The following is a 57671-nucleotide window of genomic DNA, read 5'->3' as shown; positions in this document are numbered from 1 at the left end:
TAAATCCGGTGGTTTCGTCTGACCATCTCATTTTTTCGCCCCTCAGCAGGACAAGAAAAAGGGTGCCTTTGTCTTCTTTTAAATGGTTTTTTGCTGCATTGACAACGCTCTCAGGTGGGTTTGCCTTCATATTAAGGCGTTTGACGAACAACTCCTTGCACTCTTTCGGAAGGTTAACCTGGATCGGGTCGGCGGATGGCCCCAGGCTGATATCGGCCTGAATCCTCTCTTGGCAGACAGCCTCAAGGATCGCCTTTTCATCTTCGGCGTTGAATCGATAGGTCGTGAAGAGGGACTCAAGCTTCAGCTTGGTCTTCCGATCGGGAAAAAAGAGCAGCTCAAAGAGCATCTCGCGATCCGTGCTCTCTTGATCCTCTAAAAAGAGCCTCAGCTCTTCCTGGCGGCTGATGGAGAAGGTGGATTCAAGAAAATGGCGCATCTCCTCTTCGGGGGTGATCCCTCTGCGGAGTTCTTCAAGAATCTTCAGGGATATCTCGTCACGTGGGCTTTTCTGGTTCATGGTCTTTCCTTTGTTGAATGATCCATGGTTGAAAATTCAATGACAGAGGCTATACTGCGGTGTGTTTCTTTTTTTGGTACAGGGGGTTTTGGAGATCTCAACGCGTCGGTTTGTACAGATTTCGCATCATGGCAGGCGGCTGATAAAAGCGAATTGAATGGGCAGCTGGGGCCGGAATCTTACGTATATAGCATGATATATTATCTGAATATTATAGCATAAACTCATTTTTGAAGACAGCGAATTTGGTGCGATAACCTGTGAGGGTTGAATAGAGGGCCGTGGATCGTTGGCATCCCCTTTTTGATAGTGTGAGCAAGCCTATACCCGAGGGTAAGGAGGAATCATGAACAGATCCAGAATGTTTTCGCAGGCAACAGAGCGTGGGCGTGTGTGGGATGTTATCGTGGCAGGCGGTGGTGCCACCGGCCTTGGCGTGGCGGTGGAGGCCTCCTCCCGAGGGTTCTCCACCCTTCTTCTGGAGCAGGCCGATTTTTCTCAAGGGACCTCCAGCCGCAGCACAAAACTCATCCACGGAGGCGTTCGATACCTTCAGCAGGGCAATATCACGCTGGTTCTGGAGGCCCTTCACGAGCGGGGGCTTCTCTTTCATAATGTGCCCCACTTGGTTCGTCATCAATCCTTTATTGTCCCCAATTACAGCTGGTGGGAAGGGCCCTTCTACGGGATTGGCATGAAATTCTACGATATGCTGGCCGGAAAACTCGGGATCAAGCCTTCCAAGTATCTTTCCCGGGAGCGGACCCTTGAACTGATCCCCACCCTGGAACCGGAAGACCTCAAGGGCGGGGTCATGTACTACGACGGCCAGTTTGATGACGCCCGACTCGCCGTGACCCTGGCGCTGACGGCGGAAGACCATGGTGCCTGCCTGGTCAATGGCATGCGGGTGGCGGGTCTGATAAAGAACCAGGGGCTGGTGACGGGGGTTCGGGTCGTGGACGAGGAGAGTGGCGAAGAAGTCGAGCTGACAGGGCGCTGCGTCGTCAATGCCACGGGCATGTTCGTCGACGATCTCTGCAGGATGGACGATGCCGCCCGAGAGCCCATGATCGCCCCGAGTCAGGGGGTGCACATTGTCCTGGAGAAATCCTTTCTCCCTGGGGACAGCGCCATCATGGTGCCCCAGACCGACGACGGCCGCGTTCTTTTTGCCGTGCCCTGGCACGATCGGGTCATCGTGGGGACCACCGATACCCCCATCGACAAACCCGTGATGGAGCCCCGGCCCCAGGACGATGAGATCGAGTTTCTGCTGACCCATGCCGCCCGATACCTTACCAAGAACCCGGAACGCCGCGATGTCCTCAGTGTGTTTGCCGGCGTTCGTCCCCTTATCGGCTCCACCGACGCCAAAAAGACGGCGGAGATCTCCCGCGACCACCACCTGGAGATCTCCAACTCCGGGCTGATTACCATCGCCGGGGGCAAGTGGACCACCTATCGCAAAATGGGCCAGGACGTCGTGGATCATGCCATGCATGTGGCCGGTCTTCCGGACCGACCCTCCCGGACCGAGTACCTCAATCTCCACGGCTGGTCCGCCGACGAAGCGGGCAATGCTCCGTATCCCCTTTACGGCAGCGATGCCCGCCTGATCAAGCGCATCGAAAAAGAGTCCCCGGAGCTGGCGAACCCCATCCACGAGAAGCTGCCCTATCGTCAGGCTGAAGTGGTCTGGGCCACGCGAAACGAAATGGCCCGTACCGTGGAGGATGTCCTGGCGAGACGCACCCGCGCCCTGATCCTGGACGCCCGGGCCGCCATGGAGGCGGCCCCTGTTGTGGCCCGCCTGATGGCCAAGGAGCTCGGCAAAGACCAGGCCTGGGCGGATGCTCAGGTGGACCGTTTCATCGCATTGGCAAAGGGATATATTTTGGAGGGGTGAAAAGCCGGTGCGAAAATATAAGGAACTATTTGATTCCCTTGGCCAGAGCCTGCAGGCCTTTTCCTGTGAGCCAGCAGAGAAGGGCGATGCAGGGAAAGACGATGAGGGCCGGTGTGTTGGCGAGTTTGGCGGCACCTAAGACCAGTTGACGGCGAACCGCCGAGAGCCGGTCGTCCAGAATGAGTTGCAGAAACCCGAGGTTCAAGGCTTGATGGGTTTTTACCCAGGCCCATCCTCCTTTGTCAACGAGGAGGATGACTTGAAGGATCAGGGTTTTCAGAATCAAGTAAACAGAGAGCGTGACCCCGGCCAGGGGAAGGTAGGCCAGATAGTGGATGACAACAGCGGTTGCTTTGGATGCCGGACGGCTCATGAGGACCTCGTGCGTATGTCTTGATGGCCTTCTAAGAAGTGCCGCACGGGTCTTGGACGGTGACTTTTTGTGAGCGCATCAATCGTTGTGAATGTAAATGTTTACTCTATAGTAAGGGTTGTCGGTTTGGCAACAGGGTTTTCATGGGGAGGAGGGCAAACAGGTTGATTCCTGGGGTGGGTTGAGATAATCTTTCCTTTTTTTTGTCCGACAGGTGGGAGTGCTGGGGTTGGTCTCAGGGCTCCTCATGCCATTGGACATGATCAAAACAGCTCCGCTGGATCTGGAGGTCATGGCTGAAAAGACATGCCGGATGATGTGATCAGATCTTGAAATGAAGCCGCAGTCAAAGCGGTTTGGAGTGTGTCAACGATGTGTGTTTCATTGGGAGACGGTGTCTCCCTGCTTGTGAATGCAGGGTATGGCGGGTCAAACTGCCTTTTTATTGAGGACGATCGTCAAGTTCTTGTGGAAACCGGTGGAGGCAGAGCCTTGTCGGAGATTAAGCCGGAGAGTGTGGATCTCATTATCAACACCCATCGCCACATCGATCATGTGAAGGGCAACGGGCTTTTTCCCCGGGCGAAGGTGTGCGTCCATTCCCGGGAGCGTGCGTCCATGGATGATGTGGCCCTTGTCGCGGCAAGCGGGGGCTGGAGCCACTTGATGGAGGGCGGGTTTCAGGATCATATGGATGAATTTCCGGTGGACCCGACGCTCCTCTATACTCAGCGTCCGGTTCATGGCACCCTGGCGGATGGCCAGGTGATTGATTGCGGGAAGACCCGCATGGAGATTCTTCACACCCCCGGTCACACGGCGGGGCATTGTTCGGTGTTTCTCCCGGAGGAGGAGATTCTCTTCACCGGGGATATCTGTTTGACCGCGGTGGGCCCCAATTATGCCGACCCCGATGCGGATATCGACGATCTGATGGCCTCCATTGATCGGCTGATTGCCCTGAAGCCCAGGGCCATGGTGACCTCCCACAGCAAGAAGGTCTGCAATGGCTCATCGGCAGAGGTCCTGGCTGAATTTCGAGGGCGAATTTTTCAGAGGGAGGAGCGGATCCTGGATGCTATCAAAGAGCATCCTTCTGATATTCATTCCCTGGCAAGCCAACGGCTCATCTACCCGAAGCATCCCACCCGGTTTGTGTTGTTTTGGGAGAAATGCATGATAGAAAAGCACCTCGTGCGGCTGGAGAAGGCCGGGATGGTAAAGGGCTCAGAGGAAGGACTCTGGTACGCGGCATAGCCTGGCAACGAGAGGAAAAGGTTCTTCGTGCTTGGTTCTTAGTTCTTCGTTCGAGGAGTTGCAATGCTTCATCCATTGTAAAAAAAGCCATGATGATTGTTTCGGCTACCTTCGTGATTTTATCACCATTTTTCGCTCATAGGCTCTGCCTGGTAGCGTCGAGAGAAGTCCCGCAGTTTATGCGCTTGCGTCCTGCGAGGCACGTCCTCACCCTTCACGCGAATGCGGACGCGAGGTGCCTATCGTACCGACAGCCGTAGAGCATTCGCAAACCTGCTTTCAAGGTGGCACACCTTGCCGCCGGAGGCTTTTTTTCAGGCACTTTAGCCACAGAAGGCAGGCTTTTTGTCTCTTCTATTCGTGTGCGTTCGTGTTGCGTTTTTGTTTTTCTCGCCCGAGATAGGCGATCATGCCCAGCAGGATTCCTCCCAGGACAGCCCCGTAAAAGGGGCTTTTTTCGTATTGGACCAGGCGTTGAGTGATGACGCCGAGGAAGAGCAGATAGACAAGGAATCCGGTGCCCGTGGAGAGGCTGTCGATCACTGATTCACGGACAGGGTGGCGGTGAGGAAGGGAGCCGAACTGGCTGAGGATCAGGCAGGCGACCGGGATAAAGGGGGTGATGTCCTGAAATCGTTGATAGGCTTCAGGTACCACGAGTCGCAGCAGGAGCTCATAGAAGGGCACGATAAGGGAGGCGCAGAGGAGGTAGAGTATCCCTCGAAGGACAGGAAGGAAGTATCGAAGCGAGGTCGGGGCACCGCTCTGGAAATATGAGGCGGTGGACGCCCAGGAAAAAAAGGTATTTGTGGCCAGGAGTACCAGGGCCGTGCCTGCCCCCAGAAAGAGAGCCGAGGCGATGTCGGTGCTTACCGAAAAGACGCTTACCAGCCAGAAGATACTGAAAAAAACCACCCATCCCGGCAAACCGATCCATAAATCATAAAAAAAATGACGGAAAAGACGCCCGATCGACTTCATGCGATACTCCCTGTAATCTGAACGGGTGGGGTCCTGCGGAGGGTCCTCATCCGTTCAAACGATATATGTTATCTGATGTATCACAAACTCATAGCACATTTCAGGGAAGGGGGGCAGGATATTCGGGCGGTGATTTTTTATGAGTGCTTTCAGTGGAGAGCCCGTGAGCAGCCCCCCCAGGCTAAACATCGGGGGGCTGTTTATTCTATACTCAGGCGTTTGGGCATCAATCTTTGCGGCTGATAACTTCCACGAGGTGGTAGCCGAAATCGGTTTTTACGGGCTCACTGACCACGCCGGGCTCTGCGGAAAAGACCACCTTGTCAAATTCGGGGACCATTTCGCCGGGCTTGAATTCACCTAAGAAACCTCCCTGTTCACCTGAGGGGCACTTGGAGAATTTTTTGGCGAGTTTGGCAAAGTCGCCGCCGTTTTCAATTTTTTTCTTCAGGTCTTTGCACTCTTTTTCGGTTGCCACAAGGATGTGGCGGGCTTTTGCACTGGCCATGGTTTGATCCTTTTTTTATTGTCATGATGATTTATTTTCGGATAGTTACCTGCGTCCCGGGTGATCATCTGAACTCTGGGTTCCGGGCGTCTTCTTGGGATACTTTTCCTCTATATCATGCAAAGGGCGGGGATGCAGAGACTTATTATGCAGATTCTGGAAAAGGACGGAGTCCGGCTAACCCCGGCAATCCACGGTTAGACAGTGCCCGGAATCACTCCAGTGGCTTTTTTGCGGGATCGCTTTTTCTCCCGTTTTGCCATGGAAGAAGGCCGTTTCTATGGCTCTGTCCGGTTGGGGCGCACCCGGTGAGTCACCCATGCCGCGATTTCATCCGGAGATCCGGCCGTAGGGCCGCTCATTTTTACCGCCGCTATGCCCCATCCGTAGGTGACGCCCAGAAAGTGGGCCCCCGCGTCCGTTGCGGATTGCGCATCGGACCGTTGATCTCCGACGAAAAGAATCTCAGACGGCGTGATGCCCAGAATCTTTGCTCCTTTCCGGATCGCCTCTGCTTTGGGAAGCCCCTCGGTGGTGTCGTGGGTGAAGACACAAGGGGGGTGAAAGAGGCTGAACGCGGATTTCAGGGGTTTTTGGATGTTGGTCAGGGTGTTTGCCGTCACGATGCCGAGATAAAGACCTGAGTCTGTCAGGCGTTGCAGCATCTCTTGAACCCCTTGAAACACGGGTATCCGGTAGCGTTTCGTGAAATGCATTCGATACTCATGGTCCCCTCTTTTTGCCTCCTCTTCAGGAAATCCCACCGCACGGAAAAAGGCCACCATGGGGCTGATGGGAACCCCGCTTCGGGCGATGCGTTTGAACGCCGCGATATCGGGAATGTCGAGTCCCAGTCCGTATTGGATGTTCAACGCCCTGCAGAGGGCAAGGTGGGGGGGGAGGGAGTCCAGAAGGACGCCATCCACATCGAAGAACACGGCTTTAAAGTCGGGCATGGTGTGATTCGCCTATTCATTTTCTGAGGGTCTCAATCTGTCACTATTCAGCTCTAAAAAAGCCACCGGTGGCAAGGTGTACCACCTTGAAAGCAGGTTGCAGATGCGTTGTTTGAACCCCGGAAGGGCCGCCGGAGGCACAAGCTGAATAGTTACCTAACTCTTCAGGACCTTCGCGGCAAAGGTTTTAAACGCGGCTTTTTCCTGGCTGAGGCCCTCGTTTACGTGGACGGCATTTTGCCTTTCAATAAAGCCTTTCACGGTTTGCATCATCTCCCGGTTGACAGAGGTGATGCTTTGCGCCAGCTCCAGGGCGCGGGCGAGCAAGGTCTCTTCCGAGAGCACTTCATTGACCAGGCCCCAGTCAAAGGCTTTTTTGGCCGTTATTTTTTCGCAGGTCAGGGAGATTTGAAGGGCTCGTTTTCGGCCCACAGCCTGCTGTAGGAGTTGGGTCATGCCCCAGCCGGGGTGAATTCCGATTCTGGCGTGGGTGTCCATGAAGCAGGCGGTTTCATCAGCGACAAGAAAATCGCAGTTCAGCGCCAGCTCAAAGCCGCCGGTGATGGCGTAACCGCTCACTGCGCCGATAATGGGGGTGGCGCACGCCTGAAACACATCCACCATGTCTTTGCCGTCGCCTCGGGGGTTGACGATATTGTCGGTGGCCAGGCAGTCCAGGTCGATGCCTGAGCAGAAGCTGCTCCCCTGTCCTGTCAGCACCAGAGCACCCACTTCCGTATCTGCGTCAGCCGCTTCTACAATATTAAACAGCTCGGTAAGAAGTGGTTGGGTGATGGCGTTGCGGCGCTCAGGCCGGTTGAGGGTGATGAGCCCGACCGCCCCCTTCTTTTCATACAAAACGACTGATGTCATAATTTGTAGTCTCCTGTTTCATGGGATGGCTGGTGTGGCAAAGCCACGTCGAGAAAAAATAATTTAAAACGTCATTATTCAGCTTTGATAGAGGGAAAGATTCTCCGGCGGCCCTGCCGGGGAAGACGACAAGGTGTGAAACTCCATTCGCGAACCTATTGATTCGGGTTGTGCATGGCAAAGGCCATAAGCATCTGGTTTCGGTCTTCCATCTGGAGACAGGATTCCAGGCCACCGGCGTCGATGTTGGCGTTGATGGCCTCTTTGGTCATGCGGATTCCCAGGGGGTTTTTGGAGAGCATGAGGGTGGCCAGCTCGGTGGCGGTGGGGATCATCGCCTCTTGGGTCACGAGGCGGCTGGCAAAACCCAGACTCATGGCATCTTCGGCGCTCATCCAGTTGCCGGTGAGAAGGTATTCGTTGGCCCGGCCCGATCCGATGAGGCGAGGGAGAAAGTAGCTGGAGGCCATGTCTGCGCCGCCCAGGCCGATGTTGATGTAAGCGGCGGAAAAGCGGGCGTTGTCGGCTAAGATGCGAATATCCGAGGCCATGACCATGGAGAATCCGATGCCTGCGGCGGCCCCGTGAACGCAGCAGAGGATCGGCTGCGGGATGCGGCGCATGGCAAGCATCAGGCGGCTCATGCGCGCCTGGGCGTTGTAGGCATCCACCGGGCGCATGCCGAAGATGGCCGGTCCGTAGCCCTGCATGTCGAGTCCGGCGCAGAAGCCTTTGGCCTCGCCTCCGTCTATAATGAGGACACCCACCTCTTCATTGTACATGAGCCGTGCGAAAAGGGCCTCAAGCTCTGAGACCATCTCTTCGTCAAAGGCGTTGTATTTGTCGGGGCGGTTCAGGGTGAGTCGGCCGATGCGTCCTTCGCAGGTGAAAATGAGTCGTTCCATGGCGGTCTCCGTATCCGTTGGGGTGGGCTGCATGTTGTCGTTACGGTGAGTTAATCAGTGAATGCTAATGGGATTATGGATCGTTCGTCAAATGAATAGTGAGGGTTGTGAATATTCCTGCCGATGCCGGTCGATAGGGGGGAGTTAAGTGGTGGGTGATTCCAGTCTGTTTTCGTCGCCATTCGCCCCACGTCAAAGGGCGACGGCGCGACAAGCGATCCGTCTTCGCCTTCAGCTGCGCTTGGAAAAAACGGCTGCGCCGTGGCAAGGGGGCACAGCTTACCGCCGGAGTCTTCTTTTGGAGCTGAATCGGTACCAACCGTCTTTTTTCAGGCAGATCTTAGAAGGGGGGCCGCGGGCTGCTCAGCCCGGATGCGGTCTTCGTTCCGGGCGTGAAGCGGGTCTTTGAAACGTCCGCGAAACGCACCGTTTCCTTTCTCATCACACCAGAGAACAGGCTGCTTCAGGTCCGATGGCAAGAGCATTCGGCCCCAGAAGCGGTTTCGTATCCCCACCTGGTTCATCAACAAAGGGGCCTCAGAGCCCATGACCGGTCGGCCGTCGGCATCGGTTCTGGAGACCAGTGCGTCGGTGGAAGAGAGGGACCCCGTGAGGATTAAGCGGTCCTGGACCTCCGGGGGAAGGTGACGATGGATGGCGGACCAGATCCAGGACCCGATGCCGCGTCTTTTCAGGGCGTCGGGCAGAGAAAACCGGCCGACACACATGAGCAGCTCTCCGTGACCGTTTTCAAACCAGCTCTGAGATTGCGCATGGCGCTTTACCGCGCCGCCTGATGTCGGGTCCGGATAGGTGATCACAAGGGTGACGCGTCCATGGCTGCAGGAAGGCTCCGAAAAGGAGAAAACCACATCGCACAGCAGGATGTTCCGGCGTGTGCAGAAAAGGCGATACGGGATACTGCGGCAGGATGTCACCGGGGCTGTGTTTCCTCACGCTGGATATATTGTCGGGCAATGGGACGGTCCGGCTCTAAAAGGTCGTAGCTGAGAAGGGCCTCCGGATGAACCCAGTCGATGCGGTCGTGATCCACCGGAATCAGGTCCCCCTCTACCCAGATCAGCTCAAAGACCAGCAATCGGATTTCTGCATTGCCGTTGTGGGCGATGCTCTCTCCAAAGTAGGCAGAAACAGTCGTGAGGATGCCCAGCTCTTCCCGGATTTCCCGGACAATGGCCTCCTCCGGGGTTTCTCCGGCTTCGGGTTTTCCACCGGGGAATTCCCAGCGCCCTGCGTGGCGGATGCCGGGGCGGCGGCGTGCCACAAGAATTTTGCCCTCTTTGCGGAGAAGCGCCGCGGTGACGGTGAGCATGGTCGATCCCTTGAATTCGGGTTTAAAAAAATGTACCCTACCAGCTCAACCAAGCGTGCGCAAGCCCTTGCCTCAGCCCTGATTCTGGCATTGTCTGGGAGTCACTATTCAGCTTATGCCTCCGGCGGCCCTGCCGGGGGCTAAGCTTTTGCCTGATTTTATTAAAAACGGGTTTAACAAACAGATCATAACCTTTGCCCCCGGGGAACATCACGTTTCTTTTGGCCCGTCTTTCGGCCCCTATTCGGGAGCCTGACCCATCTCTTCAAAAAGAGGGGAACCCTCGACTTTGTGTGGAAATCGGTGTATCTGAAGCCATGAGTTACGATGAAAACACCCCCAACCCACAGGGCAGGACCGCCATGAAGGAAAGCCACCCCAGAGAAGATCGGAATTTTGACGATCTGGCCGATCGCTTTGCAAAGAATATTTACGGAACCATCAAGGGACGCATTCGCCTGGCCCTGCTGACGGAAGACCTGACGGAGCTTGTTTCGGGGCTCTATGGGGGGGCTCAGCCCCTGGATATTCTGGATGCCGGCTGCGGCATGGCGCAGATGGGATGCGAGCTGGCGGGGCAGGGCCATCGGGTTCATTTCTGTGATTTATCGAAGCGGATGCTGGAGCTTGCCGATGCCATGGCGTCGGAGGCGCAGGTGATGGAGCGTTGCTCTTTTCATCAGGGGCCGTTTCAGGATTTTATTCAAGACAAAGATGAAGGCTTCCAGCTGATTCTTTTTCACGCGGTCCTGGAGTGGTTGGTGGCTCCAAAGGCTTCCCTTGAGGCCCTGGTGGACTCCCTGGCTCCGGGAGGCACCCTCTCCCTGATGTTTTATAACGTCAACTGTTTGATTCAGCGAAACGCCACCTTTGGAAATTTTCGCAAGGTCATGTCCGGGGAGTTCGGCGGTTTATCCCAAAGCTTTACACCGCTCCATCCCCTGGACCCGGCAGAGGTCGAGGGGTGGGTGGCCGGCATGGGGCTGACCGTCGTCCGGAAAACCGGGGTCCGGGTCTTTACCGACTACATGACAAAGGATGTCCAGAAGGCCCGAAGCTACGAAGACACCCTTGAGGTCGAGCGCGCCTACTGCCGCAAAGAGCCCTTCGCCTCCATGGGGCGCTATGTGCATCTTCTCTGCAGAAAGGCCTCTTAATGAAATAGGTCCATTAAATGACGAAAGGGGCTGGTTTTCTGAATAAATGGTGCTTAAGCATGTTGTCTATGGGGGATCGGATGGCGGGATGTTCTCTCCACTCCAGTAGATTGGGCTGAATGGTTACAAAAGGGGTAACTATTCAGCTTCATCCTGTCACCGGAGGGCCTCTTTTTGGAAAAAATTTCACAAAACCGTTTCAGACCGTAGGGTGCGGCTCCCGCACCGTTCAACGTCACGCAAACCGCCGGCCCCATCCCAACATTTATTATAAAATGCGGCGTTGCAGGTTTACTGCACGTTAAGCGGTGCGCACGGCGCACCCTACCTTTCACATCGACACGGTTACCATAAGGACAGACCCTTTATACGGTGTCCTTCCTCATCGTCCCTGTCGTATCGGTGTGTGACGATTGGGTGGCATGGGCTGAATAGTTACAAAAGGGATTGGTTTTCCGAACAAATGGTGCGCAAGCACACCACTCACCACTCACCACTCACCACTCACCACTCACCACTCACCACTCACCGCTCACCATTCACCATTCACCATTCACCATTCGCGGCCCTCACAGTACTCTTCCGTCAGCGTCACGCTGTGGACGGTCACATCCGCCCCTTGGGTGATGATGAACTCTGATTCTCCCACCTCTGTTTTTCCTCCCCAGTCATAGGTGTATCCCAGGCGTGTCCAGGGGTACCCCCCCTTCCCATAGGACTCTTTTTGCAGGGTTTCGAACCATCGTCGGTGATCCTGGGAGATGGTGATAAACCGTTGGGGTTCAGGAAAGGAGAGCTCGGCTTCATGGTCGGTGATCTCCGGGTCGGGGGAGGGGCGGAAGAGGTCGTCGGGAGAGACCCAGAACTCGACAAATCGGGTTTTGGGATCATGAGGAGGCAGACCGAGTCTCTGGCGTACCCGAAGGTCGAGGGCCTGTCCCGTCAATTCGCATTCGCGGCAGAAAGACTGCATGAAGGGGGCCACGGTGACCCAGACATTTCGGGAGAGGGAGAGGTGTTGTCCGACCTTCGTGTCGTATCCCTTCCAGTCGGTCCAGGTGACGACGCGGATGTCCCCTTGTGCATTTCGGATGAGCCTCGGGTTGCCAGGGGTAATCGCCAGTAGATCTTTTGAGATTTCTGAAGGGGTGGCCACCTCTGCATCGATGATGGCAGCAAGGTAGGCTTGGTCGAGGGTCTTTGGGGTGAGGGACGGGTGGTGGGCGCAGGAACAAACGAACAGAACAACAAGGGCAATAAGGGTGCAGCGGATTCGCATGATACCTCCCAATGTAAGCAGCGATGGCGTGAAAAAATTTTAGCTTGAGGGGTGATTTCGTTTACAGATCGTTTTTATCTGGATTTTAACCGCCTCCGACGGGGGGGAAGATTCCCACGCGGTCGCCTGGGTTCAAAATATGTTCTCTGCTCGCATGCCTGCCGTTGACAAAGACCAGCCGGACCTGTTCGGCCGGCAGCTGGAGTATCTCCACAATATCCGCCACGGTGGTTTCATCCGGGACATCCAGGTGCCCCTCCCGAGAAAGGCCTTTCAGGTAGGGCCGGAGCGTCGCAAACAGTTTAATTTCAATTTCCATGCGGTTTCCTTGGCTGGCTTAAGCCCCTGTAACGGTAAGAGCCGTGCGCAATGGCACGGCTCTTATTCATTTCAGAAGGGTGCCGCAGCTATCCGAAGTTCAGGGTGCTGTCGAGCTCTTCATCGGTGAAGTCCCAGGTGACGTTATGGGGCTCCAGATTCTCCTTGAACATGGCAGGCAGTCGGTCGTCATGCTTGGTGAAACCGGCGGCACGGTTGAAAGCCTTTTCGGTCTCTAAGGTGTTGATGCCGATGGCGAGGACGTCATCGGCGGTGAGGTTGACGCCGTAGCGGGCGTTGAGCATGTCTACAATCATGCCGAAGCCGTCTTCACTGTCCAGGACAGGGAAGGCCACGAAGATGCAGAGGCCTGCGGCGTCCAGGACGGCGGTGGCTACCTGGAGGTTTTTAGAGACATCGATGTTGCCCTCTTTTTTCAGGGCATCCACGTCGCCCCCCACCTTGAGGATGTTCTGGCAGACGCCGTATCCTGCGGTGTGGTCGGCCCCCATGGGGGTGGTGGCGTAGGTGACGCCCACCCCTTTAACGGCACGGGGATCATAGGCGGGCAGGGCCTGCTTTTTGACCACAGGGATACGGTCCACGCCCAGGGCCTGACCGGTGAAGGCCGCGCCGTTGCCGATGATCTTACCCATGGGGTCGCCCGTTCTGATCTTATTGACCAGGTCAATGGCACCGGCCTTGTCGCCCCACTCGATGAGTCCACCTTCCATGGCGATGCCGATGGCCACCCCTGTATCGATGGTGTCGACACCGATGTCGTCGCAGAGACGGTCCATTTCAGCGATGGCGTCTAAGTCGTCGATGAGGCAGTGTGCGCCGAAGGCCCAGATGGTTTCGTACTCAAACCCGGAGGTCAGGTAGTCGCCGTTTTTATCGTGATAGGCCTGGGAGCATTTGATGACGCAGCCGGGGTGGCAGCCTTCCTTGATGATGCCGCCGCGTTTTTCGATGAGCTCGGCCATCAACTCGCCGCTGATGTTTTCGGCTTTGTCGAAGCGACCGGTGCGGAAGTTTTTGGTAGGCATGCCGCCGGCTTCATTGACCACGTTGACAAGGATGGCTGTCCCGAAGGCGGGAAGGCCCTGGCCTGAAACAGGGTGGCTGGTGAGGAGTTTGGCCCATTTTTTGGCCACCCCGGAGAAGGCCTCCTTGTTGGCGGGCTTGACACGCTCGCAGCCAGCGTCGTCGATGACCATGGCTTTGATTTTTTTAGAGCCCATGACGGCGCCTAAGCCCCCGCGTCCGGCGGCCCTTCCGGGATTGCCCTTGGGATCGGCAAGCTGGATGGAGGCGCCGGTGAGGCGCTGCTCTCCAGCCGGGCCAATGCAGGCCACGCCGACTTTTTCGCCGAAACGTTCCCAGAGGGTGGTGATCACCTCTGAGTTCGTCATCCCCACCAGGTCATCGGCGGGAATGAATTTTACCCCGTCTTTGGTGATGTGGATGAGGCTGTAGTCGTCGCCTTCGGGTTTGTCTTCGAGGATAATGGCTTTGATGCCCAGGCGGGCAAGTTTCTGAGAAACAAGGCCACCGGCGTTGCTCTCCTTGATCCCTCCGGTGAGGGGGGATTTGGCGCCAATCGAGAGTCGCCCGGAGTTTGCGGCAGTGGTGCCGGAAAGAAGGCCGGGTGCGATAATAATTTTGTTATCGGCGCTTAAGGGGTGACACGTCGGAGGAACCTCGTCCATCACGATTCGTGACGTCAGGGCGCGCCCTCCCATGAGGGCAAGGCGGGTCTCCGGTTCAGAATAGGAAAACCCTTTCTGCTTTGTGTCGATTCTAAGAATCTTATTCATGATGCGTTCCTCTCCATAAGTAAAACATGATGAAATTAATGATTAATAAATCATTAATTGATGAATACCACAGCCGGAACACAGGATAAATGATAAAATAAATCTGCCTGAATTTAAAAGGAATATATGACTATTGTTTGAAATGACAGTGCCTTGAGATACAGGGACTCCCCGGTTGCCTGGCCGGGCTCTTCGGTTTGTGCTCATGGTTGTTGTGAGCATACTTTTATTAGGTTTTTTGATTGCTGATGTTTGAAGGCTTAATAAACGGCTGGGATGAATTGGTATTTCGTTGTGGTGCGGGGCTTGTTATGATTTGCGAAACCCGAACTTCTTTGAAAGAGACGACCCCTTGCGCCGTCGCATGCGATTTTTAAAATATTTTCGCTGCCGTGGCTTTGTCCCCTTGATGCGGATTACTGGTTTTCAGATTTTTTCACTGCGCCCTCTGTGTTCCCATGGAGGGCCATCGCAGTTTTTACTGACCCTGACGGGAGACCTGCCATGTCGGTTTTATCATCTCGATCCCCTTTTTCCGTAAGAAACGTAAGGCTCTTCATTGCCTTTCGTCTTTTCTTTACGGCTCGGTTTTATTATCCGGTTTTTTCGATTCTTTTTCTTGATTTTGGACTCACGGTCTCCCAGTTTGCCCTGCTCAACGCCATCTGGGCCGCGGTGATCGTTCTGGCCGAGGTGCCTTCCGGAGCCCTTGCCGATACCATCGGCCGCAAGCGTCTTCTGGTGGCCACCGGGGCCATGATGTGTGTGGAGCTTTTTCTCCTTTGTGTGGCTCCCATCCGGGGAGGGGCGCTGTTGTTTGGCATCTTTCTGGTGAACCGGGTCCTGAGCGGGCTGGCCGAGGCGTCGGCCAGCGGCGCGGATGAAGCCCTGGCCTTTGATGCCCTGAAGCAGGAGGGGATGGAAGGGGAATGGGGCCGGGTGCTGGAAGTGCAAATGCGGGTTCAGTCGGTGGCTTTTGTCGTTGCCATGATCACCGGCGGGCTGGTCTACGACCCGGAGGTGATGGGCCGATTTGTCTCTTTCCTTGGTATTGGGCTCACCGTCACCCAGGACCTAACCTTGCGTATTCCCCTGGTGATGACCTTTGTTTTTGGCCTTTTCACCCTGGGGTGTGCCCTTGCCATGAAAGAGCCCAAGACGTTGGAGCAGAACGAACTTCCCTCCACTGCCCAGGCGTTGAAAAAAACGCTTGACGCGGGGCGCTGGATTCTCTCCACACCCTTTGCCCTCAAGGTTATTCTGGTGGGGCTGATTTTTGACGGGGTGATGCGCATGGTCATTACCCTGGCCAGTCAGTACTACCGGGTCATCGGGATTCCCGAGGCGGGGTTTGGTTTTATCGGTGCTCTGGTGGCGGGCGTGGGCATTGTGGTGCCGAGGCTCTCCCGTCATCTGGCCGAGACCCGATCGCCTGGCTTCAACCTGGCCGTGCTCGCCGCCATCACCTTCCCCAGCCTGGTTTGGATGGCTTTTTTTACCCCATATCTGGGCCTTCTCCCCGCCCTCATGCTCTTTGGCGCCATGAGCATGCTCGCCTTTTTCGTCAGCCATTACCTGAACAGCGTGGCCGCTTCGGCGGTTCGGGCCACGGTTCTCAGCTTCAAAGGGCTGGCCTATAATCTCTCTTATGGCTTTCTCGGCGTACTCTACGCTGTGCTCCTCTCCATGGGGCGATCGCCCCTCATGGCCGAAGAGCCCTTGCTCACCGGCCCGGGTCTCGAAGACCGCCTCTTTATGGAAACGTTTTTTGCCTTTCCCGTCACTTTTGTGATCCTTATCGGGTTTTTTCTGCTTTATGCCCTGGGGCAGAGGGCCATCACGGCGAAATGATCAGATAAGACACGTGATATAGGGATGTTGTCCTTTACTAAGCGGCCGCTTCAGGCATTGATTTTAACCTTCTTTTAACTATGTTTTTCATTGAACTTATCATAGTTATAAACAATGGGAATCCGAGGCGTTGAACGCGGGGGGTGGCTCATTCTCTGCGTAACGGGAAATGGGATGGTGCCCCCGATGGGATAACTATGTTTTTTTTGAGGAAGTAGGTCATGCCAAGGCATGGCGAGATCTGCAGGGAAAAGAGCTGTAGATTATTTTTATGCGTAAGAGCATGTCATTTTTGTTTGATGACATGGGTTGAAAGGGTTGTCTTCGTGAAAAAAATTCGATTGGATCTGACGTGTGCGGGGCTTTTTGCTCTGATGCTGTGTGGACCAGGGGTTGCCGCGGCAAGCGAGGCGGTCACCGCCTCCCCCGTGGTGATAACCGGTACGGACAATACCAGTGCCGAGGGTGGCCTGGATACCCGTGGCCTTACGATAAAGCTGGAAAAGGATGCGCTACTGGACGTGACGGAAGGCAACGCTGCCCTGCGCCTCGGGGAAGGAGGCTCGGTGACCCTGGAGTCAGGGGCGCAAATTTATCTTAAACGGGAGGCGGCGAACGCTGAGGCGTTGACCGGTATTCTCATGGACGGTCATTGGGAAAACAGTGACAACCGGGTTGACCTGGGCAAAGGGGCCTCGGTGGTCGTGGAATCTGCAGGAGCGGGAGACACGACGGGTATCGATATCCAACATGCTGACAGTGCTCACGTGACGATGGCCGGGGCACGGCTCGAAGCCTCGACAACAAAGGGCGACGTGTATGGCCTTCATCTGGGGGATGTCACACTGCCTAACACGGCGGAATTGGCGATGAGTGATGGCGCTTCCCTTGTCGTTAAGGGACAGGCCCTGCAAGTGAAGGGGGCGGTTTCATATGAAGAGGGTGAAGCCATTGGGGTCTTGATTGAAACGACCGCTCATGGGGTGGTTTCCTTGGCCGGAGGCTCTACGATTGACGTCACCAAGGAGGTATCCGGTGATAAGGCCGAAATCAGCGCCTTGGGAGTGCTCATCTACACGGCGGAGGAGGCTGAGGTCGCGTTGGACGGAGAGTCCCATATTCATGCCACGGCGAAGTCTCAGGGCGCGGCGGGTGAGGCCTTAGCCATCGGTGTTCTTTTAGAAGATATTGAGAGCCCGGATACCGCAAGCTTGATGGTGGGCAACGGATCAAGCGTGAATGCCGAGGCCGAGGGGACTGAAGCGAGTGCCGGTGCGGCTATTATAAGGTATTCAAGGCATGGTGTGGTCAAGGCGGCGGGGGAGAAGTGTTTTACGGCCAAGGCCACTGCACATGCAGCAGAGGTGGCGTTCAAGACTACCGATTCAACGCCAGAGGGCAGTGCCATTGCCTCGGCCACTGTGCTGGGGATGGAAAATGTAAACTGGGTTGACATTGACCTGACCGATGCGACCCTCACTGGCACCATGACAGCGACAGCTGATCAGAGCACCGGTGATGCGATTGCCGTGGTCGGGAAAAGCGATGAGGGTGTTGTTCCCGTGGGCATTGGCGCAGTGCGTTACACCAACGCAGATATCCGGCTCACCGATACAACGGTGACGGTGACGGCGGAGGCAACGGCTAAGGCCCCGAATGGTGACAGTGCCGCAAGGGTGGGTGGTGTGTCGGAGAAAATATCAATGGTCTCCGGGTTGTTGGTTGCCCCGCAAGGCGTCGACAGAGTGACCTTGGTCGATAGCGGGATGTCAATGGATAGACTACGGGTGGGCGACCGGACCGCTATCACCCTGGATGGGACAACCATTAAGGTGACCGGCAAGGCAACGGCAGCTCGTACCAGTTTTTCTGCTGTCTCCGGCATTCAGCTGAAGGGACTCAGCGGTGAGAATGACTGGGATCCGGCCACTCTCCAATTAACTGATTCCACGATTCAAGCTTTTTCGACCTCTACCGGGGAGCAGACAAAGGCAGCCCTTATAGAGGGTTCGATCGCTGTATCCATGGGGATTGCTGTGAGCGACCTTTATGGGAAGGCCACCTTTGCCTTCGATAATACGAGGGTCCTGGCTACGGCGGAAGCCGAGCGGGCCGTAGCAATCGGTATTTGCGGGATTGAAAATCATGGGCCGCTGGTTATTAGCCTGGCTAACGGCAGCGTGGTAAAGGCCGTGGGTGTTTCTTCCAAAGGGGAGGTTGACGCACGCGAGATGGAGCCATCTAGTGCGGCTATTCTTCTTGAAAGAGGCGAGATCACCATTGATGAGACGTCGTCTGTCGTGGGGGCGTGGGCTGTCAAGGGGACTGAATCTGACGATTATTCTATGGTATTCAGTGACGGAGAGACTCGGTCTCAGGTTTCTGTGAATAACCAGGGCCTTCTCAGCGGACGTCTGAGCAGGGTGGCTCTGACCAACGCCGCCACCGGTACCTTGCAGGCGACCTTTGGTTCTAAAGACGGCTTCGGGTATTCTGCCGAAGCGGAAGCGGACAATACTTTTTATTTTGAAACCGATTCTGCTCTCCTTGCAGATGGCACAACATTCAAGATTGTTCCTTCCGATGACCTGGGCCTTGCCAAGGCGGGTGACAGCAAAGAGTATGGGCTGCTTCAATCCGGCAGCAATGTGTCGGAAAATCAGGCCGCGTTGACGTTGGTGATTGAAGGCAACTCACCTTTGCTCGGGTTGAACTGGGTGGACACCCCGTCCGATAACGAGTTGGTTGCCAGGGTGTCTTTTTTGAGCCCTGTCGAGGCCGGTATTTCCGGCAATGCGGGCCAGGCGCTAAACGCTGCTTTAAACGATATGCCGGACTCCTTTGTTTTTGGTACGGATCCCGAAGCCTGGATGCCTAAAGTCAGTGGGGCCTTTCTCACCGGGATGGCCCATACCCTCGTCGCCTCTCAATCCAATATCGGGAACCGTCTGGGCGGGCTCATGGGCCTCAACAGCGGGGACGAGATCGCGGCCGCTGGTGGGCTGTGGTACAATGCCAGCTTCACCGACGCCGATCAGGGCAAGCGGGATGGGGTCGTTGGCTTTGATGCCGACACCACAGGGCTCAGCCTCGGCTGCGACCGGCAGGTTGGTTCCCTGACCTTAGGGGTCGCCTTTACCCAGGGCAAAACCAATGCGGACGCCGATGACGGCAGCTCTGAAATGGACATGGACGATACCCTGTTCAGTCTTTACAGCAGCGTGGATGGGGGCAAATGGTTCGGCGAAGCGGTCCTCTCCGCAGGGTTTGGCAACGTGGACAGCGCCCGGCGCTTAGGGGACAAGGTGTTCACGGCCGACTATGACAGCACCAGCTATAACGCCATGGTCAACCTGGGGATGAAATTAAGCTCCGCCGGATGGCAGGTCACCCCCCGACTGGTGGTGGATTATTCCGTCAAAGACTACGACAGCTACACGGAAACCGGGGGCAAGGACAGCGGGGCCCTGGAAGTCGATTCCCAGGACTACACCGTTCTGAACATCGGCGGCGGCGCCACCGTCCAGCGCAGCTGGGTGAAATCCTGGGGCGTGCTGACCCCAGAAGCCTCCGCCATGATGCGCTACGACCTGGAAGGAGACCGCGTGGTCACCACCGCCCGGTTCGTCGGCGGCAACATGGGCTTTGTGGCCCACGGCGCGGACCCGGCCGAGACCAGCTGGGAGCTCTCCACGGCCTTCACCCTGGCCAGCGTAGAGGAGAGCGCCGTGAGCCTGCGCCTCGGCTTTGATTACGCCGGCCGTGAAGATTTTAATGCCCACAGTGTCAGCGGCAAGGTGCGCTTTGAATTTTAAGACGATGAAAACAGCCTCCGGCGGCAAGGTGAGCCACCTTGAAAGCTGGTTTGCGAATGCGCATCGGGAGGCGTGTCTTGAGCCTGAAATGCGGACGCATTCGCCCGGAGGGGTCTAAATGCGTCTGCATTCGCCCGGAGAGTGAAGGCCAGCAACGAGCGTTGTACGTGCGTGAGCTGACGGCTTTTCTCTGGGAATTTCTGGGTTGACATGAACGTGATAACTATAGCTGCGAGGGCTGCGAAGATTGGTTTTCAGGGTGTTCACATTCGCTGATGACGGAGCCAGTGGCCAGAGTTTTCACGACTTCAACGGTCAAACAAAGAGAGATGTATTAAGGCCTGTTTGTTAAACCCGTCTTTATAAAATCAGGCAAAAGTTTGGCCCCCGGCAGGGCCGCCGGAGGCAACGTTCAGCTGAATAGGCACAAAAAAAACTCGTAAAAAACACCAATGCCCCGTTTATGATGGGGCATTGGTGTTTGGTGAGCACGTGGTAGCGGATTGTCGTCCTTGATCATCGTTTCGGCTATCGCCGTGTTCACATCACCGCTTGAACACCCTTATTCCCTGGAGTGCCGCACACCGGTGCGGCATGGATAACGACAAACTAAAAAGCTGCACCGGAGTGCGGCGCTCAATTTCGGGGCTCTTTTCAAGGTCGTGGCTCAAACGATGGCCAAGGCCGGATTTTTAATACTCTACCTATCCCGGATATTTCACGAGTCGAGTGCACTCATATTCAAGGCATCAGAGCTGCAGATGTAGTGGTTTACCTCAAAGCTCTGATAACGCAGAAGATGGTTGCACTCGGCTCGCCCGAAGGGTGAGAAAAGCGAGAAGAAAAAGGTAAGTTACATTTTGCATTTTTGAAATGCCTACATCCTTCGGGGTAACCTATTGTAATAACTTATTATTGATTTGACGTGGTCGTTTTTTTATGAAATATCCGGGCTATCTGGCCTACCCCTCCATAATCAATGATGTTACTTCAAAATACATCAACTGATTGTCAGTAAAATATCCAATGAATAATTGACTAATCTTTTTGGCTTTGTAGTCCGATATAAGATTTTGCTTATTCTTCAGAGTCCGCCCGGTAAAGAGGATGTCTGCTTTTGATTTGGTTAGAGCGCTGCCCGTTGAATGACGACACGTTTTACCTTTTAAAGATGTCGGTTACGGGGTTGTGTGGCGCGCAGGGTTTGTTTCGAGGCCGTTCAATACACTTCACCGTTTGTTTGATCTGTTTTTAGTTCTGGCATGACGGTAATGCTGAAAAGGTAACTCATGAGTGCTGTTTGTGTTTGAAGTTTTACCGTACGAGGTAACTTTTTAAGCGAATTAAAAATTAAGGTATACATTTTGAATTTTTGTTTATTGCGTTGGGAGGTATGCAATCATGAAGAAAACTTGTTTTGATTTCAAATTATTAAGGCTGCTGGCGGCTTTTGTGTGTGTCGCAGTAGTGACCCCGGCATGGGCGGCGGATCCCGCGCCCAGGGAGACCCTTCCGATTATCGGTACGGATAATACCGAGGCGGTTAATTGGCCGAAGATTCCTGGGCTTATCGTACAATTTGAAAAGGACGCCGCGCTGAATGTGACGGGAAAGGACGCCGCTGTGAGCCTGGGTTCTGGCGGGTCGGTGATGATGGCTGCCGGGGCTCGTCTTTCCCGCACCGGCGGTGAAGCCCTTTCAGAGAAGGGCGATATCTATGGAATCGCGTTGAGTGGGGGAGCCGGTGTCACCGATGACAGCCGGGTGGCGATGGATAAGGACTCCGTTGTTGCTCTCGATGGCTCGGATGCTGTTGGGGGTGATGGTGACCGCTCCGTATCGGTGAAAGGCATTGGGATTGATCATGCCGAGAGTGCCGAGGTTTCCATGGATGGAGCGAAGGTAGAGGTCACATCAAAAATCGTCAATGACAAGCCCACAAATATTTATCATTCAGGTATCTATCTTGATGATATCCATCAGGCTACCGTCACCTTGCAAAAGGGGGCGCATGTCACCACGGATGTTTCGGTGGCTGACGATGGGGAGAATGACATTTACGCATGGGGAGTCCATAGCAAAGGTCAGTGGGGGGATGACAGTGATCAGGTCTCCGTGGCGTGTCAGTCCGGGTCGGCGATCAAGGCGACTGTTGAGGTAAGCGGCGGGGATTCGGCGGACACGACGAATGGCGCGGCTGGTGCCCAAGCGGTGGGGGTGGCCGTGTTTAATTCCTCCAAGGCAACGGAGGTGTCCGTAAATGACGCCAGCATTACAGCGGATGCCACCTCCTTCAGGGTCGGGCAGAAGGTCTTGGCGGCCGGGGTGCAGTTTGCCAACCTTGGCAGTAATAATGATGCGTCAATCATGCGGATTGAAAAGGGTTCCAGTGTCGATGCGATCGCTCGCGGCTCCAAAGCGTTTGCTGTGGGAGGAGCGATGATGACGAATGTCGTTGGTTATCCAACGGGACTGGTGCGAGATGGCGAGATTGTGGTCGCCTCGGGCTCTCACATCACCGCAACGGCCATTTCCAAAGATAAGAGCCAGGCCGAGGCCGTTGCCGCTGTGTTGGTGACGGACGGCGTCAAGGAGGTGGACGTCACCATCACCCATGCTGAGATAACAGGTAGCATGAAGGCTACGGCTGAGAATACCCTCAGAGGCGATGCAAACGCTGTTATTGCAGGTGAGGGTGCATTCGGCATCGTTCCCGTCGGCATGGGGGCGAAGGGCTATGATCGTGCGAAAATTACTCTCTCCGATGCCAGGGTGACGATGACGGCCGACGCGACCGCCAGGGTAAAGGACGGTTCAGGAGGGGAGGCCCAGGCGCATGTCGGTGTTTGCGGTATGCTGGTGGACCCGGTAGCGGCTGACGTGAAGACGCTCGTTTCAGAAGATTCGAAAGCTCTCAAAGAGCTCAAGGTGAGCCACACAGCCATTTCTCTGGCTCATTCAACGGTGAATGTCTCGGCCTCGGCAACGGCGGACCATTGCGCTGCAGTCGATGCCACAGGCATTGGGCTTACGAATCTCAGTGGCGAGCAGGAGGGCGATGCCCCTACCTTGGAACTTGTCGATTCGGACGTTCGGGTTTCTGCCGTCGCAACAGTCACCAAGGAGTCTGCTTCACCTGTGGCGGGATCAATTTCACAAGCCATCGGTATTGCGATGATAGGTGCTCATGGAGTCACCACCCTGAATTTCGATCATGCGGCGGTCGTCGTGGAGGCCACCGCAACCACCGTCCGTGCCTTTGGTATTGCTGTCGTGGGGACGGACGGAACTTGTCAAATTAACCTGGAGAACGGAAGCCAGGTTGAGGTCATTTCCTCTTATGGGCAGGATGATAACTCGAGCAGTGTGGCTCTGTATCTTGATCAAGACGCAACGGTCAATATCGATGCCACCTCATCGGTGACAGGCGATTGTTCGGTCATGAGGGAAGCGCCCTCTGACGGTGAGGCAGACGTATCCGTGATCGTCAACAACCGTGGCCTTATCAGCGGTCGCCTTGATGTGGACACCCTGCATAACTTTGCCACCGGCACCTTGCAGGTGCCCCTGGATTCTACCACTGAGTATCTCTATGACCCCAAGGCCTCGAATACGTTTTATTTTAAAACCAAAGCTGCGAAGCTGGACGCCGGAACGACATTTCGGTTTATGCCCAGCAATAGTGTGTACCAAACCAATAAGGGTCAGAGCATAGAGTACGCCCTCTTGGAGGCGACAGGCCCCGAGTCAGGAACGTCGTGGGACCAGTCCACGTTGACGCTGGCAGGCTCTCCGCTTTTGGGATTGAGCTGGTCGGGTGAATCCACCGACCAGCTGATTGCTCGCATTCATTTTTTAAAACCTGCCGAGGCCGGTCTCTCCGGTAATGCAACCGAAGCGTTCAACGCCGCCCTGGCCGACATGCCCAGCGACTTTGTCTTCGGCACCGACCCCGAAGCCTGGGCGCCCAAAGTCAGTGGGGCCTTTCTCACCGGGATGGCCCATACCCTCGTCGCCTCTCAAGCCAACATCGAGAATCGTCTGGGCGGGCTCATGGGCCTCAACAGTGGAGACAAACTCGTGGCCGCTGGCGGCCTGTGGTACAACGCCAGCTTCACCGACGCCGATCAGGGCAAGCGGGACGGGATTATCGGCTTTGATGCCGACACCGCAGGGCTCAGCCTCGGCTGCGACCGGCAGGTCGGTCCCCTGACCCTCGGGGTCGCCTTCACCCAGGGCAAAACCAATGCCGACGCCGATGATGGCAGCTCCGAAATGGACATGGATGATACCCTGTTCAGTCTTTACAGCAGCGTGGATGGGGGCAAATGGTTCGGCGAAGCGGTCCTCTCCGCAGGGTTTGGCGAGGTGGACAGCGCCCGACGCCTAGGGGACAAAGTGTTCACAGCCGATTACGACAGCACCAGCTACAACGCCATGGTGACCCTGGGGATGAAACTCAATACCGCCGGATGGCAGATCACCCCGCGGCTGGTGGCGGATTACTCCATCAAAGACTACGACAGCTACACGGAAACCGGGGGCAAGGAGAGCGGGGCCCTGGAGGTTGATTCCCAGGACTATACCGTCTTGAATGTCGGCGGCGGGGCCACCGTCCAGCGCAGCTGGGTGAAATCCTGGGGCGTGCTGACACCGGAAGCCTCCGCCATGATGCGCTACGACCTTCAAGGAGACCGCGTGGTCACCACGGCCCGATTTGTCGGCGGCAACGCGAGTTTTGTGGCCCATGGTGCGGATCCGGCCGAGACCAGCTGGGAACTCTCCACGGCCCTTACCCTGGCCAGCGTCGAGGAGAGCGCCGTGAGCCTGCGCCTCGGCTTTGATTATGCCGGCCGTGAAGATTTTACTGCCCACAGCATCAGCGGCAAGGTGCGGTTTGAATTTTAGCAGGGTGGCGGAGCCACGTTGGTTGAAAAGCTCTATGCTGCGGCGGATCCAAGCGTAGACGGATGCATCCACGGAGTGCGAATGCACTTCGAGGGTATGACGCTAAATGCCAAGCGTCCGCCAGGGCAACGTTCAGTGGTATTGTAACAAAAAGAAAGGTGTACCAGACACCCATGCCTCGTTTATGACGGCGCATGGGTGTTTGTTTTTGGTGCTTTGCTCTATTTATCTTTCCATTTTTCACCCTGCCGTGATTTTTATTCAATCTGTTTTGAGGACCCTATATCTTGTTCTGTTGTCTGATATGCCTTGTTTGGTCTGCATTTGCGAATTTAAATAGTTGCTTTAATTTAAGTGGTATCAATAAAATTTTGGCGAATTATTAACTAAATTTTAACCAAATATTAACTATCCTCTTCAGCTCTATGTTCCGATACAAGGGTTTTAAGGCCTGACAAAAGTCATCAGTCAGAGGACGGCGCATAAAATGGCTGATTCGAATGAAGTCAGTGGAGCCGAATTTTAAAATGTAATGATTTTTTGAGCTGGGAGGTTCGTAACCATGAGTAAAACCCGTTTTGATTTTGTTTCTCTTCGGCTTCTGGTCGCTTTTTGGTGTGCCACAGCCGGGTTTCCGGTCTGGACGTGGGCTGACACGGTCTCCGGGGACACCCTCACGATCACCGGCACGGATCATGTCGAGGCGGTGAATCATCCCGATCTGGGAGATCTTACCGTTCAATTGGAAAAAGAGGCCGCGCTGAATGTCAAGGGGGGCGATGCCGCCGTGAGGCTGGGGTATGGCGGGACGGTTGTCCTGGCTGATGGTGCAAAAATTTCGATGGCCCAAGGGGAGCCGTCTGTTGATGAGGTGTATGGGATCATTCTGGATGGTGAAGAAGGGGAGCCTACCCGTGACCACCGGGTGGTGATGCAAAAGAATGCCTCTGTGGGTGTCGATGCCGTCAGTGGCGCCACGGCAATCGCTGTAAAGATAGCCCACACTGACAGCGCCCATGTCACGATGGATGGGGCTGCGCTCAAGGCCACCTCAAAAAATGGAAAGGCTGTCGGCCTTATGATGTCGGGGGTTACCGAAAAGAATACTGCGCAGCTGACCATGACGAATGGCTCTACCCTTGAGGTGGCAGGGGGGACCGAGGTTTCGAAGGGGACAATTTCAAAGGTATTTGGTCAGGCCTTGGGTGTTTATATCGATGAGTCTGCCCACGGGGTGGTTTCATTGGCAGACGCCTCGAAGATTCGGGTGTCGGAGGTTGCAACCGGAAAGGGGGCCATTGCCCAGGCTCAAGGCGTGCTGATGAGTGAGGTCGAAGAGGCCGAGGTCGTTCTTGACGATCACTCCAGTATCCACTCGGCGGCGGCCTCTGAAGAGGGAATGGCCCTGGCTGTCGGTGCCTTTATTGAGTATGTCCCGCGCCTTGATGCACACATTTTGGTGAACAACGGATCGGAACTGTCTGGCGAAGCGCGCGGGAACATCGCCATTGCCTCTGGCGGCGTGGTCTCCAAGTCTCAACACGGGATCGCAAGGGTGACTTCAGGCTCCAGCGTGACGGCAACCTCTGTGGCAGAAACACATCGTGGGGGAGACGAGAAAGCCGTAGCGCTGTCCGCTGTCAGTGTGTTGGGTATGCAAGGTGTTGAAGAGGTGGCCATCGACCTGACCCAGGCCGATGTGATCGGAGTCATGACCGCAACGGCAGAACAGATTGGTACGGCAGATGCATTTGCCGAGATTAAGGGGGGCACATTCGGAAATGATCAAGTGATTCCCTTGGGGGTGGGTGCGGTGGATTATGATCGTGCCACCCTTCAACTTACCGATGCCTCGGTGACGATGACGGCCGATGCCACCGCCAGGGTACAGGCGGGGTCGGAAGGGGAGGCCCACGCGCATGTCGATGTCCATGGGCTGCTGCTGGATACGGAAGGGCCTTCGGTGACATCTCTCGTTTCAGATGTTTCGACATCCTCTGTTGCGTTTAAGGAGAGTCACACAGCCGTTTCTCTGAAACATTCCTCCATTGATGTCATGGCGTCGGCCACGGCGGGTGATTGCGCTCAGGTTCAAGCCTGTGGCATTGAGTTTAAGCACTTAGGGGGAGAGACAGAGGGGGATGTCCCCACTTTGGAGCTTGTCGATTCTGATGTCCGGGTTTTTGCCAAGGCAACGTTAACCGCAACGACAACGAAGACGAAGGCTTCCCCTGCAGAGAAATCGATGTCACAAGCGGTGGGTGTTTTCGTGACGGACTCTCATGGGGCCACGACCCTCAACCTCGACCATGCGACGGTTGTCGCCGATGCCACCGCCGAGACTGCCACTGCCTTTGGCATCGTGGCCGGCATGGATGATGGAACCTGCAACATCAACCTGGAAAATGGCAGCCGGATTCAGGTATTTTCCCATTATGGGGTGGCGGAAAAATCGGGCAGTGCCGCCATCTATCTTGGGCGGAACGCGACCGTCAATATCGATGCAACTTCATCGGTGACAGGCGATTGCTCGGTCGTGGGAGTCGATCCCTCTGACAGTGAGGCAGAAATCTCCGTGATCGTCAACAACCGCGGTCTTCTCAGTGGCTTTCTCGAAGTTGATACCCTGAACAACGCCGCCACAGGAACCTTGCAGGCGACGTTTGACGCAGACGATACCTTTGCGTACGCCCCGGGGACTGAGACAAATAATTTCTTTTATTTTCAGACCGAGACCGCGAATCTGGAAGCCGGAACGATTTTTCGGATTGTGCCGGACAAAAAACAATACTCTGATCAGGCTGGGAGCAAAGAGTACGCCTTGTTGAGCGCCTCAAAACTTGATCCCGACCAGTGGCGCCAGGATGATTTGACGCTTGCGGGCTCACCCCTTCTGGCTCTGAGTTGGTCCCAGGAATCAATCGACGACCAACAGCTGGTTGTAAAGGTTCAATTCTTGACCGCTGATGAGGCCGAAATCTCAGGTAATGCGGGTGAAGCATTTCATGCTGCCCTTGCCGACATGCCCAGCGACTTTGTCTTTGGCACCGACCCCGAAGCTTGGGCCCCCAAGGTCAGTGGGGCCTTCCTCACCGGGATGAATCATACCATCAGTGGCTCTCAGGCCAATATTGGCAACCGCCTGGGCGGGCTCATGGGCCTCAACAGTGGCGATGAAATCGCGGCCGCTGGCGGCCTGTGGTACAACGCCAGCCTCACCGACGCCGACCAGGGCAAGCGGGATGGGGTCGTTGGCTTTGATGCCGACACCACAGGGCTCAGCCTCGGCTGCGACCGGCAGGTTGGTTCCCTGACCTTAGGGGTCGCCTTTACCCAGGGCAAAACCAACGCGGACGCCGATGACGGCAGCTCTGAAATGGACATGGACGACACCCTGTTCAGTCTTTACAGCAGCGTGGATGGGGGAACATGGTTCGGTGAAGCGGTCCTCTCCGCGGGGGTTGGCGAGGTGGACAGCGCCCGGCGTCTGGGAGACAACGTGTTTACCGGTGATTACGACAGCACCAGCTACAACGCCATGGTCAACCTGGGGATGAAATTAAGCGCCGCCGGATGGCAGGTCACCCCTCGTCTGGTGGTGGATTACTCGATTAAAGACTACGACAACTACACGGAAACCGGGGGCAAGGAGAGCGGGGCGCTTGAGGTTGATTCCCAGGACTATACCGTCTTGAATGTCGGCGGCGGTGCCACCGTCCAGCGCAGCTGGGTGAAATCCTGGGGTGTTCTGACCCCGGAAGCCTCCGCCATGATGCGCTACGACCTTCAAGGAGACCGCGTGGTCACCACGGCCCGATTTGTCGGCGGCAACACGAGTTTTGTGGCCCACGGTGCGGATCCGGCCGAGACCAGCTGGGAACTCTCCACGGCCCTTACCCTGGCCAGCGTCGAGGAGAGCGCCGTGAGCCTGCGTCTTGGCTTTGATTATACCGGTCGCGAAGATTTTGTTGCCCACAGCATCAGCGGCAAGGTGCGGTTTGAATTTTAAACGATAAGGAAAAAGCAGGCCTCCGGCGGCAAGGTGAGCCACCTTGAAAGCTGCTTGCGAATGTGCTTTGTCCCCTTGTCGGGGCAAAGCACATCCGCATTTGGGTCATAAAGATATCTGATTACACCTTATCCTCCGCCACGGGTTTCCCCTGGTATCTGTGGCCCCAAAACATGGACATGGCTGGCGCTCACGCCAGCCACACCGTTGGCATTGCAGCGGTATCAGGATGGGCAAAGGTAATGCCGTGCCCATCACGGGGAGTGGTAGCCGTCCTTGCCTGGAGAAATAGTTACCGAATTTTTTTGGAAAAAACTGGAAAAAACAGCCATGCCTCGTTTATGACGGGGTAGGGTTGTTTATACGATAAATCACAGGGAGGGTGGGCATTGAGAGTGAGGCGCAAGGGGTTGGGTGCATGGATGGGCTTTTTGGCCCTTGTGATGAGCGGTTGTGCGACGGTTCCGCACCAGCTGACCTTTGCCGACCTCCAGCAGCGCGGAGAGTCCTCCGGGCTGGAGATTCGGCGTGTCGCCGGTGACCTCTTTACGCTGGCCAGTCTGATGCCGCCGCAGCCGCACTCCGACGTGCTGCGCGTCTATATCGAAGGCGACGGCCTGGCCTGGCGTACCCGTCGCCGGCTTTCCGCTCACCCGTCTCCGGTGAACCCCACCGCTCTGAATTTGATGCTTGCAGATCCCACCCTTGATAAAGCCTATCTGGCCCGGCCATGTCAGTATCTGCAGACGGGGAGTTGTCACCCACGGTACTGGTCGACGCACCCCTTTTCAGAGGCGGTGATCGCCGAGATGGATCGTGCTTTGGATACCTTGAAAGGGCGGGGGGGGTATGATCGTCTTGAGCTGATCGGTTTTTCCGGGGGGGGCGCTGTGGCCGCGCTGCTGAGCGCAAGGCGAAATGATATTGACAGGTTGGTGACGGTGGCTGGCAATCTCGATACCGAGGCATTTTGTCATCTTCATGGCTTGACCCCGCTCTCTGCCTCCTTGAATCCGGCCGATTTGGCTGGGAAGCTGGCGCATATCCCCCAGCACCATTTTATCGGCAAAGGGGATCGGGTCATCCCAGAAAGGGTTTATTCCTCTTTTGCCTCTCATATGACCTCGCTGTCAGCTGTGTCTCCGGTTATCGTAGATCATGTCACACATCAGCAGGGGTGGGCCATTCAGTGGCCCGGGTTGTTAGAAGACCAGGGGCTCTTGCGAAGCCGGGAGCCTGCCGAATAAATATCTTAGCCCGGATATTTCACGGGTCGGGTGCGCTTATCTGCGAGGCATCAGAGCTGCAGATGTAGTGGTTTACCTCAAAGCTCTGATAACGCAGCAGATGAGTGCACCCGGCTCGTCTGAAGGGTGAGAAAAGCAAACAGATAACCGTGAATTACATTTTGTATTTTTGAAATAACTGAATTTTTCACAATAACCCATCGCAATAGCCGCCTATTGTTTTAGACCGATCGTTTTCTCATGAAATATCCGGGTTAGAATCGGCGGTGAGACCCTCTCAATGAAAATATATCTTATCATCCCTCAATGTATTCATCATTTCATTTTTTCTTAATCCGCACCCCGTATCGCCTCAAAACACCAGGAAATGCATATCCCTTTGGGGTAACGTTTTTACCCGTAGCGAACGGAGGGCCTCCCCCCTTTCTTTTTTTCTTTAGATATTCAGCTATTATTTTGACAGACCCGATCTGTTCTCTTACTCCATGATCGCATCGATTCTAATTAAGGAATTGATGGTGCATTTCTAAATCATCAATGTATTGACTATTTGTTTCTTGATCTTTTGTATGGTAGGCTCTGGAGATAAAATATTTTTTTGGGCGTGTTAAATCGATTTTTTAGAACCATGTTTATACTTGGATGGCTCCTTTGGATAACGAAGAACAGATTAAAAAAATTGTAGGCTCTATTCGCAGGTTTTATCGTGTCGTTCAAAATGATGGTGCAAAGGAGAGCAAATCTTTTGGGCTGACCAGTTCACAGAGCAATGTCCTGCGCACTCTTTATCATGTCGGGCCACTCTCTTCCGTAGATCTCAGTCGTAATCTCTACGTGACGGCCTCCAACATGACGGGGCTTGTGGACCGACTCGAAAAAAAGGCTCTGGTCTCCCGGGTCCGAAAAGAAGGCGATCGGCGTGTGATGTTGATTATCCTGACGCCGTCAGGGCTGGAGCTGGCACAAGTCCTGCCGGATCCTCTGGAATCCAAATTGATATCAGGCCTCGGGCATATGCCAGTGGACCAGGTGAAGCAGCTTAATGAAGCCATGGATCAGATTCTTCGTCTGATTAATGTGGAAGGAGACGGCAGCCTTTTGTCAGAACCTGGTATTAACAGCCTTGGTGACGTTTATGATCCAGGCATGGAGAAAGAAATGAGTGACTCATTATGAATAAATTAAGGGATTTGGATTTACAGTATCAGCAGGGGCGTATCTCACGCCGTGAGTTTATGAGACGTGCCATGCTCATGGGGGCCGCTTTGAGCGTGGCCCCCGCCTTTTTCCCCCTGGGGGCAAAGGCTGCCGAAGGACCACGGAAGGGCGGACGCTTGCGGATGGGCATTGCCGGGGCGTCAACCACCGATACGCTGGTGCCTGCCGTGATGACGGACATGATGATGGAGGTTCTGGTCTGTGGGCAGCTGGGAAGCAGCCTCATGGAACTTGACAATGAAGGCCGGGCCGTCCCGGAGCTTGCCGAGAGCTACGAGTCCTCTCCCGACGCCAAAACCTGGATTTTCCGGTTGCGAAAAGGGGTGACCTTCCATAACGGCAAAACCATGACCGCCGACGATGTGATTCACTCCATCAATCTCCACCGGGGAGACAAGAGTAAATCTGTGGCCAAGGCCATCGTCAGTCCGATTCAGAAGATTGTTAAAGAGGACCCCTATACTGTCCGCTTTGAAATGGTTTCCCCCAATGCCGATTTTCCCTATATTTTGAGCGATTATCATTTGATCATCGTTCCTGAAGGCAGCGACGGCAGCGATGGAATTTTTACGGGCGGTTACACCCTGAAGAGTTTCGAGCCGGGCGTTCGCAGCGTTGCCGTACGAAACCCCAACTACTTTAGGGATGACAGAGCCTGGTTTGATGAGGTGGAAACCATCGCCATCAATGATACCAACGCCCGAACCAATGCATTAAAAACCGGTCAGGTGGATGTGATCAACCGGTGCGAGCTGAAGACGGTTCGCTTTCTGGAGCGCGTGCCTGGCATCCAGATAATTAAGCAGGAAGGCTACAAGCATTACACCTTTGTGATGCATACGGACAAGGCCCCGTATAACGACAACAACGTGCGCATGGCGTTGAAGTACGCAGTAGACCGGGAACAGCTGGTGAAAACAGTGTTCCGAGGCTATGCCGTGGTGGGGAACGATCATCCCATCAGTACGGGGAACCGGTACCACGCAGACGACCTTCCCCAGCGGACGTATGACTCCGATAAGGCGAAATACTATCTTAAAAAAGCGGGACTCGATCGTCTGAAAGTGGCGCTGAATGTTGCGGATGCAGCCTTTCTCGGTGCCGTGGATGCCGGGGTGCTCTTCAGAGAGAGCGCGGCCAGGGCAGGCATTGATGTGGAGGTGGCACGCGTTCCCAACGATGGCTATTGGAGCAATGTCTGGTTGAAACAGCCCTTTTGTGCCTGCTATTGGGGGGGACGGCCCACCGAGGACATGATGTTCTCCACCGCCTATGCCGGAGATTCCGCCTGGAATGACAGCCACTGGAAGAACAAACGGTTTAACGAGTTACTCGTGACAGCGCGTGGCGAACTGGACGAAAATAAGCGCAAAAACCAGTACGGCGAGATGCAGCGACTGGTCCGGGATGACGGGGGAACGGTTGTTCCGGTTTTCGGTATGGACGTCGCTGCGGCAAGCAAAAAAATCGGGTTTAACAAACCCGCAGTCAACTGGGAACTCGACGGTATGCGAGCCCCCCAGCGCTGGTGGTTTAAATCCTAAATAGCATAAATTTTATGACCACCTTTTTTTAGCCGTAATGCGAAGGGGCTTGAGGTGGTTTGTCGAAAACATTCTTCGTTCGAGGAGTCGCTTCGTTCGTGTGTCATTCTAAAAGGCATGAGCGTAGTGAATACATTGAACGAAGAACAAGGAACCAAGAACGATGAACGTCTTTAACCATAGAAGGCGTTTTAATAAAGAGTTTGTCGTCAGATCCAGGCGCTGAATAAATGAGAAGGGGAGGATTATCCCTTCCTTTTTGAAACCATAAAAGAAAGGAGAGAGGGGGTTCGGTGGTTTCCGGATCTTTTGTCATGCATCGCCCGCTTGTTGTAAAGAAGAATGGTGATGGATCATAGGGGCCGCATGACACGTGCTATGAAGCGTTTTATTAACAATCCAATTGTAAAAATGGTGGCGCAGCGACTGGCCATCGGCATCGGGACCCTTCTGGTCATCTCCGGTCTGATTTTTGTCGGGGTGGAAGCACTTCCCGGGGATCTGGCTGAAGCCGTTCTAGGGCAAAATGCTCTGCCGGAAACCGTAGCGGCCTTTCGCGCAGAATTGAAACTCGACCTTCCTGCCCATATCCGGTACGTAACCTGGCTTGGAGAAGTGGTCCGTGGGGATTTCGGGAACTCCCTGGCCAGCGGGAAACCCATCGCCGATCTGATCGGCTGGCGATTCAAAAACACGCTCTTCCTTGCGGGGACCACGGCTCTGGTGGCCGTTCCCCTGGCGCTTTTTCTCGGCATGTTAGCCGCGCTTTACCGGGACTCCTGGCTGGACAAGTTGCTCTCTATCTCCACCTTGACCGCCATCTCTTTCCCAGAGTTTTTTGTGGCCTACATTCTCATCACCCTTTTTTCCGTCAAGCTGGCTCTTTTTCCCAGCATCTCCAGTATTACCCGCGATATGCCGCTGTTGGTTAAATTGCACACCATCACCCTCCCCTGTATTACGCTCACCCTTGTGGTTCTGGCCCATATGATGCGCATGACTCGTGCGGCCATCATCAACGTGATGGACCTGCCCTTTATTGAAATGGCCCGCCTCAAGGGGATCTCCAAGCGGCGCATTATTTTCAACCATGCATTGCCCAACGCCCTGGCACCCATCATCAACGTAATCGCCCTTAACTTAGCCTACCTGGTGGTGGGGGTGGTGGTCGTGGAGGTGGTCTTTGTCTATCCGGGGTTGGGACAGCTGCTCGTGGACTCTGTCTCCAAGAGGGACTTGCCGGTGGTTCAGGCAAGCGGGTTGATTTTTGCCATCACTTACGTGGGGCTTAACCTCACGGCAGACGTCCTGGCCATGGTGAGTAATCCTCGCCTGCGGCATCCGCAATAGGGAGGGGGATATGAAACAAATAATGAATATTTTAAAACGTATGCCTCCCAGTGCACTGTTCGGTCTTTTTGTGATTGTGCTGAACTTAGGGGTCTTTTTTCTGGCTCCTGCCATCGCTCCCTACGGGGAGACCGAAGTGGTGGGGGACGTGTGGCTCCCCATGAGTCCAGATTTTTTTCTGGGGACGGATCATATCGGTCGGGACATGCTGACGCGCCTGATTTACGGCGCACGAAATACCATCGGCGTTGCCCTTCTTATTACCTTTATCGCCTTTATCTCCGGGACCCTTCTGGGGCTTGCTGCGGCCACCTTGAAGGGGTGGGTGGATCAGATCCTGGGGCGCCTCGTGGATATTGTCATGGCGTTTCCGCCCTTGATTTTTGCCCTCATGGTTCTTTCGGTGATGGGGACCTCGGTGACCGTCCTTGTGGTGGTGCTCTCCCTGCTGGACTGCACCCGCGTGTTCCGTCTGGTCCGGGCGGTGGCCATGGATGTTGAGGTGATGCCCTATGTGGAAGCGGCTCGCTTGAGGGGAGAAGGCTTCTGGTGGGTCATGCGCCGGGAAATATTGCCCAATACCCTGCCGCCCCTTATCGCGGAGTTTGGGATGCGATTTTGCTTTGTATTTCTTTTCATCAGCGCGTTGAGTTTTCTGGGCCTGGGCTTTCAGCCTCCGGCTGCGGACTGGGGGAGCATGGTCAGGGAAAATGCAGGGGCCATTACCTTTGGAATTCCCGCCGCCCTGTGGCCCGCATCGGTGATTGCCATGCTGACCATCGGCGTTAACCTGGTGGTGGACTGGATGCTTAACATGCAGGGGAAGTCTGCTCATTAAGCGATTCAACCGTGGAACCATTCAACGTCTGTTATTGCACAAAAAACTCCGGCGATTTTGCCGAGGGTCAGGCGTTTAAAACGTTTGGCAAACAGGTGTTGGAAGGTGATTCCAGAATAACACGAATCAAAGGCGGACGTATTTCAACCTTAATATCTGAGACCCGACGCGCATTCGCAAGCCCGCTTTCCAGGTGGTTTTTGCTACTGTGGCTTCGCCACCTTGCCGCCTGAGGAATGGGTTTTGAAAGGGATATCTTATGATGAAGAATAAAAAGACAAAAAACAGTAGTTTGTTAACCTTGACAGATATTCATATATCTGGGGGCCAGGATGAGATTATTCATGGCATCGACCTCACCCTGAAGCGGGGCGAGGTGCTCGGGCTTATTGGTGAGTCCGGGGCGGGAAAATCCACCCTGGGCCTGGCGGCCATGGGGTATATCCGATCTGGCTGTGCCGTGACCCAAGGGTCCATCGTCTTTGACGGGATGGACCTGATGGAGATGACCGCCGCCCAAAAACGAAAACTGTGGGGAACCCGTATCGCCTACGTGGCCCAGAGTTCCGCCGCTTCGTTCAACCCGGCCCATACCCTGATCCGGCAGTTTACGGAGGTGCCTCTTCAGCATGGTATCGCCGGAAAAGCCCGGGCGGAGAAGAAGGCGGTGAAGCTCTATGATCGCCTGAACCTTCCCCAGCCGGAACAGATCGGTCGCCGGTATCCTCACCAGGTCTCCGGGGGGCAGCTCCAACGGGCCATGGTGGCCATGGCCATGGCCGCAGATCCTGACATCATCATCTTTGATGAGCCCACCACCGCCCTGGACGTCACCACTCAAATTGAAGTGCTGGCGGCCATTCGGGACGTCATCCGGGATAAAAACACCGCCGCGATTTACATCAGCCACGACCTGGCTGTGGTCGCCCAGATGGCAGATCGGATCATGGTGTTGAAGGATGGAAATCTGGTGGAAGAGGGGGCGGCGGAAGCCCTTCTCGATGAGCCCAAAGAGAGTTACACCCGAGAGCTGATCTCTGTGCGTCACGATCAGGGACGAAAACGCAAAAACGCCAAGGGTGGTGAAACGATTTTAAAGGTAGACAGCATCACTGCCGGGTACAAGAAGGGGGAGCGGGTCTTGAAAAATATCTCGCTTCATGTGCGGAAGAAGACGACCGTGGCGGTGGTCGGGGAATCGGGTAGCGGCAAGAGTACGCTGGCCCGTGTGATCACCGGGCTGTTGCCCCCCACCAAAGGACGGATTCGTTTTGGGGATGACCTGCTCAAACCGAAGACTTCCCAACGGAATCGGGAGACCTTAAGGCGCCTGCAGATGATTTACCAGATGCCTGATGTGGCCGTAAATCCCCGTCACACCATCCTGCAGATCATCGGCCGGCCCCTGGCCTTTTATTTCGGGATGGAAAAAGAAGCCATCAGTGCCCGCGTTAAAGAGCTGCTTGTTATGGTGGAGCTTCCCGAATCCTACATCACCCGGTATCCGTCGGAGCTCTCCGGCGGAGAAAAACAGCGGGTCTGCATTGCCCGTGCCCTGGCGGCCAAGCCCGATTTGATTATCTGTGATGAGGTGACCTCCGCCCTGGACCCCCTTGTGGCAGAGTCCGTGCTGAAGCTTCTCCAGCGTCTCCAGAATGAGCTCGGAGTCTCCTACCTTTTTATTACTCACGATCTGAATACGGTGAAAGCCATCGCCGATGAGGTGGTGGTGATGCTGAAGGGCCGTATCGTGGAACAGGGACCCCGTGCCGAAGTCCTCAGCCCTCCCCATCATGCCTATACCGAAAAACTGCTCGCGTCCGTCCCGGAGATGGACACCGACTGGCTCGATAATTACCTCGAAGGCAGCGTCGCCTAACCCGGATATTTCACGAGTCGAGTGCATTCATATACAAGGCACCAGAGCTGCAGATGTAGTGGTTTACCTCAAAGCTCTGGTAACGCAGAAGATGGGTGCATTCGGCTCGCCCGAAGGGTGAGAAAATCAGACAGAATACTGTGGATTACATTTTGCATTTTTGAAATAATTGAAAATATTACTGCAAAGAACTGCAATTACGAACTATTCCTTAGCCCTGATTGTTTTCTCATGAAATATCCGGGCTAAGGCTCACGATGAGCCCCCTTGAAAGGGGGTTACGAATGCGCATCGGAAGGTCTCTTAAAGGGAGGTCTTCCGCTCCTATTTGCTCGGATTATAGAAGAATACTTTTGGCATAATCCCTATCCTCCTTTGATTTAAGACTCATGTTTTCTGTGGCAAAAAAAAGTTTACCAGATGTTTCAATGTTTTTCTTTGCGGTGGGGCCACCGGAGGCGTTTTATATTGTCGTTCTGCTTTTTTCTGCCACCTGATGCAGGCGGCCTGCTCGATTTACCGTGCCCGACCCGGAGGATATTTCCCAACCAGAACCAGAGAAAGGATTCAGTGAGGAAGTATGCAAAAATTAAACGAGTTGGAATCACTTTATGAGAAAGGGCGCATCTCGCGTCGTGAGTTCATGCGCCGAGCCGTGACCCTGGGGGTTGCCCTGACCGTCGCCCCCTCTTTATTTCCCTTGGGGGCCAGCGCCGCTGAAGGGCCGAAGCGGGGCGGGAGGCTTCGGGTCGGCATGGCGGGCGCGTCCACCACGGACACGCTCTCGCCGGAGGTGCTGACGGACATGATGACCCAGACCCTCGTGTATGGTCAATTGGGGAACAGCCTCATGGAGATTGACAGCGAGGGCCGGGCCGTTCCGGAGCTTGCCGAGAGCTATGAATCCTCTGCCGATGCCGGAACCTGGGTGTTCAGGTTGCGAAAAGGGGTGACCTTCCATAACGGCAAAACCATGACCGCCGACGATGTGATTCACTCCATTAACCTCCACCGGGGGGAGAAGAGCAAGTCGGCTGCCAAGGCGATCGTGAAATCGATCAAGAGCATTGTGAAGGAGGATGCGTACACCCTCCGCATCGATCTGATGTCGCCCAACGCCGATTTCCCCTATATCTTAACGGATTATCACCTGGTGATTGTGCCCGAAGGTCATGACGGGACGGATGGGATCTTTACCGGGGTCTACAGCCTGAAACAATTTGAGCCCGGGGTTCGCAGCATCACCGTGCGAAACCCCAATTACTTCAGGGACGATCGGGGGTGGTTTGACGAGGTGGAGACCCTCGCCATCAACGACATCAACGCCCGAACCAATGCCCTGAAAACCGGGCAGGTCGATGTCATTAACCGGTGTGAATTAAAGACCCTTCGCTTTTTGGAGCGTATGCCGGGGATTCAGCTGGTCAAGCAAAACGGGTACAGGCATTACACCTTTGCCATGCATACGGACAAGGCACCCTACAGCGACAACAATGTGCGCATGGCCCTTAAACACGCGGTGGACCGGGAGCAGTTGGTGAAAGCTGTGTTCCAGGGATATGCTGTGGTGGGGAACGATCATCCCATCAGCACCGGGAACCGTTATCATGCAGGGGACCTGCCCCAGCGGGCTTATGATCCAGACAAAGCAAAACACTATCTTAAAAAAGCGGGGATGGATCACCTGAAGGTGGATTTTCATACCGCTGATGCCGCTTTTCTCGGGGCCGTGGATGCCGGGGTGCTCTTCAGGGAGAGCGCCGCAAAGGCCGGGATTGATGTGAATGTGGTGCGTGAGCCCAATGACGGCTACTGGAGCAATGTCTGGCTTAAAAAGCCCTTTTGTGCCGTCTTTTGGGGGGGGCGCGTCACCGAAGACATGATGTTCTCCACCGCCTATGCCGATGACGCCGCCTGGAACGACACCCACTGGAAGCACAAACGGTTCAACGAGCTGCTCGTGGCGGCTCGGGGTGAACTCGATGAGACCAAACGAAAATCCCAGTATGGGGAAATGCAGCGCCTGGTCCGTGATGAAGGCGGGGTCATCATCCCAGCCTTTGGTCTGGATATCGCCGGGGCGAGTAAAAAAATCGGCCTTCACAAGCCTGCCGTAAACTGGGAACTCGATGGGTTCCGTGCGGCCCAGAGATGGTGGTTTAAGGCGTAAAAAAGGATTCTCGTGCTTGGTTTTTCGTTCTTCGTTCGAGGAGTCGCTGCGCTCTATCAATTATAAAAAAAGGTGGCCGCATCATCGTTTCCGCCATCAGCGTGTCTACATCACCACCTGAACATCCTTGTCCCCTGGAGCGCCGCACTCCGGTGCGGCATGGGTAACGACGACCTAAAAAGCCGCACCGGAGTGCGGCGCTCCGGTTCGATTCGTTTTTCTCGGATTTTTAAAGGTCGTGGCCCAAACGATGACCAAGGCCTGAAAAGGTTCTTCGTGCTTCGTTCGAGGAGTCGCTGCGCCCTATCAATTATGAGAAAAGGTGGCCTCGATCATCGTTTTGGCCACCTTCGTGTTTACGTCACCATCCTCTTTATAAATCTCGGCAGTATCCTCAATCCACCATGGGTTCCCGCCTTCGCGGGAAAGACGATTGCAGTGCGGGAAAGACGATGGCAGAAAGAAAAAGACGAAGGCAAGACGGTAAAAACGGTACAGAGCGTGATACCCTCCTCGCCACCTTTTGTATCACCACGTGACCGGGGAGCCATTCCCGGGCGGCGTAAGGGTTATCCGTATACGGGTTCATGACCGTTGTGGTTGGTCCGCGGTGCGCAAGCACACACCTTACATCCCCCACACCGATGGGAACGCGTTGCACCGCAGGGTGCACTTGCGCACCATTTTTTTTGGGGTGTCTCCGGCGGTCAGGTGGCGTGACTGCCCTATATGATAAATTTCGAAATTCTTCCTTTGAGCCGGGAGCCGATGTCTGCCAGGGAATCGGCATCCCGGCCTAAGGAGAATGCCGTTTGCAGAATTTCCCGTGAGGCCGTATCAATCTTAGACATATCCCCAGAAATTTCTTTGGCGGCCAGAGTGCCTTCGGCGAGGTTGCCGTTGACATCTCCGATGCGTCCTGAGGTTTGAAGCAGCCGACCCGCCACCTCCCGGGTGGTGGTGGACTGCTGGTCCACCGCCGTGGCGATATCGGAAATGAGGGTGTCGATGTCGTGAATAACCCCGGAGATGTTTTGAATGTCTCCTTCTGCTGCCTGGGTGGTCTTCTGCATTTCTGCAAGATTTTCATGGATATTCAGGGTGGCCTCGGCGGTTTGCTTGGCTAAGACCTTTATTTCGTTGGCCACAACGGCAAATCCTTTGCCGGCGGCACCGGCTCTGGAGGCTTCAATGGTTGCGTTCAGGGCGAGGAGGTTGGTCTGGTTGGAGATTTCGGTGATGGTTGCCGCGACCTGGGTGATGTCCGCGGCGGCGCCGGTTAAATCCTGGATCCGGGTCGAGGCAGAATCGGCGTTTGCCACCGCCTGTTTAGAGATGGCGCGTGCTTTTTGGGAGTTGGAGGCAATGTGGTCAATGGTGGCTTCCATCTTTTCGGTGGCCGTCGCCACCCGGCTGAGGTTGCTCGTGGCCTCTTCCGATGCGCTGAATATGGCGTTCATGGTGGCGCTCATTTGAAGGCCGGCAGCGGCAACGGTTCCGGAACGGTCCGCGGTGTTCCCGGCATTTTGTGTCATGGCGCCGGAGATGGCGTCTAAGTCCCCGGAGGCTGTGACCAGGGCGTCGGTTTCCCGGGAGACCTCGCTGATGATGGTATGAATGTTTCCCACAAAGAGGTTAAACCAGTGTGCCAGGTTTCCGATTTCATCGCGGTTGGTGACGGGAAGACGCACGGTGAGGTTTCCGTCTCTGGAGGCGATGTCCTCTAAGGCATTGGAGAGCCTCTGGACCGGTTGAACCAGCTTTTTGATCAGCACAAAGCCAAGCAGGATTAAGCTGGAAATGACGATGAGGCCCACCCCGACGTTGACGCGGGCGGCGCGTTGGATGAGGGCGCTTTTCCGAGCACTTTCCCGGGCACTGATCTCTTTTGAGATCTTCTGGCAACGTCGGGCGTGGGAAACCATGACAGATTCCAGCGATGCTTTTTTTTGGGTGTATTCTGGCGTTCCGTAGAGGGTCGTCAGATGGAGAAACCCCTGTTGATAGGCATGGATCTCTTTTCCTGCGTTTTGCAGGGGGGCCTTATAAAAAACCGGGGCTTTCTGTTGGGCATGCTCCAGGAGCGTCTGGATGGACTCGCAGTGGCCCTCCCATTTTTCGAGTGAGTTCTTTGTATCCGTTCCATGAGCCTTGAATCCCCGCAGCTGAAAGTTTTTTTCCTGACGCCTGCATTCCAGAATTTTTATGTTCATCGTCTCCATGAGTTCCAGGGTTTGGTCGATGGAAACGATTCGGCTCATGACAAGGTTGGAATGGATACAGATGATGGCAATGCCGGCTGTAATTCCTGTAAGCAGAAATATAGCCTTTTGTTTGATGGTCAGCTGCTTGCGCATGTTTATCTCTCCCGTGGTCTTCATGATTTCGAGTGTTAGTCAATACTATTTAGCAATTTGCATACCAATGTTTATTTTACTGCATGTGTGGTTAAGATATTCGAAATCAACGAATTATGATGGGATGAGAAGGGGGGGGAGAGGTTGAGACGGGTGGGGGGTGTCGGGACGATTGGCAGGGTGTAAAGCCAGGTGGCGGGGATATTGACTCAAAAGTAATTTTGACGGCAAGATGATCTACCTTCGTCAATCCGCTTCCGAGCGGGCGTTACCTTGCAGCCGGAGTTCGTCCGGCTCATGTGCTCCCGTGAATTTATACGGAAGCATCGGCCGCTCATACGCTTGTCACGGGCGAGGCGTTCCTTAACCTCTCATGCGAATGCGTATGCGAGGTACTGAGAATTCCGACAGCGATAGAGCATTCGCAAAACCGCTTTCAAGGTGGCACCCCCTTGCCGCTGGAGGCGTTCGTTTTTAAATCCACCCCAGTCCGCCGAAGATCGCGGCGCAGGTGAAGTCAAAGGCCAGGATGGTGGAGACGACTTTGACGCGTTGCCGGTCGGTTTTCATGTCGTGCACCCAGAAGGAGACGACAAAGAAGGGCAGGTAGCCGAGCAGGAAAATAAAGAGGGGAAATTTGATGCTCCACCAGGGCCAGTCCCAGGTGAGGGCGCCGATGGCGTTTAAGACACACTCCACCACCACGCAGGCGGTGGTGTAAAAGAGGATGTAGAAGGTCCGATTGGGGACGCCCAGGATTTTTTTGTGCCTGTCTGCGGGGAGACTTTTTACCGACGCCACCCCCATGACCAGAAACATGAAGAGAATCTCGATGTTCCATCCGATGAGGATGATGAAGCTGGAGTCGGCCGGTGCCCCCCACACCGGTGCGTAGCCGGTGAAGTGAAAGACGAGCCCGTTCCAGAGTTCGTTGAAAAAATCCATTCCAATGAAGGCGAGCCCCGCCAGAACCACCTTCCAGTTTTCCTTGCCCATTTCCACGGCGTAGACATAGATCACAAGAAGCAAAATAGGAATGACAATCCATTGGAAATTCGAGGTGTCTCTCAGCGCGGCAAGTCCCTGTTGTGCGGCCGGTGTCATAGGCTGGTCCTCTCTTGGGTTGGGGTTCAGATGAAAATAGATGATGATATTCAATGCTTACTGGGCATGAATGGATGCTGTCAACGAATAAATGAATATTTTACCCAAAAGTTCATTGTGTTGGCTGCAGGTGCTGAGGGACGAAAATCATTTTCAAGTAAATTTCGTTGTGGTTTTCATGAAATGTCCGGGTTAATCCGCTGGCTTGGAACGATTTCAATTCTTTCTGATGCGGAGAACGGTCCACTCCACATGATGGGCGTCCTTGAGAGTCGCGGGGGCTTTTTGGGCGGTTATTTTTCCAAAAGACGTTTTTTTCATGGGGGGGAGGGTGCAGCGGAGGGTGAGGGTCGCCAGGTGTTCTCCAAAGACATTGCAGAAGGCCATTTGGGTTGAAATGAAGATTTTATCCCGGGTTTTGTTGACGAGAAGACCGGTCACCCTGGGGCGATAGGTGGTGAGGCCTGCCGGGGGCTTTGAGACGGCCAGGCGATCGTAGGCAATGTCGCGGGTGATGGTGCCTCGGGTGTAAAAGGCCGGAGCCGGGGTGGGGATGCTCAGGCAGAGGGCAAGGGTGAAGGCAAGGATGGCACAGGCGTGTTTCATGTCTCCTCCAGTGTCGTTCGTGGGGTCGCGATTTTTTAGGCGTGTCTCGAATGGAGATAATGACTTAAATTTCAGTGTGATGTCTTGGATGGCTTACCACGTAATGACTCAGGCATGCAAGGAAAGAAGTTATCGGAGGGCGCCTCGGGTCTGGGACAGAAAATTATGCGAGGCCGGTGCTTATGGCTTACCGGCCAGGCCCTTTAACCCGAAATATCCGGGTTAGCGTCGTGGAATGTGGAGGGGTGGCCGTATCCCAATGCCCCTTTTAAAGGGCGTCACCTTGTGGCTGGAGGACGTTCCTGACGGTTAAAGGTGGCCGGGTTTGTGAGGGCTCCCGGCCGTGTTGACGGAAGGACTTAAAATACAACGCCCGCTTTAAGGATCACGTTGGCGTAAGGGGTGAACTCACCGGTCCGCACCACCGTCCGGCAGCGTTTGGTGGCAATTTTAAGGGCTTCGTGGCGGATATAGAGGATGGGAATCTCTTTTTCAAGAAGGGCCTCTTCCTTTTTGAGAAGGGCGATCAAGGCGTCGTGAAGTTCGGGGCTCTTTTCCGGGAATTCATCGGCCATTTCCACAGACTCGAGGGTCATTTCGGATAAAATCGCTTTGACCGTGTCGAGGAAGGAGGGGACGCCCGGGCTCACGGCCAGGTCGATACGCTGGGTCTCGTCGGGAATAGGGAGACCTGCGTTGCAGACGCAGAGGCCGTCGTTGTGTCCAAGCCGTGCCACTGCATGGCTGAGTTCAGCGTTGATGAGTGTGCCTTTTTTCATGGATAACCCCAGTATCTAAGAAGTTGTTTGTTACATATCTGCTGCTGTATAGCAGGGATCGAACCCTTTGCGCAATCGGTTCGAGGCCTCGGGCATCCCCTCCTTTAGCCCTGATTGTTTTCTCATGAAATATCCGGGCTAAGCGTTTTTGATCGTCTTTCAGGTTGACCCAAGAACGCGGACCTTTTTTACGGTAAACAATTTTCGCGTCTCTGACGTCTTCTCCTGTGAAGGATGAGCTCAGGATGCAGGTGATGGGCTGACGCGCGTTGGTTCCCTCGTCCATGTCAATCGGTGTTCCCCTATAAGACCCAGTGATCGGGCAATTTTTTTTTAGTGGGTGCGGTTGAATGGCTGTTAATCAAAAATTCAATTAAAGTAAATAATTTTATTTTTATCTGTTTTTTCAAGGGATTTATCCGGTTTATCCTTGACTAATTTGCCAATATTAACATTTATGGGTGTTTGTTGAAAAGTGTAATGGCGGTTGTGTGTTACTTTTAAGTAAGTAATTTAGACGATTGTATCGTGGCGGGAAGCACTCATGAAACAAGGAAAACCTCGTATCGGTTTCTGTTGTCAAACATTTTTCATCCTGTGGCCATTCCCCAACGCCGGCCTCCTGTCGGAAGGGCTCTCCGGGTCACCGCCGATTGCCACTGCGTCTACCCTTCGACGACCCAGAGTAAGCCTTCGGCATTCCGCCTTTTATAGTTTTTCCTTTCTGACCTCTATGGTTCATCTCACTTTGATGAGAGAGGGCAGAAATTTATAAATGAACATATTTTGGACGACACCATGAGCAACAATGCCATTCATCATGCGCTGCGGGTGGACTATGAGAAGTGCCGGGGGTGCTGCAACTGCATGTCCGTGTGCCCCACCGATGCCATTCGGATTCGCAACGGGAAGCCCCTGATTTTCCAGCATCGGTGCATCGATTGCGGCAAGTGCTATCGGGCCTGCCCGGAGTCGGCCATTCGTGTGGAGCAGGACGATTTTAACGAGATCTTCAAGTACACACGGCGGGTGGCGCTTCTGCCGTCGATTCTGAAGGGGCAGTTTCCGGAGACCATCCCCAAGCAGCGGATCTACTCGGAACTTCTGGAGATGGGATTTACCGATGTGTTCGAGGTGGGGATGATGTGGCGGGTGTTTCATCTGGCGACGGCCCGATACATCAAGAACAACCAAGACAAAAAACCCTTTATCTCGTCTTTTTGCCCCGCCGTTCTCCGGTTGATTCAGACGCGCTTTCCTTCCCTTTTGGACCATGTGATCCCCATGCGCGCGCCGGTGGACATTGCCGCCCTTTTTTATCGGCGTCAACTGCTGGCCCAGGGAGTACCTGATGACGAAATCGGGACCTTTTACGTGACGCCCTGCGCCGCCAAAGTGTCTGCGGTCAAGACCCCCAATCCCCATGAGCGGACGATTTTAAATGGGGTGATCAACATGGATTATATTTACAACCGGGTCTGGAAGCGGATTCGGGGTGAAGAGAAGGACATGCCGCCGGAACCTCTGGCGGAGACCTTGTGTGAAAAGGGCGTTCTCTGGTTCCTGACGGCTGGGGAGTCGGAATACGCGCGAGGCCGCAGCCTGGCCATTGACGGCATTGCCAACGTCATTGAGTTTTTGGAGAACATGGAAAATGAAGAGATCTCCGATATTGATTTTCTGGAGCTGCGGTCCTGTGACCAAAGTTGTGCCGGCGGGGTACTCACCAGCTGCAATCGGTTTTTGACGGTGGAACGCCTGAGAAACCGTGCGGAGCGATCGAGAAAAGCCACCTGTTTGAAAGACCCGGATCGGTGGGACGATATCGACGATGACACGGAATACCTCGTAGATCATATCATGCTGGGGAAGATCAATCCCAAGCCCGCCCTGACGCTTGATGAGGACATGGGACGGGCCATGGTAAAAATGGAGAAGCTTCAGAAGATTCTCGCCATTTTGCCGGGGGTGGATTGCGGGCTTTGTGGCTCTCCCAACTGTCAGGCGCTGGCAGAAGATGTGGTCAATGGGGATGCCAGCCTGAGGCAGTGTATTTTTTTGCAGAAGAAAAGGGTCGCCGGGGACAAGACAAAGATCACCGAGGCAGGAAAGATTCTGGATGCAGTCTGGGGTAAAAACATATTCGATGGCAGAGCCATCGATCTGGAGGAATGATGAAGGTCAAAGATGTTGTTGAAAAATTGAACCTCACTGTTTTTGGCGGTGAGGCGGGGTTGGACCGTGAGATCAAAGGGGGCTATGTCTCCGATCTGCTCTCGGACGTCATGGGGTCCACGGATGAGGGCACTCTCTGGGTGACGCTCCAGTCTCACCGGAATGTGGTGGGGATTGCGGCCCTGAAGGATCTGGCCGGGGTGATTATCGTCAAAGGGTTTGTCCCGAATACCGAGACCCTTGAAGACAGCGATCGTGAAGGGGTGCCTTTGCTGGGGACCTCCATGGAGACCTTTGAGGTGGCGGGTCTTCTTTATCGCATGCTGGCGGACGATGCCGAGCTTCCGGGCTGATCTTTATCTTCATACGGCGCTCGTCTCTTGCGGGGATTGATTCGGCGGGTGTGGCGCAGGGGCTCTTCATCCTCAGGATCACCGCATACACGATCACCCGGCAATGACGCGTGGTGGCGGTACCGAAGCGATAAACGCGGTTTCTCACCTCTTTACCGGAGGTGTTGGTGTGGCTCTTTGTCGATGGCTCTGTCGTCCACTTTGTTGAGCCTCTGGCTGCGGAAGGAACACTGTTTATTATTGATAAACCAGATTTCCAGGAGATAAGATTGGGATTCGGATTGGCCGGGTGGGGGTTCTCTTTGTTCCTGCAGGCGGTTCTGGATATGGTTTGTGAAAATCTGGATGAGATTCAAGCCGAGAGGGGTGTCCCCCGCGGTGTTTCCGTTCTTTGGAATGGAAAATGAGGTAGATGCATGACGGCCCTGGAAAAGCCGATCAGGCGTTGGTGAGATACGATATGGGACTGTTGTCAAAGGCCCGTTGTGGTGATGACTGATGTCTCCATCACGCATGAGGACCCAGACCCTTTGGGGTCGTAACAGATGGCATGGGCCTCCAGGCCATCGGACAATGATAAGAAATGAAGCATATGAAAATTACAAATATTGCATCACTTCTCGGGGGTGATATCGTCAGTGGAAAGACGCAGCAGGAGAACCATATCTCTTTCGGGTTTGCCGCCGATCTTTTGAGCGACGTCTTGACCCTGGACGTCGAAGGGGTTCTTTTTATCACCGGGCTATGCACTCTTCAGACCATTCGGACCGCGGAAGTGGCCGAGATCGATTGTATTGTCATTGCCCGTGGTAAGAAGGTGAGCCCTGCAATGGTCGAACTGGCAAACCGAAATGGGATTGTTGTCATTGAAACGGAGTGTTCCGTCTACAAGGCAAGTGGTATTCTCTATGAAGCCGGTCTCAAACCTATCTATTGAACGGAAGACATGTGAGGCGTATGACATGTCGGTTGGGCGCAATCCTCCGGTGCGTTACTGGCGTATTTCAGTGCCTTGCCACGCTTGGAGAAGAGGAGATGAAGGGGTGTTATGAAGTTCGAATTTGACATTGCTGATGGGGATTTTGCAAAAGCAGGAACGTCTTCCAGCCAGGTAAAACATATTCTCAAGCAACTCAACGTGGATACGAAAATTATCAAGAAGACCACCGTGGCCATTTACGAGGCCGAGGTGAATGTTGTGGCGCACGCGGTCGGGGGTGGTAAGCTCCTGGCGGACATCAATCTTGAGCGGATCGTGGTAGAGGTCGCGGATCTGGGACCGGGCATTGCGGACATCCCTCAGGCCATGGTCGAGGGGTTTTCAACGGCTTCTCCCGAGGTGATCTCCATGGGGTTCGGGGCTGGGATGGGTCTGCCGAACATGCGTAAAAATGCCGACAAACTGGAGATTATAAGCGGCGTCGATGAAGGGACGCGGGTGGTAATCACCAACTATATCTAAGCATGCGATGCCGGTTCACCGGCTTGCGGCGCCTGAGCCACATCACGGCTCTTTTCCCGTCGCGGCGAAAGTTGGGAAGCTTTCGAGAAGGGAAGGGGCCCGATGCCTTTGGGCGTAGCGATTTTATGAAAATCAATCAGGGACGATGTATGGGCAATCTCAAAAAAATGTTTCAAAACAATCGCGCCTGGTCTGCAGAAATGACCCGACAGCAAGGCGATTTCTTCTCAAAACTCTCCAGTCAGCAGTCACCGAATTATCTCTGGATCGGCTGTTCGGACAGTCGGGTGCCGGCCAACGAGCTGGTGGGGCTTTTGCCCGGTGAGGTTTTTGTGCACCGCAACGTGGCCAACATGGTCATTCACACCGATTTTAACTGTCTCTCCGTGATCCAGTATGCCGTGGAGGTCCTCCAGATCAAGGACATCATTGTGTGCGGTCATTACAATTGCGGGGGGGTTCACGAAGCCCTCGCGAATTCGTCTCAAGGCCTCATTAACAACTGGCTGCGCCACTTGCGGGATGTGCAGTTTGCCCACGATGATTTCCTTGAGACCGTTGCCGATACAGAGGCCCGAAGCGACCGTCTCTGTGAACTCAATATTATCGAGCAGGTCAAGAACGTCTGCCGCACCACCACCATTGAAAAAGGCTGGGAAATGGGAAAACCCTTGACCGTTCACGGGTGGATTTACAACATCGGCAATGGCCTGCTTCAAGATCTGGATGTGTCGGTCAGCAGCGCCGAGAGTATAAAATCCATTACGGGCCGGGCGATTCGTCAGGCGTATGAACGCACAGAAAAGATTCATGATTCATGATCCGTAACGGGCCGGAGGGGGAACGACCCTCCGGCCCGTTTATTTACGGTATATCAATGTCTTTGCATGGGTGTTTGCGGTATAATTGCGTCAGGGAATTTTTCCCCTTTGCGCCGGAAGCGCATGATGTTATCAACACCCTTTTGTGACAGTGTTTTGGATGAAAACCCTGCAAACATGCATCGCCGTGATCATGATGGGGCTTATTCTCATCATGGTTCTGGTCGGCATTGCCTCGGCCCGTGAGTCGGGCCATGAGTCGGGCCATGAGTCGGATCGGGGCGCAAAGCTTTTTGCGGCCAACGCCGGGGGGATTCTTTTTATCACCGGCTGGGGGATCGCCAACTGGGATTATGGGCAGGAGACCCCCAGCACGACGAGTGAGGGGTGGTTTGGCCAGGGAACGGACACTGGCGGGGCCGACAAACTCGGTCATGCCTATGCCACCTATTTCCTCTCCCATGGCCTGTCCCATTCTTGCTCCAAGTGGGGTTATTCCGAGACGGAGGCTCCACTTTACGGTTCTCTTTCCGCGTTCGGCTTGATGGGGTTCATGGAGGTGGGGGATGCCTTCAGCTCTTACGGACTCTCCCATGAAGATTTTCTGATGAACGCTGTCGGGGCCTTTGTTGGGTATGCGACCCAGCGGTTTCCCGGCGTCTCAGAGAGGCTGGATTTTCGCCTGGAATACACCCCCTCCTTTGATGAACCGGATATCCTCACCGATTATAACCACATGAAATTTCTTGCAGCCCTCAAACTCGGCGGGTTCCACCGTTTCAGCACGGGGTTTCCGCAATACCTGGAGTTTCACCTGGGGTACTATACCCGAGGGTATGACGACGCCACAGCCCCCCGCCGATACCTCTACGGGGGGATTGGCCTCAACCTTTCCCGGATTTTTCAAAAACGTTATTTTCCACGAATATCCTCTGCCCTTCGGTATCTTCAAGTGCCCCATACCGACCTTCAGTTTCGAACGTCCCCCCTATAAAGTCACAGGATGAGAGGCCGGAAGACGATTCGGGACATCGGTTGATGAGGCTCGCTTTGTTCAATTCCATTTTTTGCCGAGGCCTTCAAGCCCTGAATTTGCCAGATCTTCCGGGGACATGGCGATGCGAAAATGAACGTCTGCATTAAAGTTGAGATGAAAGGGCTCCGAGTAGATGGGGATGACGGAGGCGTTGGTGACATTGACGATCAGGATGGCTGCCCGCCTTCCGTTCTCCTCGGTAAACCAGGCCGAAAAGGGTTTTATTTCTTCGAGAATTTCATCGAGCAGGATAACGGCGGTCCCTTTTTTTACCAACGTATTGTAGGGCTCGTGGGGAAAGGTGACATGCATAAGCATTTTCATGGGGGCCCTCTTTTTTGTTGATGGGTTGTGTTGGGTTGCAGCCGTTTTGATGATTGGAAGGCAGCCCTGGCGTTGGTGGGGCTTGATGCTGGGGGCGTTGATAATCGGGTTACGGAGACATACCCAGGGCTGGGGTGGCTGCCTGTGGATTGGATCTTGTCATAAAATACAGGGGTTTCAGGTTTGTTTCAAGGGGAGAAGTGAGGGGGCTGGGGAGAGATGACTTTCATAGCCACCCTTTCTCAGCCATCATCAAGGCCCCAATATGGTGGGTTGTCGAAAACGTTCTTCGTGCTTGGTGCTTCGTTTGAGGAGTCGCTGCGCTCTATCTATTAAAAAAAAAGGTGGCCTCGATTATCGTTTCGGCCATCAGCGTGTCTACATCACCACCTGAACACCCTTGTCCCATGGAGCGCCGCACTCCGGTGCGGCATGGCTAACGACGAACTAAAAAGCCGCACCGGAGTGCGGCGCTCCGTTTCGGTTCATCTTTCTCGGTTTTTTAAAGGTCGCGGCCCAAACGATGACCAAGGCCGAAAAGGTTCTTGGTTAGAAACTATTCAGCCCAATCTACTTCAGACGGCCAGATTAACGAAAATAACCCGCTACGCGACACCACGTAGGGTGTGCTTGCGCACCATTTGTTCGCTCCCAGACTCTGCCTGGTAGCGCCGGGTGCACCGGTATGAAAAGCCGTGGCGCAGGGGTGAAATTCACAGGTTGCGGGGTTTTAAGCCTGGAGGCAGGGCCTCCGGAGAGCCATTTCTGGGCGGCGTAAGGGATATCCGTACACGGGTTCATGACTGTTGCGGTTGGTCCGCGGTGCGCAAGCACACCCTACCTTACATCCCCGACGCCGTCGGGAACGCGTTATACCGTAGTGTGTGCTTGCGCACCATTTGTTCGCTCCCAGGCTCTGCCTGGTAGCGTCGGGCGCAAGGCTCCGCCTTGCCGGTCTGAAAAGCCGTGGCGCAGGGGTGAAATTCTGAGGTTGCTGGGTTTTAAGCTTGAAGGCAGAGCCTCTGGGGAGCCATTTCCGGGCGGCGTAAGGGATATCCGTATACGGGTTCGTGACCGTTGCGGTTGGTCCGCGGTGCGCAAGCACACCCTACCTTACAGCCCCCACACCGACGGAAACGCGTTATACCGCAGGGAGTGCTTGCGCATCTTTTTTTCGCTCCCAGGCTCTGCCTGGTAGCGTCGGGTGCAAGGCTCTGCCTTGCCGGTATGAAAAGCCGTAGCGCGGGGGTGAAATTCATAGGTTGCGGGGTTTCAAGCATGGAGGCGGAGACTCGGGAAAGCCATTTCTGGGCGGGGTAAGGGATATCCGTATACGGGTTCTCATGACCGTTGCGGTTGGTTCGCGGTGCGCAAGCACACCCTACCTTACAGCCCCCACGCCGTCGGCAACGCGTTATACCGTAGGGTGTGCTTGCGCACCATTTTTTTGTTACCAGGCTCTGCCTGGGACCGAGAGATAATTTGGCGACTGGAGTTAATCTGGTTCATGTCACCCTGTGAATTGGCACGGAAGCACCCTCACCCTTCACGCGAATGCGGACGCGAGGCGCTATAGGCCCGACAGCCGAAGCGCATTCGCAACCCCGCTTTCAAGGTGGCTCACCTTGCCGCCGGAGGCTTTTTTCCCTCTTTTTCCCTTTTCCTTTTTATTTCCCTTTCCGCTTGGCCCGGTTGGTGGCGACGGCGGTGAGGGGATCCTCGGGCCAGGGGTGTTTGGGGTAGCGGGCTTTGAGTTCTTTTTTAACTTCGGGGTAGGTGTTGGCCCAGAAGCTCTTGAGGTCTTTGGTCACTTGCATGGGCCGGGAGGCCGGGGAGAGGAGGTGGCAGGTGACGGGGACGCGGCCCTCGGCCACGGTGGGGGTGTCGGTGAGGCCGAAGAGCTGCTGGATGCGCGCGGCAAGGAAGGGGGGCTCGCCGTTTCCGTAGTCCAGGGGAATATGGGTCCCGCTGGGGATGGTCATGTGGGTGGGGGCGAGGGTGTCGATTTTCCGATGCCAGGGATAGGGGATCAGGGCGGTGAGGGCTCCGGCGAGATCCACTTTGGCCAGGCCTCCCATGCGGGTGACACCGATGAGAAAGGGCGCGAGCCATTGGGCGGCGGTTTCCTGAAGCGTGGGATCGGAGAGATCCGGCAGATCCTCGAACCCGGCATGGTTGCGAAGAAAGAGAACCCGGGACTGGAGGCTTCGCGTGGTTTTGTTCCAGGGGAGGAGGCCGATTCCCCGGGCCTGGAGTCCTTGAATCAGGGCTCCTGTGACGGCGTCGGGACTGGGTTTTGCCAGTCGTTTTTCGGAGAGGATCATGGCTCCGAGGGTATGGCGGGTCACGGCCTCCACCTTCTCTTTTGAATCATTCCAGGAGACCACCTCTTCGCGTCTCATGCGGTGAGCGTGATCGGCCTTGAGGAGCTCTTCGTCAAGGGGGGCGGCAAGGTAGACCCGTGCGTTCTGCCGGTTGCCGTCCAGGTCGGCTGCGACAATAAAGGGTTCAAAGGCCAGGGGGTCGGTCTCATACAGGAAGGCGCCGCTGCCTGAAGCCATCTGAAAATGGCCGGGGCGGCCTTTTCTCGCCATGGCGATGCGGTCGGGAAAGGCCAGGGCCAGAAGGCGACCTGAGTGACGGGGCTCTTTGGGATTTCCTTTGATTTGAAGCCGTGTCGCGAGTTGCCTCATGGTCTCTTTGATGCGGGCCGCCGCCCCGGGGTTGAGGGCGGCTTCCCGGCGACTGCCCGGAAGCATCGCCTCCATGCGCAGTCGGAGGTCGGCTTCTTTCCGGTTTCCGGTGAAGGGGTCCCGTTCCGTGAGGAGGGCGGCGAGGAGGCAGGCCTCGGACCCGAGTTTTTTCTCCTTTGCGCACAGGAGCATGTGGGCCAGTCGGGGATGCAGGCCGAGTCGGGCCATGGCTTTTCCGTGGGCCGTGATGCGCCCTTTTGCGTCCAGGCCTCCCATGTCTTGAAGCAGGCTTCGGGCCTGCTGGCAGGAGCCTTCCGGGGGCAGGTCCAGCCAGGTGAGCTCGGCCGGGTCGGTGACCCCCCAGAGGGCCAGCTCCAGGACGAGGGGCGCGAGATCCGCATGGAGGACTTCCGGTGCGGTAAAGGGCGCGAGGGTGCTGGTGCGGCCCTCGCTCCAGAGGCGGTAACAGATGCCGGGTGCTGTTCGTCCGGCCCGGCCCCGCCGTTGATCTGCGGAGGCCTTGGAGACGGGCAGGGTTACCAGCCGCCCCATGCCGGCGCCAGGAGAGAAGCGTGACGTCCGCATGAGCCCGGCGTCCACCACCAGGGTCACCCCGTCGATGGTGAGGGAGGTCTCGGCGATGGCCGTGGCCAGCACCACCTTGTGACGCCCGGCAGGCGAAGGCTTGATGGCTTTGTCCTGTGCCTCCTTGCTGAGGGCACCGAAGAGGGGGTAGAGATCGATCTGCTCGGGCAGCGCCATCTGGCGGAGCCTGCTCTCCACCCGTCGGATCTCTCCGGCACCGGGCAGGAAAACCAGCATGTCGCCCTCCTCTTCGGCGAGTCCTTTGGCCACAGCCCGGGCGCAGGCCGCTTCAATGTCCCATGGCGTGGGGGTCGGCTTGCGTAAGGGGAGGTAGTGGGTGGCCACGGGAAAGGCACGGCCTTCAGAGGTGATGACGGGCACCTCCCCCAGGAGCCTGGCCACCGGTTCGGCGTCCAGGGTGGCACTCATGACGAGGATGCGCAGATCTTCCCTTAATACCCCCTGGCACTCCAGGGTCAGGGCCAGCCCCAGATCACTGTTTAAGTTTCGCTCATGGAATTCGTCAAAGATCACCAAGCCGATGCCGGAGAGCTCCGGGTCCCCTTGAATCATCCGTGTCAGAATCCCTTCCGTCACCACCTCAATGCGAGTCGCTGCCGAGACTTTTTTTTCTAAGCGGATGCGATACCCCACGGTCTCTCCGACTTTTTCGCCCAGCATCTCCGCCATGCGTCCCGCAGCAGCCCTGGCCGCGAGCCTGCGGGGTTCCAGCATCACCATTTTTTTACCCGATAAAAACGAAGCGGAAAGCAAAGCCAGGGGAACCCCTGTGGTCTTGCCGGCCCCGGGGGGCGCCTGCACCACCGCAGAAAGGCCCGTTTCAAGGGCCGTACAAATATCATCAAGAACATCATGGATGGGCAGTGTAGGATTCATCCTCTGGGTTTTATAAAAAGCGGAGGGGAAATACCATAAAAAACGGTAACGATTCAGCACAACAAAAAAAGCCTCCGGCGGCAAGGTGGGGCCACCTTGAAAGCGGGTTTGCGAATGCTCTACGGCTGGCGGTATCCTGGGCACCTCGCGTCCGCATTCGCACGACGGGTGAGGGGTGACAACGGATGTCGCAAGTGCATGAGCTGTCGGTGCTTCCGTGTCAATTCACGGGTTGATTTTAACCGGAATAACTCCGGCGGCAAGGTGTGTCAGCTTGAAAGCAGGCCAACGAATGCATTTTGCCCCCATGTCACGGCGTAGCCGGATCGCTTGTCGCGCCGTAGCCCATTGGCGTTGTTCGAATGGTGACGCATTGACATGGGCGTAGGCGGATTCCTCGGGGCAAATCGCATCCGCCTTTGATCCAAGGGTAAATCTGGAATCATTTGTTAAAACCTGTTTATCAAACTTTCTTGTCGCGCCGTAGCCCTTGGGCGAAGGCGGATCAAAAGTTTAGCCCCCGGCAGGGCCGCCGGAGGCATAAGCTGAATAGTTGCAAACGTAATAGATCCATTCTTATCTCTTATCAAAGGCAAATCCTCAGGGCACGAGCCTATCTACACATAGCCCTTCGATCCTTGATTATCGGTGTGGGGGATGTGAGGCAGGGGGCGCTTGCGAACCGATCTTATGGCGTTATGAGTGATAACAATTTTGTCTTTACGGCCTTGTTGTAGTAAAGAGATAATTTTGATTACAGGCAAAATACCTGTTGCCTGGGGGCGACTACGATACTGGGGGGGGGATATGGCTTTTTGTAAAAAATGCGGGAAAGAGTTGGATGGTGATTCGAAATTTTGCCACCACTGCGGGACTCCGGCTGCAACGCCAGAGGGCGGTGGGCCCACAGCTTCACCGGACCCGTACAAAACGGTGGTTAAAAATGCCCCGGTCTACGGGGTGGTGAACCTGGAGCAATTGCCCGAAGGGCATCTGGTTGATGACCGCTACGAGGTACGGGGAAAACTCGGTCAGGGGGGCTTCGGGGCGGTTTACCGGGTCTTCGACCGGAAGATGGAGTGCGACAAAGCGCTCAAGGTCTTGCCCGAGGCGGTGGCGTCGGACATTGAGGCCATGGAGAACATCCGCAAGGAGGCGGTGACCATGGCGAAGCTCAACCACCCCAACATCGTCCGGATCTTCGAGTTCCAGGACAAAGGGGCCATCAAGTACATCGACATGGAGTTTGTGGATGGAAAGAGCCTGACCGAATTGAAGCTTGCGGCTCCCGACAAACGGTTGCCCGAGATTGAGGTGAAAACCATCGGCCTCAAGATCGCCAAAGGCCTCGCCTACGCCCACAAACAGGGCGTCATCCATCGGGATATCAAGCCCCCGAATATCCTCGTGAACACCGAAGGCGAACCCAAGATCACCGACTTTGGCATCGCCGAGACCGTGAAAAGCTCCATGAGCCGCATCGCCAACTCCGGAAGCTCCGGCACCCTGGTCTATATGTCCCCCGAACAAATCCGGGGCAAGAACGTGGGCCGGGAGTCGGATATTTATTCCTTTGGGGTGGTGCTCTATGAGCTCTTGACGGGAACGCCGCCCTTCAGTCGCGGGGATATCTCCTATCAGGTCTTGAATGAAGCTCCAGAGCCCATGGAAGGAATCAGCGGGGAAATGTCCCAGGTGGTGATGCGGTGCCTGGAGAAGGAGTATCAGGTAAGGTTCCGTGGGTTCGAGGCGGTGCTCGAGGCTCTTAACGGGGACGCCTTAAGGGCATCGAACCCATCCATCCCTGAAAAGATATCATCTTCATCCTCCGATGGGTCGAAGCCCGGGGGGCCGCCCCCTATTTTGAAGTGGGGCATGGGCTTAGCGGGGCTTATGGTTATTTTCTTGGGCCTGTTTTTCGGGGGATACTGGGATGCCGATAAAGCCCGGGAGCCGGTCAGGGTCCAGGCAGAACCTGCCGTCACCGCGGAAGCCCCCGTTCCGGTTTCATCTGCCGGCAAGCTAGTTGTCACCACCACCCCCGGCGGTGCAACGGTGAGCTTTTTGATTGGTTCTCACGCTTATCAGGACAATATGTCCCTTGAAATCGGGTCCTATAAGATCCGCGTTGCCAAGACTGGCTACCTTCCTCAGGAAAAATGGGTAACGGTGGAAAAGGGCCAAACCGCGCGGGTTTCTGTGACCCTGAAAGAGAAGGTACAACCGGGCCACCTTTATGCCTCCACCACCCCCACCGATGCTGTGGTGAGGATTTTGAACATCAAACCCCGGTTCACCCCAGGCATGGCCCTGGAACCGGGCCGGTATCATCTGTCGGTCTCTCGGGCCGGGTATGAAACAAAAAAAGAGTGGATCACCCTTACAAAGGGACAGGAGTACACAGCCGAGGTTGTCTTGGCGCGCATCGTATCTAAAGGCCCTGCGGTGAAAATCTCCAACAGCTTGGGGATGCAGCTTGTCTACATCAAGCCGGGGACATTTATGATGGGGAGCCCGTCGGGGGAGTCGGGGCGTGATGATGATGAGAGGCAGCACCGAGTGACATTGACCAAGGGCTATTATCTTCAGACGACGGAGGTGACGCAGGGTCAGTGGAAGGCGGTGATGGGTGGGAACCCATCGAAGTTTAAGAATTGCGGGGCTGACTGTCCGGTGGAAAAGGTATCGTGGGAAGATGCTCAGGAATTTATCCGGAAGTTGAACACAAAAGAAGGTGGGACCCATTATCGTTTGCCAACGGAGGCGGAGTGGGAGTACGCGAGTAGGGCAGGGAGTACAACTGCTTTGTATACGGGTGATCTGGTAATTAAGGGGGCTAACAACGGTCCCGCATTGGATCCTATTGCCTGGTATGGAGGAAATAGCTGTGTTGATTATGAGGGAGGGTATGATTCATCAGATTGGAAAGAGAAACAGATTTCTTGTCCACGCAGTGGGACGCATCCTGTGGCACAAAAAAGGGCGAATGCCTGGGGCCTGTACGACATGATCGGCAATGTTTATGAGTGGTGCCAGGATTGGTCTGCGGATTATCCTTCAGGGAATGTTACCGACCCAGTGGGGCCGTCATCAGGCTCCGTCCGGGTGAGACGCGGCGGTAGCTGGGGCAGCGGCGCCCGCAGCTGCCGGAGCGCCAATCGCGACAACTGCAGCCCCGGCGATCGCGGCAGCCGCCTCGGTTTTCGTCTCGCGAGGACACTGTAAGCGGAGCTTGCAGGTAGCCTTTTGGTTTTTTACCTTTTTCCCTTTTGGAGGCCGAAGGCCTGAAAGAACAGGTCATAGGAAATAGGCCAGGGGGGAAAAATGGGTGATGGGGTAGGGTGCGCTTGCGCACCATGGAAGAACCGAAGCGTTTGCCGAAGCCGATGAGCGCAAGGCCGCCCCGCCCAAGGCGCGGAGCAGCCGAGGGGCGGGAAGGCCGTGCGCGGGGGCGGGGAGAT

At 55.2% G+C, this 57671-nt stretch carries 40 protein-coding genes and 1 pseudogene (1 of these 41 running past the window's edge); 23 read left to right on the top strand and 18 right to left on the bottom strand.

What is annotated here, in order from left to right; all coding sequences use genetic code 11:
• Positions 1-520, bottom strand: the 5' portion of a protein-coding gene (locus tag Q1Q75_RS11765) for a hypothetical protein (RefSeq protein WP_300670646.1). It extends 389 nt beyond the left edge of the window; the window shows 520 of its 909 coding nt (coding positions 1-520); it begins with the start codon at positions 518-520; its stop codon lies off the left edge, out of view.
• Between the two features lie 346 nt (positions 521-866).
• Between Q1Q75_RS11765 and Q1Q75_RS11760 the strand changes: the two genes are divergently transcribed.
• On the top strand, positions 867-2429 hold the full coding sequence (locus Q1Q75_RS11760) for a glycerol-3-phosphate dehydrogenase/oxidase (protein WP_300670644.1): 1563 nt from the start codon (positions 867-869) through the stop codon (positions 2427-2429).
• Between the two features lie 25 nt (positions 2430-2454).
• Here Q1Q75_RS11760 and Q1Q75_RS11755 read toward each other — a convergent pair whose 3' ends face one another.
• Entirely contained in the window at positions 2455-2802 is a 348-nt protein-coding gene (locus Q1Q75_RS11755; protein WP_300670641.1) for a hypothetical protein, read from the bottom strand.
• Between the two features lie 372 nt (positions 2803-3174).
• On the opposite strand from Q1Q75_RS11755, the gene Q1Q75_RS11750 reads away from it, so the two are divergent.
• A complete protein-coding gene (locus tag Q1Q75_RS11750; RefSeq protein WP_300670639.1) occupies positions 3175-4059 on the top strand; it encodes an MBL fold metallo-hydrolase in 885 nt (294 codons plus the stop codon).
• A 354-nt stretch (positions 4060-4413) separates the two neighbouring features.
• On the opposite strand, the gene Q1Q75_RS11745 is transcribed toward Q1Q75_RS11750, so the two are convergent.
• The 7 genes from Q1Q75_RS11745 to Q1Q75_RS11715 all read right to left on the bottom strand — a co-directional run bounded on the left by Q1Q75_RS11745 (position 4414) and on the right by Q1Q75_RS11715 (position 9615).
• Positions 4414-5040: an Rnf-Nqr domain containing protein gene (locus Q1Q75_RS11745; RefSeq protein WP_300670636.1), complete on the bottom strand. Its 627-nt coding sequence runs from the start codon at positions 5038-5040 to the stop codon at positions 4414-4416.
• Positions 5041-5266: 226 nt separating this feature from the next.
• The gene (locus tag Q1Q75_RS11740) at positions 5267-5548 is read right to left on the bottom strand and encodes a peptidylprolyl isomerase (protein ID WP_300670634.1); all 282 of its coding nucleotides are present in this window, start codon (positions 5546-5548) and stop codon (positions 5267-5269) included.
• Between the two features lie 278 nt (positions 5549-5826).
• Positions 5827-6504: an HAD family hydrolase gene (locus Q1Q75_RS11735; RefSeq protein ID WP_300670632.1), complete on the bottom strand. Its 678-nt coding sequence runs from the start codon at positions 6502-6504 to the stop codon at positions 5827-5829.
• Positions 6505-6660: 156 nt separating this feature from the next.
• The gene (locus Q1Q75_RS11730; RefSeq protein ID WP_300670631.1) at positions 6661-7377 is read right to left on the bottom strand and encodes an enoyl-CoA hydratase; all 717 of its coding nucleotides are present in this window, start codon (positions 7375-7377) and stop codon (positions 6661-6663) included.
• Positions 7378-7532: 155 nt separating this feature from the next.
• Complete coding sequence (locus Q1Q75_RS11725) at positions 7533-8282, bottom strand: enoyl-CoA hydratase/isomerase family protein (protein ID WP_300670630.1); 750 nt, start codon at positions 8280-8282, stop codon at positions 7533-7535.
• Positions 8283-8611: 329 nt separating this feature from the next.
• The gene (locus tag Q1Q75_RS11720; RefSeq protein ID WP_300670627.1) at positions 8612-9220 is read right to left on the bottom strand and encodes a hypothetical protein; all 609 of its coding nucleotides are present in this window, start codon (positions 9218-9220) and stop codon (positions 8612-8614) included.
• A complete protein-coding gene (locus Q1Q75_RS11715; protein WP_300670626.1) occupies positions 9217-9615 on the bottom strand; it encodes a (deoxy)nucleoside triphosphate pyrophosphohydrolase in 399 nt (132 codons plus the stop codon). Before Q1Q75_RS11715 ends, Q1Q75_RS11720 begins: the two co-directional genes overlap by 4 nt.
• A 293-nt stretch (positions 9616-9908) precedes the next feature.
• On the opposite strand from Q1Q75_RS11715, the gene Q1Q75_RS11710 reads away from it, so the two are divergent.
• Positions 9909-10772 (top strand): methyltransferase domain-containing protein, encoded by an 864-nt coding sequence (locus Q1Q75_RS11710; protein WP_300670623.1) that lies wholly within the window; start codon positions 9909-9911, stop codon positions 10770-10772.
• A gap of 553 nt (positions 10773-11325) precedes the next feature.
• Here the strand turns inward: Q1Q75_RS11710 and Q1Q75_RS11705 are convergent.
• The 3 genes from Q1Q75_RS11705 to Q1Q75_RS11695 form a co-directional block, all read right to left on the bottom strand.
• Complete coding sequence (locus Q1Q75_RS11705) at positions 11326-12051, bottom strand: hypothetical protein (protein WP_300670619.1); 726 nt, start codon at positions 12049-12051, stop codon at positions 11326-11328.
• Positions 12052-12136: 85 nt separating this feature from the next.
• Positions 12137-12370, bottom strand: a complete 234-nt coding sequence (locus Q1Q75_RS11700) for a MoaD/ThiS family protein (protein WP_300670617.1) — start codon at positions 12368-12370, stop codon at positions 12137-12139.
• An 88-nt stretch (positions 12371-12458) separates the two neighbouring features.
• A complete protein-coding gene (locus Q1Q75_RS11695; protein WP_300670614.1) occupies positions 12459-14189 on the bottom strand; it encodes an aldehyde ferredoxin oxidoreductase family protein in 1731 nt (576 codons plus the stop codon).
• 504 nt (positions 14190-14693) lie between these two features.
• Here Q1Q75_RS11695 and Q1Q75_RS11690 point away from each other — a divergent pair.
• The 12 genes from Q1Q75_RS11690 to Q1Q75_RS11635 all read left to right on the top strand — a co-directional run bounded on the left by Q1Q75_RS11690 (position 14694) and on the right by Q1Q75_RS11635 (position 39609).
• On the top strand, positions 14694-16040 hold the full coding sequence (locus Q1Q75_RS11690; protein ID WP_300670612.1) for an MFS transporter: 1347 nt from the start codon (positions 14694-14696) through the stop codon (positions 16038-16040).
• Between the two features lie 326 nt (positions 16041-16366).
• Positions 16367-19855: an autotransporter outer membrane beta-barrel domain-containing protein gene (locus Q1Q75_RS11685; RefSeq protein ID WP_300670609.1), complete on the top strand. Its 3489-nt coding sequence runs from the start codon at positions 16367-16369 to the stop codon at positions 19853-19855.
• Positions 19856-21256: 1401 nt separating this feature from the next.
• Positions 21257-24763: an autotransporter outer membrane beta-barrel domain-containing protein gene (locus tag Q1Q75_RS11680; RefSeq protein ID WP_300670606.1), complete on the top strand. Its 3507-nt coding sequence runs from the start codon at positions 21257-21259 to the stop codon at positions 24761-24763.
• Between the two features lie 562 nt (positions 24764-25325).
• On the top strand, positions 25326-28772 hold the full coding sequence (locus Q1Q75_RS11675) for an autotransporter outer membrane beta-barrel domain-containing protein (RefSeq protein ID WP_300670603.1): 3447 nt from the start codon (positions 25326-25328) through the stop codon (positions 28770-28772).
• A 389-nt stretch (positions 28773-29161) separates the two neighbouring features.
• A complete protein-coding gene (locus Q1Q75_RS11670; RefSeq protein ID WP_300670601.1) occupies positions 29162-30019 on the top strand; it encodes a hypothetical protein in 858 nt (285 codons plus the stop codon).
• Positions 30020-30670: 651 nt separating this feature from the next.
• Complete coding sequence (locus Q1Q75_RS11665) at positions 30671-31195, top strand: MarR family transcriptional regulator (RefSeq protein ID WP_300670598.1); 525 nt, start codon at positions 30671-30673, stop codon at positions 31193-31195.
• Positions 31192-32781, top strand: a complete 1590-nt coding sequence (locus Q1Q75_RS11660) for an ABC transporter substrate-binding protein (RefSeq protein ID WP_300670595.1) — start codon at positions 31192-31194, stop codon at positions 32779-32781. Before Q1Q75_RS11665 ends, Q1Q75_RS11660 begins: the two co-directional genes overlap by 4 nt.
• Before the next feature lie 366 nt (positions 32782-33147).
• Positions 33148-34131 carry an ABC transporter permease gene (locus Q1Q75_RS11655; protein ID WP_300670592.1) on the top strand — a complete coding sequence of 328 codons (984 nt, stop codon included), beginning with the start codon at positions 33148-33150 and terminating at the stop codon, positions 34129-34131.
• Between the two features lie 10 nt (positions 34132-34141).
• Complete coding sequence (locus Q1Q75_RS11650) at positions 34142-34969, top strand: ABC transporter permease (RefSeq protein ID WP_300670590.1); 828 nt, start codon at positions 34142-34144, stop codon at positions 34967-34969.
• Positions 34970-35228: 259 nt separating this feature from the next.
• Positions 35229-36848: an ABC transporter ATP-binding protein gene (locus Q1Q75_RS11645; RefSeq protein WP_300670587.1), complete on the top strand. Its 1620-nt coding sequence runs from the start codon at positions 35229-35231 to the stop codon at positions 36846-36848.
• Between the two features lie 580 nt (positions 36849-37428).
• Positions 37429-39018, top strand: a complete 1590-nt coding sequence (locus Q1Q75_RS11640) for an ABC transporter substrate-binding protein (protein WP_300670584.1) — start codon at positions 37429-37431, stop codon at positions 39016-39018.
• A 159-nt stretch (positions 39019-39177) separates the two neighbouring features.
• Positions 39178-39609 carry a hypothetical protein gene (locus tag Q1Q75_RS11635; protein ID WP_300670581.1) on the top strand — a complete coding sequence of 144 codons (432 nt, stop codon included), beginning with the start codon at positions 39178-39180 and terminating at the stop codon, positions 39607-39609.
• Between the two features lie 134 nt (positions 39610-39743).
• On the opposite strand, the gene Q1Q75_RS11630 is transcribed toward Q1Q75_RS11635, so the two are convergent.
• The 4 genes from Q1Q75_RS11630 to rbsD form a co-directional block, all read right to left on the bottom strand.
• Positions 39744-41375 carry a methyl-accepting chemotaxis protein gene (locus Q1Q75_RS11630; RefSeq protein WP_300670578.1) on the bottom strand — a complete coding sequence of 544 codons (1632 nt, stop codon included), beginning with the start codon at positions 41373-41375 and terminating at the stop codon, positions 39744-39746.
• Positions 41376-41849: 474 nt separating this feature from the next.
• Positions 41850-42479, bottom strand: coding sequence for a hypothetical protein (locus Q1Q75_RS11625; RefSeq protein WP_300670576.1), 630 nt, complete (start codon positions 42477-42479; stop codon positions 41850-41852).
• 216 nt (positions 42480-42695) lie between these two features.
• Entirely contained in the window at positions 42696-43085 is a 390-nt protein-coding gene (locus tag Q1Q75_RS11620) for a hypothetical protein (protein ID WP_300670574.1), read from the bottom strand.
• Positions 43086-43444: 359 nt separating this feature from the next.
• Positions 43445-43864, bottom strand: coding sequence for a D-ribose pyranase (gene rbsD / locus Q1Q75_RS11615; RefSeq protein WP_300670573.1), 420 nt, complete (start codon positions 43862-43864; stop codon positions 43445-43447).
• Between the two features lie 765 nt (positions 43865-44629).
• Between rbsD and Q1Q75_RS11610 the strand changes: the two are divergent.
• The 7 genes and pseudogenes from Q1Q75_RS11610 to Q1Q75_RS11580 form a co-directional block, all read left to right on the top strand.
• Positions 44630-45571, top strand: a pseudogene (locus Q1Q75_RS11610) ([Fe-Fe] hydrogenase large subunit C-terminal domain-containing protein); the annotation flags it as partial.
• Between the two features lie 153 nt (positions 45572-45724).
• Positions 45725-46039, top strand: a complete 315-nt coding sequence (locus Q1Q75_RS11605) for a (Fe-S)-binding protein (RefSeq protein WP_366945201.1) — start codon at positions 45725-45727, stop codon at positions 46037-46039.
• Positions 46039-46392 carry a DRTGG domain-containing protein gene (locus Q1Q75_RS11600; protein ID WP_300670572.1) on the top strand — a complete coding sequence of 118 codons (354 nt, stop codon included), beginning with the start codon at positions 46039-46041 and terminating at the stop codon, positions 46390-46392. The genes Q1Q75_RS11605 and Q1Q75_RS11600 overlap by 1 nt, the downstream gene beginning before the upstream one ends.
• 592 nt (positions 46393-46984) lie before the next feature.
• Positions 46985-47329: a DRTGG domain-containing protein gene (locus Q1Q75_RS11595; RefSeq protein WP_300670570.1), complete on the top strand. Its 345-nt coding sequence runs from the start codon at positions 46985-46987 to the stop codon at positions 47327-47329.
• A 111-nt stretch (positions 47330-47440) separates the two neighbouring features.
• A complete protein-coding gene (locus Q1Q75_RS11590; RefSeq protein WP_300670568.1) occupies positions 47441-47854 on the top strand; it encodes an ATP-binding protein in 414 nt (137 codons plus the stop codon).
• A 149-nt stretch (positions 47855-48003) separates the two neighbouring features.
• Positions 48004-48675, top strand: coding sequence for a carbonate dehydratase (gene can / locus Q1Q75_RS11585; RefSeq protein ID WP_300670566.1), 672 nt, complete (start codon positions 48004-48006; stop codon positions 48673-48675).
• 160 nt (positions 48676-48835) lie between these two features.
• Positions 48836-49669 carry a DUF2279 domain-containing protein gene (locus Q1Q75_RS11580; RefSeq protein ID WP_300670563.1) on the top strand — a complete coding sequence of 278 codons (834 nt, stop codon included), beginning with the start codon at positions 48836-48838 and terminating at the stop codon, positions 49667-49669.
• Positions 49670-49729: 60 nt separating this feature from the next.
• Here the strand turns inward: Q1Q75_RS11580 and Q1Q75_RS11575 are convergent, their stop codons facing one another.
• Positions 49730-50035 carry a hypothetical protein gene (locus tag Q1Q75_RS11575; protein ID WP_300670560.1) on the bottom strand — a complete coding sequence of 102 codons (306 nt, stop codon included), beginning with the start codon at positions 50033-50035 and terminating at the stop codon, positions 49730-49732.
• A gap of 1667 nt (positions 50036-51702) precedes the next feature.
• The gene (gene hrpB, locus Q1Q75_RS11570; protein WP_300670558.1) at positions 51703-54210 is read right to left on the bottom strand and encodes an ATP-dependent helicase HrpB; all 2508 of its coding nucleotides are present in this window, start codon (positions 54208-54210) and stop codon (positions 51703-51705) included.
• 807 nt (positions 54211-55017) lie between these two features.
• Here hrpB and Q1Q75_RS11565 point away from each other — a divergent pair.
• On the top strand, positions 55018-57435 hold the full coding sequence (locus Q1Q75_RS11565) for a bifunctional serine/threonine-protein kinase/formylglycine-generating enzyme family protein (RefSeq protein ID WP_300670556.1): 2418 nt from the start codon (positions 55018-55020) through the stop codon (positions 57433-57435).
• Positions 57436-57671: the final 236 nt, after the last annotated feature.

The sequence above is a fragment of the Desulfoluna sp. genome (assembly GCF_030145185.1).
GTDB lineage: Bacteria > Desulfobacterota > Desulfobacteria > Desulfobacterales > Desulfolunaceae > Desulfoluna.
The sequence above is the reverse complement of the archived record's forward strand: the minus strand, read 5'-3'. Positions and strand labels throughout refer to the sequence as shown.

Excerpts from the sequence above, each read along its gene's own strand:
- Q1Q75_RS11760 (WP_300670644.1), top strand. The coding sequence starts at position 867 with ATGAACAGATCCAGAATGTTTTCGCAGGCAACAGAGCGTGGGCGTGTG.
- Q1Q75_RS11755 (WP_300670641.1), bottom strand. The coding sequence starts at position 2,802 with ATGAGCCGTCCGGCATCCAAAGCAACCGCTGTTGTCATCCACTATCTG.
- Q1Q75_RS11750 (WP_300670639.1), top strand. The coding sequence starts at position 3,175 with ATGTGTGTTTCATTGGGAGACGGTGTCTCCCTGCTTGTGAATGCAGGG.
- Q1Q75_RS11745 (WP_300670636.1), bottom strand. The coding sequence starts at position 5,040 with ATGAAGTCGATCGGGCGTCTTTTCCGTCATTTTTTTTATGATTTATGG.
- Q1Q75_RS11740 (WP_300670634.1), bottom strand. The coding sequence starts at position 5,548 with ATGGCCAGTGCAAAAGCCCGCCACATCCTTGTGGCAACCGAAAAAGAG.
- Q1Q75_RS11735 (WP_300670632.1), bottom strand. The coding sequence starts at position 6,504 with ATGCCCGACTTTAAAGCCGTGTTCTTCGATGTGGATGGCGTCCTTCTG.
- Q1Q75_RS11730 (WP_300670631.1), bottom strand. The coding sequence starts at position 7,377 with ATGACATCAGTCGTTTTGTATGAAAAGAAGGGGGCGGTCGGGCTCATC.
- Q1Q75_RS11725 (WP_300670630.1), bottom strand. The coding sequence starts at position 8,282 with ATGGAACGACTCATTTTCACCTGCGAAGGACGCATCGGCCGACTCACC.
- Q1Q75_RS11715 (WP_300670626.1), bottom strand. The coding sequence starts at position 9,615 with ATGCTCACCGTCACCGCGGCGCTTCTCCGCAAAGAGGGCAAAATTCTT.
- Q1Q75_RS11705 (WP_300670619.1), bottom strand. The coding sequence starts at position 12,051 with ATGCGAATCCGCTGCACCCTTATTGCCCTTGTTGTTCTGTTCGTTTGT.
- Q1Q75_RS11700 (WP_300670617.1), bottom strand. The coding sequence starts at position 12,370 with ATGGAAATTGAAATTAAACTGTTTGCGACGCTCCGGCCCTACCTGAAA.
- Q1Q75_RS11695 (WP_300670614.1), bottom strand. The coding sequence starts at position 14,189 with ATGAATAAGATTCTTAGAATCGACACAAAGCAGAAAGGGTTTTCCTAT.
- Q1Q75_RS11690 (WP_300670612.1), top strand. The coding sequence starts at position 14,694 with ATGTCGGTTTTATCATCTCGATCCCCTTTTTCCGTAAGAAACGTAAGG.
- Q1Q75_RS11680 (WP_300670606.1), top strand. The coding sequence starts at position 21,257 with ATGAAGAAAACTTGTTTTGATTTCAAATTATTAAGGCTGCTGGCGGCT.
- Q1Q75_RS11675 (WP_300670603.1), top strand. The coding sequence starts at position 25,326 with ATGAGTAAAACCCGTTTTGATTTTGTTTCTCTTCGGCTTCTGGTCGCT.
- Q1Q75_RS11660 (WP_300670595.1), top strand. The coding sequence starts at position 31,192 with ATGAATAAATTAAGGGATTTGGATTTACAGTATCAGCAGGGGCGTATC.
- Q1Q75_RS11655 (WP_300670592.1), top strand. The coding sequence starts at position 33,148 with ATGACACGTGCTATGAAGCGTTTTATTAACAATCCAATTGTAAAAATG.
- Q1Q75_RS11650 (WP_300670590.1), top strand. The coding sequence starts at position 34,142 with ATGAAACAAATAATGAATATTTTAAAACGTATGCCTCCCAGTGCACTG.
- Q1Q75_RS11645 (WP_300670587.1), top strand. The coding sequence starts at position 35,229 with ATGATGAAGAATAAAAAGACAAAAAACAGTAGTTTGTTAACCTTGACA.
- Q1Q75_RS11640 (WP_300670584.1), top strand. The coding sequence starts at position 37,429 with ATGCAAAAATTAAACGAGTTGGAATCACTTTATGAGAAAGGGCGCATC.
- Q1Q75_RS11635 (WP_300670581.1), top strand. The coding sequence starts at position 39,178 with ATGGGTAACGACGACCTAAAAAGCCGCACCGGAGTGCGGCGCTCCGGT.
- Q1Q75_RS11630 (WP_300670578.1), bottom strand. The coding sequence starts at position 41,375 with ATGCGCAAGCAGCTGACCATCAAACAAAAGGCTATATTTCTGCTTACA.
- Q1Q75_RS11625 (WP_300670576.1), bottom strand. The coding sequence starts at position 42,479 with ATGACACCGGCCGCACAACAGGGACTTGCCGCGCTGAGAGACACCTCG.
- Q1Q75_RS11620 (WP_300670574.1), bottom strand. The coding sequence starts at position 43,085 with ATGAAACACGCCTGTGCCATCCTTGCCTTCACCCTTGCCCTCTGCCTG.
- rbsD (WP_300670573.1), bottom strand. The coding sequence starts at position 43,864 with ATGAAAAAAGGCACACTCATCAACGCTGAACTCAGCCATGCAGTGGCA.
- Q1Q75_RS11605 (WP_366945201.1), top strand. The coding sequence starts at position 45,725 with ATGCTGGGGAAGATCAATCCCAAGCCCGCCCTGACGCTTGATGAGGAC.
- Q1Q75_RS11600 (WP_300670572.1), top strand. The coding sequence starts at position 46,039 with ATGAAGGTCAAAGATGTTGTTGAAAAATTGAACCTCACTGTTTTTGGC.
- Q1Q75_RS11595 (WP_300670570.1), top strand. The coding sequence starts at position 46,985 with ATGAAAATTACAAATATTGCATCACTTCTCGGGGGTGATATCGTCAGT.
- Q1Q75_RS11590 (WP_300670568.1), top strand. The coding sequence starts at position 47,441 with ATGAAGTTCGAATTTGACATTGCTGATGGGGATTTTGCAAAAGCAGGA.
- can (WP_300670566.1), top strand. The coding sequence starts at position 48,004 with ATGGGCAATCTCAAAAAAATGTTTCAAAACAATCGCGCCTGGTCTGCA.
- Q1Q75_RS11580 (WP_300670563.1), top strand. The coding sequence starts at position 48,836 with ATGAAAACCCTGCAAACATGCATCGCCGTGATCATGATGGGGCTTATT.
- Q1Q75_RS11575 (WP_300670560.1), bottom strand. The coding sequence starts at position 50,035 with ATGAAAATGCTTATGCATGTCACCTTTCCCCACGAGCCCTACAATACG.
- hrpB (WP_300670558.1), bottom strand. The coding sequence starts at position 54,210 with ATGAATCCTACACTGCCCATCCATGATGTTCTTGATGATATTTGTACG.
- Q1Q75_RS11565 (WP_300670556.1), top strand. The coding sequence starts at position 55,018 with ATGGCTTTTTGTAAAAAATGCGGGAAAGAGTTGGATGGTGATTCGAAA.